Source organism: Stutzerimonas nosocomialis, assembly GCF_005876855.1.
GTDB lineage: Bacteria > Pseudomonadota > Gammaproteobacteria > Pseudomonadales > Pseudomonadaceae > Stutzerimonas > Stutzerimonas nosocomialis.
On record NZ_QLAE01000026.1, the window covers coordinates 1 to 55888 of the forward strand.

At 67.1% G+C, this 55888-nt stretch carries 53 protein-coding genes and 1 pseudogene (1 of these 54 cut by a window edge); 24 read left to right on the top strand and 30 right to left on the bottom strand.

Annotation, left to right across the window (positions count from 1 at the left end):
• From DN824_RS22640 to DN824_RS15680, 6 genes and pseudogenes are all read left to right on the top strand, one after another.
• Positions 1-202, top strand: a pseudogene (locus DN824_RS22640) (hypothetical protein); the annotation flags it as partial.
• Between the two features lie 171 nt (positions 203-373).
• Positions 374-760 (top strand): SMU1112c/YaeR family gloxylase I-like metalloprotein, encoded by a 387-nt coding sequence (gloA2, locus tag DN824_RS15660; RefSeq protein WP_138409342.1) that lies wholly within the window; start codon positions 374-376, stop codon positions 758-760.
• A 45-nt stretch (positions 761-805) separates the two neighbouring features.
• Complete coding sequence (locus DN824_RS15665; RefSeq protein WP_138409343.1) at positions 806-1681, top strand: PhzF family phenazine biosynthesis protein; 876 nt, start codon at positions 806-808, stop codon at positions 1679-1681.
• Positions 1682-1851: 170 nt separating this feature from the next.
• A complete protein-coding gene (locus DN824_RS15670; protein WP_138409344.1) occupies positions 1852-2622 on the top strand; it encodes a PP2C family protein-serine/threonine phosphatase in 771 nt (256 codons plus the stop codon).
• Positions 2623-2638: 16 nt separating this feature from the next.
• Entirely contained in the window at positions 2639-4174 is a 1536-nt protein-coding gene (locus DN824_RS15675) for a serine/threonine-protein kinase (RefSeq protein WP_138409345.1), read from the top strand.
• Between the two features lie 39 nt (positions 4175-4213).
• Entirely contained in the window at positions 4214-5074 is an 861-nt protein-coding gene (locus DN824_RS15680; protein WP_138409346.1) for an FHA domain-containing protein, read from the top strand.
• A gap of 176 nt (positions 5075-5250) precedes the next feature.
• Here DN824_RS15680 and DN824_RS15690 read toward each other — a convergent pair whose 3' ends face one another.
• Both DN824_RS15690 and DN824_RS15695 read right to left on the bottom strand, forming a co-directional pair.
• Complete coding sequence (locus tag DN824_RS15690) at positions 5251-5862, bottom strand: superoxide dismutase (RefSeq protein WP_138409348.1); 612 nt, start codon at positions 5860-5862, stop codon at positions 5251-5253.
• 1 nt (position 5863) lies between these two features.
• Positions 5864-6325 carry a tetratricopeptide repeat protein gene (locus DN824_RS15695; RefSeq protein WP_138409349.1) on the bottom strand — a complete coding sequence of 154 codons (462 nt, stop codon included), beginning with the start codon at positions 6323-6325 and terminating at the stop codon, positions 5864-5866.
• Positions 6326-6555: 230 nt separating this feature from the next.
• Here DN824_RS15695 and DN824_RS15700 point away from each other — a divergent pair, with 230 nt between their 5' ends.
• Complete coding sequence (locus DN824_RS15700) at positions 6556-7128, top strand: cysteine hydrolase family protein (protein ID WP_138409350.1); 573 nt, start codon at positions 6556-6558, stop codon at positions 7126-7128.
• A 235-nt stretch (positions 7129-7363) separates the two neighbouring features.
• Here the strand turns inward: DN824_RS15700 and mdoH are convergent, their stop codons facing one another.
• Both mdoH and DN824_RS15710 read right to left on the bottom strand, forming a co-directional pair.
• The gene (gene mdoH / locus DN824_RS15705) at positions 7364-9967 is read right to left on the bottom strand and encodes a glucans biosynthesis glucosyltransferase MdoH (RefSeq protein WP_138409351.1); all 2604 of its coding nucleotides are present in this window, start codon (positions 9965-9967) and stop codon (positions 7364-7366) included.
• On the bottom strand, positions 9960-11489 hold the full coding sequence (locus DN824_RS15710) for a glucan biosynthesis protein G (protein WP_138409403.1): 1530 nt from the start codon (positions 11487-11489) through the stop codon (positions 9960-9962). The genes mdoH and DN824_RS15710 overlap by 8 nt, the downstream gene beginning before the upstream one ends.
• Positions 11490-11968: 479 nt before the next feature.
• On the opposite strand from DN824_RS15710, the gene DN824_RS15715 reads away from it, so the two are divergent.
• From DN824_RS15715 to DN824_RS15725, 3 genes are all read left to right on the top strand, one after another.
• Positions 11969-12865 carry a LysR family transcriptional regulator gene (locus DN824_RS15715; RefSeq protein ID WP_138409404.1) on the top strand — a complete coding sequence of 299 codons (897 nt, stop codon included), beginning with the start codon at positions 11969-11971 and terminating at the stop codon, positions 12863-12865.
• 146 nt (positions 12866-13011) lie between these two features.
• On the top strand, positions 13012-15345 hold the full coding sequence (locus DN824_RS15720) for an FdhF/YdeP family oxidoreductase (RefSeq protein ID WP_138409352.1): 2334 nt from the start codon (positions 13012-13014) through the stop codon (positions 15343-15345).
• Between the two features lie 65 nt (positions 15346-15410).
• A complete protein-coding gene (locus DN824_RS15725; RefSeq protein WP_138409353.1) occupies positions 15411-15854 on the top strand; it encodes a PAS domain-containing protein in 444 nt (147 codons plus the stop codon).
• A gap of 2 nt (positions 15855-15856) precedes the next feature.
• Here DN824_RS15725 and DN824_RS15730 read toward each other — a convergent pair whose 3' ends face one another.
• From DN824_RS15730 to DN824_RS15740, 3 genes are all read right to left on the bottom strand, one after another.
• On the bottom strand, positions 15857-16813 hold the full coding sequence (locus DN824_RS15730) for a MerR family transcriptional regulator (RefSeq protein ID WP_138409354.1): 957 nt from the start codon (positions 16811-16813) through the stop codon (positions 15857-15859).
• A 116-nt stretch (positions 16814-16929) separates the two neighbouring features.
• A complete protein-coding gene (gene hemH, locus DN824_RS15735; protein WP_138409355.1) occupies positions 16930-17955 on the bottom strand; it encodes a ferrochelatase in 1026 nt (341 codons plus the stop codon).
• Positions 17956-18003: 48 nt separating this feature from the next.
• Positions 18004-18900 (bottom strand): TIGR01777 family oxidoreductase, encoded by an 897-nt coding sequence (locus DN824_RS15740; RefSeq protein ID WP_138409356.1) that lies wholly within the window; start codon positions 18898-18900, stop codon positions 18004-18006.
• Between the two features lie 298 nt (positions 18901-19198).
• On the opposite strand from DN824_RS15740, the gene DN824_RS15745 reads away from it, so the two are divergent.
• The 3 genes from DN824_RS15745 (at position 19199) to DN824_RS15755 (ending at position 22512) form a co-directional block, all read left to right on the top strand.
• Complete coding sequence (locus DN824_RS15745; RefSeq protein WP_174236529.1) at positions 19199-20161, top strand: YbgA family protein; 963 nt, start codon at positions 19199-19201, stop codon at positions 20159-20161.
• 57 nt (positions 20162-20218) lie between these two features.
• Positions 20219-20839 (top strand): deoxyribodipyrimidine photo-lyase, encoded by a 621-nt coding sequence (locus tag DN824_RS15750; RefSeq protein WP_138409358.1) that lies wholly within the window; start codon positions 20219-20221, stop codon positions 20837-20839.
• A gap of 176 nt (positions 20840-21015) precedes the next feature.
• Complete coding sequence (locus tag DN824_RS15755; protein WP_138409359.1) at positions 21016-22512, top strand: methyl-accepting chemotaxis protein; 1497 nt, start codon at positions 21016-21018, stop codon at positions 22510-22512.
• A gap of 17 nt (positions 22513-22529) precedes the next feature.
• On the opposite strand, the gene DN824_RS15760 is transcribed toward DN824_RS15755, so the two are convergent.
• Positions 22530-23456, bottom strand: coding sequence for a ZIP family metal transporter (locus tag DN824_RS15760; RefSeq protein ID WP_138409360.1), 927 nt, complete (start codon positions 23454-23456; stop codon positions 22530-22532).
• A 306-nt stretch (positions 23457-23762) separates the two neighbouring features.
• Between DN824_RS15760 and DN824_RS15765 the strand changes: the two genes are divergently transcribed.
• Entirely contained in the window at positions 23763-24740 is a 978-nt protein-coding gene (locus DN824_RS15765; protein WP_138409361.1) for an aldo/keto reductase, read from the top strand.
• A 32-nt stretch (positions 24741-24772) separates the two neighbouring features.
• Here the strand turns inward: DN824_RS15765 and DN824_RS15770 are convergent, their stop codons facing one another.
• The 4 genes from DN824_RS15770 to DN824_RS15785 are packed head-to-tail and all read right to left on the bottom strand — an operon-like array spanning position 24773 to position 28579.
• On the bottom strand, positions 24773-25594 hold the full coding sequence (locus DN824_RS15770) for an ABC transporter ATP-binding protein (protein WP_138409362.1): 822 nt from the start codon (positions 25592-25594) through the stop codon (positions 24773-24775).
• Complete coding sequence (locus DN824_RS15775; protein WP_138409363.1) at positions 25591-26640, bottom strand: FecCD family ABC transporter permease; 1050 nt, start codon at positions 26638-26640, stop codon at positions 25591-25593. Before DN824_RS15775 ends, DN824_RS15770 begins: the two co-directional genes overlap by 4 nt.
• Before the next feature lie 2 nt (positions 26641-26642).
• Entirely contained in the window at positions 26643-27644 is a 1002-nt protein-coding gene (locus DN824_RS15780; protein ID WP_138409364.1) for a FecCD family ABC transporter permease, read from the bottom strand.
• Positions 27641-28579: an ABC transporter substrate-binding protein gene (locus DN824_RS15785; protein WP_138409365.1), complete on the bottom strand. Its 939-nt coding sequence runs from the start codon at positions 28577-28579 to the stop codon at positions 27641-27643. Before DN824_RS15785 ends, DN824_RS15780 begins: the two co-directional genes overlap by 4 nt.
• A 456-nt stretch (positions 28580-29035) precedes the next feature.
• On the opposite strand from DN824_RS15785, the gene DN824_RS15790 reads away from it, so the two are divergent.
• The 3 genes from DN824_RS15790 (at position 29036) to DN824_RS15800 (ending at position 32520) form a co-directional block, all read left to right on the top strand.
• Positions 29036-29989, top strand: coding sequence for a TAXI family TRAP transporter solute-binding subunit (locus DN824_RS15790; protein ID WP_138409366.1), 954 nt, complete (start codon positions 29036-29038; stop codon positions 29987-29989).
• Between the two features lie 105 nt (positions 29990-30094).
• Complete coding sequence (locus DN824_RS15795) at positions 30095-32122, top strand: TRAP transporter permease (RefSeq protein ID WP_138409367.1); 2028 nt, start codon at positions 30095-30097, stop codon at positions 32120-32122.
• Positions 32119-32520, top strand: a complete 402-nt coding sequence (locus DN824_RS15800) for a DUF1850 domain-containing protein (RefSeq protein ID WP_138409368.1) — start codon at positions 32119-32121, stop codon at positions 32518-32520. The genes DN824_RS15795 and DN824_RS15800 overlap by 4 nt, the downstream gene beginning before the upstream one ends.
• 76 nt (positions 32521-32596) lie before the next feature.
• Here the strand turns inward: DN824_RS15800 and DN824_RS15805 are convergent, their stop codons facing one another.
• Entirely contained in the window at positions 32597-32953 is a 357-nt protein-coding gene (locus DN824_RS15805) for an NADH:ubiquinone oxidoreductase (protein WP_138409369.1), read from the bottom strand.
• Between the two features lie 91 nt (positions 32954-33044).
• Between DN824_RS15805 and DN824_RS15810 the strand changes: the two genes are divergently transcribed.
• Entirely contained in the window at positions 33045-34013 is a 969-nt protein-coding gene (locus DN824_RS15810) for a CobW family GTP-binding protein (RefSeq protein ID WP_138409370.1), read from the top strand.
• 9 nt (positions 34014-34022) lie between these two features.
• On the opposite strand, the gene DN824_RS15815 is transcribed toward DN824_RS15810, so the two are convergent.
• Complete coding sequence (locus tag DN824_RS15815; RefSeq protein WP_138409371.1) at positions 34023-34400, bottom strand: DUF3301 domain-containing protein; 378 nt, start codon at positions 34398-34400, stop codon at positions 34023-34025.
• A 134-nt stretch (positions 34401-34534) separates the two neighbouring features.
• On the opposite strand from DN824_RS15815, the gene DN824_RS15820 reads away from it, so the two are divergent.
• Together DN824_RS15820 and DN824_RS15825 are read left to right on the top strand one after the other, a co-directional pair.
• Positions 34535-34945, top strand: a complete 411-nt coding sequence (locus tag DN824_RS15820) for an antitoxin Xre/MbcA/ParS toxin-binding domain-containing protein (RefSeq protein WP_138409372.1) — start codon at positions 34535-34537, stop codon at positions 34943-34945.
• Positions 34945-35649: an RES family NAD+ phosphorylase gene (locus DN824_RS15825; protein ID WP_138409373.1), complete on the top strand. Its 705-nt coding sequence runs from the start codon at positions 34945-34947 to the stop codon at positions 35647-35649. The genes DN824_RS15820 and DN824_RS15825 overlap by 1 nt, the downstream gene beginning before the upstream one ends.
• A 7-nt stretch (positions 35650-35656) precedes the next feature.
• On the opposite strand, the gene DN824_RS15830 is transcribed toward DN824_RS15825, so the two are convergent.
• Positions 35657-36064, bottom strand: coding sequence for an SMI1/KNR4 family protein (locus DN824_RS15830; RefSeq protein WP_138409374.1), 408 nt, complete (start codon positions 36062-36064; stop codon positions 35657-35659).
• A gap of 452 nt (positions 36065-36516) precedes the next feature.
• Here DN824_RS15830 and DN824_RS15835 point away from each other — a divergent pair, with 452 nt between their 5' ends.
• A complete protein-coding gene (locus tag DN824_RS15835) occupies positions 36517-38232 on the top strand; it encodes a tannase/feruloyl esterase family alpha/beta hydrolase (protein ID WP_138409375.1) in 1716 nt (571 codons plus the stop codon).
• Positions 38233-38320: 88 nt separating this feature from the next.
• Here DN824_RS15835 and DN824_RS15840 read toward each other — a convergent pair whose 3' ends face one another.
• Entirely contained in the window at positions 38321-39295 is a 975-nt protein-coding gene (locus DN824_RS15840) for a helix-turn-helix transcriptional regulator (protein ID WP_138409376.1), read from the bottom strand.
• A 176-nt stretch (positions 39296-39471) separates the two neighbouring features.
• Between DN824_RS15840 and DN824_RS15845 the strand changes: the two genes are divergently transcribed.
• The 3 genes from DN824_RS15845 to DN824_RS15855 are packed head-to-tail and all read left to right on the top strand — an operon-like array spanning position 39472 to position 42909.
• The gene (locus DN824_RS15845; RefSeq protein ID WP_138409377.1) at positions 39472-41631 is read left to right on the top strand and encodes a TonB-dependent siderophore receptor; all 2160 of its coding nucleotides are present in this window, start codon (positions 39472-39474) and stop codon (positions 41629-41631) included.
• 52 nt (positions 41632-41683) lie between these two features.
• The gene (locus DN824_RS15850; protein WP_138409378.1) at positions 41684-41989 is read left to right on the top strand and encodes a DUF2218 domain-containing protein; all 306 of its coding nucleotides are present in this window, start codon (positions 41684-41686) and stop codon (positions 41987-41989) included.
• Complete coding sequence (locus DN824_RS15855; RefSeq protein ID WP_138409379.1) at positions 41986-42909, top strand: alpha/beta hydrolase; 924 nt, start codon at positions 41986-41988, stop codon at positions 42907-42909. The genes DN824_RS15850 and DN824_RS15855 overlap by 4 nt, the downstream gene beginning before the upstream one ends.
• 28 nt (positions 42910-42937) lie before the next feature.
• Here the strand turns inward: DN824_RS15855 and glmS are convergent, their stop codons facing one another.
• The 14 genes from glmS to DN824_RS15925 all read right to left on the bottom strand — a co-directional run.
• The gene (glmS, locus tag DN824_RS15860) at positions 42938-44788 is read right to left on the bottom strand and encodes a glutamine--fructose-6-phosphate transaminase (isomerizing) (RefSeq protein WP_138409380.1); all 1851 of its coding nucleotides are present in this window, start codon (positions 44786-44788) and stop codon (positions 42938-42940) included.
• Positions 44789-44799: 11 nt separating this feature from the next.
• Entirely contained in the window at positions 44800-45573 is a 774-nt protein-coding gene (locus tag DN824_RS15865; protein ID WP_138409381.1) for a DeoR/GlpR family DNA-binding transcription regulator, read from the bottom strand.
• Between the two features lie 116 nt (positions 45574-45689).
• Positions 45690-47057 (bottom strand): bifunctional UDP-N-acetylglucosamine diphosphorylase/glucosamine-1-phosphate N-acetyltransferase GlmU, encoded by a 1368-nt coding sequence (gene glmU, locus DN824_RS15870; protein WP_138409382.1) that lies wholly within the window; start codon positions 47055-47057, stop codon positions 45690-45692.
• A 143-nt stretch (positions 47058-47200) separates the two neighbouring features.
• Positions 47201-47632: a F0F1 ATP synthase subunit epsilon gene (locus DN824_RS15875; RefSeq protein ID WP_138409383.1), complete on the bottom strand. Its 432-nt coding sequence runs from the start codon at positions 47630-47632 to the stop codon at positions 47201-47203.
• A gap of 80 nt (positions 47633-47712) precedes the next feature.
• Positions 47713-49089 carry a F0F1 ATP synthase subunit beta gene (gene atpD / locus DN824_RS15880; RefSeq protein WP_138409384.1) on the bottom strand — a complete coding sequence of 459 codons (1377 nt, stop codon included), beginning with the start codon at positions 49087-49089 and terminating at the stop codon, positions 47713-47715.
• A 30-nt stretch (positions 49090-49119) separates the two neighbouring features.
• On the bottom strand, positions 49120-49983 hold the full coding sequence (atpG, locus tag DN824_RS15885; protein WP_138409385.1) for a F0F1 ATP synthase subunit gamma: 864 nt from the start codon (positions 49981-49983) through the stop codon (positions 49120-49122).
• A gap of 51 nt (positions 49984-50034) precedes the next feature.
• Positions 50035-51579 (bottom strand): F0F1 ATP synthase subunit alpha, encoded by a 1545-nt coding sequence (gene atpA, locus DN824_RS15890; protein WP_138409386.1) that lies wholly within the window; start codon positions 51577-51579, stop codon positions 50035-50037.
• Between the two features lie 15 nt (positions 51580-51594).
• On the bottom strand, positions 51595-52131 hold the full coding sequence (locus DN824_RS15895; RefSeq protein WP_138409387.1) for a F0F1 ATP synthase subunit delta: 537 nt from the start codon (positions 52129-52131) through the stop codon (positions 51595-51597).
• A gap of 12 nt (positions 52132-52143) precedes the next feature.
• Complete coding sequence (locus DN824_RS15900; RefSeq protein ID WP_138409388.1) at positions 52144-52614, bottom strand: F0F1 ATP synthase subunit B; 471 nt, start codon at positions 52612-52614, stop codon at positions 52144-52146.
• Between the two features lie 93 nt (positions 52615-52707).
• Positions 52708-52935, bottom strand: a complete 228-nt coding sequence (gene atpE, locus DN824_RS15905; protein ID WP_003290909.1) for a F0F1 ATP synthase subunit C — start codon at positions 52933-52935, stop codon at positions 52708-52710.
• Positions 52936-53005: 70 nt separating this feature from the next.
• Positions 53006-53878 carry a F0F1 ATP synthase subunit A gene (atpB, locus tag DN824_RS15910; protein WP_138409389.1) on the bottom strand — a complete coding sequence of 291 codons (873 nt, stop codon included), beginning with the start codon at positions 53876-53878 and terminating at the stop codon, positions 53006-53008.
• Between the two features lie 14 nt (positions 53879-53892).
• Positions 53893-54291, bottom strand: a complete 399-nt coding sequence (locus DN824_RS15915) for a F0F1 ATP synthase subunit I (RefSeq protein WP_138409390.1) — start codon at positions 54289-54291, stop codon at positions 53893-53895.
• Positions 54292-54430: 139 nt separating this feature from the next.
• The gene (locus tag DN824_RS15920; RefSeq protein WP_138409391.1) at positions 54431-55303 is read right to left on the bottom strand and encodes a ParB/RepB/Spo0J family partition protein; all 873 of its coding nucleotides are present in this window, start codon (positions 55301-55303) and stop codon (positions 54431-54433) included.
• Positions 55304-55311: 8 nt separating this feature from the next.
• On the bottom strand, positions 55312-55888 hold the 3' portion of the coding sequence (locus DN824_RS15925; RefSeq protein ID WP_138409392.1) for a ParA family protein. The gene runs 227 nt beyond the window's last position; 577 of the gene's 804 nt are visible here — the last part of the coding sequence; its start codon lies off the right edge, out of view; its stop codon occupies positions 55312-55314.

Sequence of the window (55888 nt, forward strand, 5' to 3'; positions counted from 1 at the left end):
TCAGTCTTACCTCACAAGCACCCACACGAATTGCTTGATTCAGTTGTTAAAGAGCGTTTCGATCAAGTCTTTCGTCTCAACCGAGGCCGCGCATTCTACAGCAGCCTTTCTTACTGTCAAGCTGTTTTTCGAAAATCTCTTTTCATTTCAACAGCTTACCGCTTTAGCGAGCCGGTGGCCGCTGCAGCGAGGAGGCGAATAATACAGGCTTCAAAAATGGTGTCAACGCCCTTTTGGAAAAAAGACGCGTGCCGTTTCGCCGGCCTGTCTAGGTGGCGCCAGCCAGACAGGCCTTCCGTTCCTCTACTATAGGGAGGACGCAACCGCGGCCCCGCCGCGGCCCGCCCCAATCGAAGGACCAGGCAGACGAACCATGCCGTGCCTCAACGCTCTCCATCACGTGGCGCTGATCTGTTCGGACTACCCACGCTCCAGGCACTTCTATACCGAGTTGCTGGGTCTTGAGGTCATCGCCGAAACCTACCGTGCCGAGCGCGACTCCTGGAAGCTGGACCTGAAGGTGGGCGACGCCCAGCTCGAGTTGTTCAGCTTCCCCGGTGCGCCACCGCGGCCTTCCCGGCCCGAGGCTCAGGGGCTGCGGCATCTGGCCTTTGCCGTGGACGATCTCGACGCGACCCTGGCGCTGCTCGATGCCCGCGGGATAGAAACCGAAGCGGTGCGCCTCGATCCGCTCACGGGGCGGCGCTTCACCTTCTTCGCCGATCCGGACGGCTTGCCGCTGGAACTCTACGAGCGCTGACGCGCCATGCCCGATCACAACCGCCCACCACACGCAGGAGAGCCCATGCGAAAGCGCCGCTTCAGACAGGTCGACGTGTTCACCCGCCAACCCTACCTGGGCAATCCCCTGGCGGTGATCCTCGACGCCGAGGGGCTCGATGGCGAACAGATGCAGGCCATCGCCCGCTGGACGAACCTGGCGGAAACCACTTTCGTGCTTCCTCCGAGCGACCCGCAGGCCGATTACCGGGTGCGCATCTTTTCGCCGGACACCGAATTTCCCTTCGCCGGGCACCCCACGCTCGGAACCTGCCATGCGCTGCTCGAAGCGGGCGTACTGCCCAAGACGACGGACCGGTGGGTGCAGGAATGCGGCGTCGGGCTGGTCGAGGTGGCGCGCATGCCCGACGATTCGCTGTCCTTCGCCGCGCCACAGGCAGCGTTGCTGCCGCTCGACGAAGCCATTCGCGGCGAGCTTGCCCTGGCTCTCGGTACGGATCAGCTGAGCGCCCGGCTCCCCAGCATGGTGGTGGACATGGGCATCCGCTGGCTGGTGGTGCGGATCGACTCGGCCGACGCCTGCCTGGCTGTGCGGGCCGATCCCGCCCGGCTGAGCGAGCTGACCGCGCGCTGCAACGTCGCGGGCGTCGCGCTCTACGGACCCAGCGCGCAGGGCGAATCCAGCACCTATGAATTGAGGGCGCTGCTCGCCGAGCAGGGCAGGCTGTCCGAGGACCCGGTCACCGGGAGCGCCAACGCCTGCCTCGCCCGGGTCCTGCAAAGCCAGGGCTTTCCCGACCCGGGTACCCAGGAGGGCTACCGCGTACGACAGGGCACGGCGCTCAGGCGCAACGGCCAGGTGTCCGTACGCTATGTCGAACAGACGCCCTGGATCGGCGGCCACAGCCTGACGCTGGTCCAGGGTACGCTCATCGCGTGACACCCCATCGCCTCTGCCGCGGTAACGCAACGGGAGGAACAAAGGGCTCGACGAGTTAACAGTTCGCAGCCTCAACTGGCGCTTGGCGATGACAGGATCACCAAGCGCCCGCATGATTGGCTTTTAGCCCGCATGCCGACGGACGGCGCTCGAAGAAGGAACTGACCCGCATGCTCCGTACCCCAGTCCACACGATGCTCGACTGCGCAGCACTGAGCTCGCCTGGCCGTGTCCGCGACCACAACGAAGACGCCCTGCTCGATTGCCCGGAGCTGGGGCTGTGGGCGATCGCGGACGGCATGGGCGGGCACCAGCGCGGCGAGGTCGCCAGCGCCCTGGCGTTGCAGACCCTGCAGGAGGAAGTGGCGCAGGGGGAAGGGCTCGAGGAAGCGATCCACACCGCCAATCAGGCCATCCTGCAGGCCGCCGATGGCGAAGGCATGGGCACCACGCTGGTGGCGGCCCAGTTCGACGGCGCCCTGTACCGGATCGCCTGGGTCGGCGACAGCCGCGCCTACCGGGTAAGCGCAGACGCCATCGAGCCGCTCAGCCGTGACCACAGCTGGGTGCAGGCGATGATCGATGCCGGCCAGCTCGACGCCGACGCCGCCCGCCATCATCCCCGGCGCAACGTCATCTTCCAGTGCCTGGGGCGCGAGGAATCCCTGGAGGTCGGCGAAATCAGCGGCACGCTGCAGCCGGACGAGGTGCTGTTGCTGTGCAGCGACGGGCTGAGCGGGGAGCTCACCGACGCCCAGATCCACGAGCAATGTCTCGCCGCCGCCAGCCTGGAGGACATGGTGGTGCAGCTGGTTCGCAGCGCCAACGACGCCGGCGGGCGGGACAACATTTCCTGCATCGTGCTCGCCATGCCGTCGCCGCCGAGCGAGTCCCGCCCCATGCGCTTGCTCGACAAGCTGCTCAAACCCCTCAAGCCGTAACGGACCGAGTTCAGTCATGACCGAACGGATGCTAGAAATCACCGGCTACCGCGTACACGGCAGGCTCGGCAAGGGCGGGATGGCCGAGGTCTATCTCGCCACCCAGCTTTCGCTGCACCGCGAGGTCGCGGTCAAGGTGCTGCTCGACGCGCAGGACCAGGCCTTCGCGCAGCGCTTCATTCGCGAAGGGCACATCGTCGCCTCGCTGCGCCATCCGGCGATCATCACCATCCATGACATCGGCCAGCTCGACGATGGCCGCCATTACCTGGCGATGGAATACGTCGCCGGTGGTGACCTGGCTCGACACAAGGGCGAGGTGTTCGCGCCGCAACAGGCGCTCGAGATCATTCGCCAGGTGGCCGCGGGCCTTGCGGTCGTGCACGAAAAGGGCCTGGTGCACCGGGACATCAAGCCGGCCAACATCCTCTTCCGCGAAGACGGCAGCGTGGTGATCACCGATTTCGGCGTGGCCAAGGACCTGGAACTGGACAACGAGCTGACCCAGTACGGCATCGCCGTCGGCAGCCCGGCCTACAGCAGCCCGGAGCAGGCCCGTTGCGAACCGCTCGACGCCCGCAGTGACATCTACAGCCTCGGGGTGATCCTGCTGGAGATGCTCACCGGCAACAATCCCTACCGCGGCAACAGCTACACCCAGACCGTGCTCAACCATGTGCAGATGCCCGCCCCGACGCTGCCCGCCGCGCTCGCCAGCCTGCAGCCGCTGCTGCAGCGCATGCTGGCCAAGGCGCCAGAGGCGCGCTTCGCCGATTGCCGCGAGTTGCTGGCCGCGATCGAGGCGCTGAGCGATGCGGACCAGGACCTGACCCGCATCGCCCCCGCCGTGAAAGTTCCCCCGACGGCGCCGGTGCGGCGCTCCGCTGCCCGGCGCCTGTCCGTCGTCGCGCTCGGCCTGGTGCTCGCGACCCTCGCAGGGCTCGGCGGCTACCAGTGGCACAAGCACGCCCGCATCGCCGAGCTGCTGGGCCATGGCGAGACCAGGCTGGCCGAAGGCCGGCTGCTGTCCCCGCCGCAGGACAATGCCGACCATTATTTCCGCCAGGCGCTGCTGCTCGATGCGGACAATGCCCAGGCGCAGCAGGGCCTGGCCCGGGTGCTCGAAGCGCGCATCGAGCAGGACCTGGCGCTGGCTGCCCAGCGCCTGTCCGAGGAGCGCCTGCTGCTGCCCGAGGACGACAGCGCCGTCCATTACTACCGCAAGGTGCTGGGCTGGTCGCCCGACAACCCCATCGCACTGGCCGGGCTGGCCGAGGTGGTGCGGCGTTACATCGGTCTGGCCGAGGGCGCCTACGCACGGCGCGAACATGCGCTGGCCAACGAGTACATCCTGCAGGGCCTGGAGACCGCACCGGACGATCCCCGCCTGCTGGCGCTGCGAGACCGCCACCTGCAGCGCGTCGCCGAGACCCGCACGCCAGCCGCCGCGCCGCGCTCCGCCTCCCGGCCGAATGCGCCACGCACCGCGACCCGCGCCGCCGAGCCCGCGCCGAATCCGGTGAAGCGCCTGTGGAACAACCTTTTCAACTGAACCCTTTTTGCAGCGATACCGCCGAGGTAGACGTCAGTCATGCTCAAGATTCATTTCGTGGACAACCGTCAGGGCCCCGTCTGGCTCGCCGACGAACGCTTCACCATCGGCCAGGACAGCCGCAACGACCTGGTGATCGACGACCCTGAGGTCGGCCCGTTCCACGCCGAGATACGCCAGGAACACGGCTTCTATTACCTCACCGACATCGGTTCGCAGAGCGGCACCTACGTCAACGACGAAAAGATCGGCGCCCGCTTCCAGATCCGCTCCGGTGACCGCGTGCGCCTGGGCGGTGTGGCACTGGACTTCATCGATCCGGCCAAGGCCGCCTCGAAGACCGGCCCGGCGCCGCGCTGGCTGCTGCAGGTGATCCAGGGCGAGAACCAGGGCCACAAGTATCACGTGATCGGCTCGATGACCTTCGGCCGCTCGGTGAAGTGCGAGCTCTGCTTCAGCGACCCGGAGCTGTCGCGGCGACACGCCGAGTTCTACCTCAAGGGCGACGTGCTGGAGGTCAAGGACCTGGCATCGGCCAACGGCATATTGGTCAACCAGCAGAAGGTGACCACCGCGGTGCTGCAACCGGGCGACCAGATCCAGCTCGGCTCGGTCACCCTGCTGGTGATCGGGCCCAAGGTGCAGGTGCCGCAGGCGATCGACGAAGACGCGACGGTCTTCGTGCAGGCGGTCGAGCTGCCCAAACCCGAGCAAGCGGAAAAACCCGAGAAACCGAAGGCGCCGCGGCGCCCACACACGCCCAATCCGCTACGGGCGGCCACGCCGAGAAACGCCGAGCCCAGCGTGGCGACCCGCTCGGTCAGCCGGCGCTGGCCCGCGGTGCTGGCAGGTGCCGTGGTGCTGATCGCCGCTGCGCTGGCGCTGCCGCAGCTGCTGTAAGCGAGGCTAGCGTCCCAGCCAGTCGATGACTTCGACGACCAACAGGACGCCGCCGCCGAGGGTCAGCAGTACGCCCAGCGCGCAACGAACGAGCCGCGCCGGGCGCAGCCGAGGGCGTCGGCCGGCGTCCGGCGGGTCGGTGCCTATCCGTGGCAGGATGAAGACGCCTGCGTCATTCAGGCCATCGCCGCCTGGTAACGGCGTTGTACCTCGGGCCAATTGATCACCTTGTAGAAGGCGCCGATGTATTCCGGACGCCGGTTCTGATAGCGCAGATAGTAGGCGTGCTCCCAGACGTCCAGCCCGAGGATCGGCGTATTGCCGTGCATCAGCGGGCTGTCCTGGTTGCCGGTGCTCTCCACCACCAGCGTCTTTTCCGGCGTCACGCTCAGCCACGCCCAGCCGCTGCCGAAACGCGACACCGCCGCCTTGGTGAAGGCTTCCTTGAACGCTTCGAAACCGCCGAGCTGCCGATCGATCGCCTCGGCCAGCTCGCCCTCGGGCGCCGCAGGCGGGTTGACCGCCATGACGGTCCAGAACAACGAATGGTTGGCATGGCCGCCACCCTGGTTGATCACCGCCGTGTGCAACGACTCGGGCAGCCGATCGAGCATCGTCAGCAGCTGCTCGATGGGCACGTCGACCCACTCGCTGCCCTCCAGGGCGGCGTTGAGGTTGTTGATGTAGGTCTGGTGGTGCTTGGTGTGGTGGATCTCCATGGTCTGCGCGTCGATGTGCGGCTCCAGCGCATCGTAGGCATAGGGCAAAGCAGGCAAGGTATGGGGCATGTCAGTGGACTCCGTGAAAGGGACCGTTCTGCATCAGCGCCTGGCGTTGCAGCAGTTGCGCCAGCGGGTGGCGGCTGCCCTTGAGCAGACGCAGGGTCCGTGGGTAATGACCGTGGCGCGCGACGAAACCCAGCAGCTCGCGGTAGCTGTGCCCGCTGTGGCGAAGCACGGCCTGACGCAGCGCCGGTGACAGGCGCTCGTCGACGAGGCTCTCGAGCAGTCGCTCATGGATGGCGCACAGGTACTCGGCGCTTTCCTCGGGCTGCTCCAGGCGCAGGTGGACGTCAGCCAGGTTGTGGTGGGAGATCACATAGGCGGCCACCGCCTCGTCCGGATCGGGCCAGCGATCGAACAGCACCTGGGCCAGGGCCAGCGCCTGCAGGTAATGCTCGCGGGCGTCGACGTAGTCGCCCTGGGCGAAATAGTGGTTGGCCAGCTCGATGGTGCGTTTCCAGTGCTGCATGATCGATCTCCTGGACGCATGGCGCGCAGTGGATGGATGCGTTACCTGTGCAGAGCCTGCACCGACAAGCTCATGCGAATGAGATTGATTATTAAATCCATGGATCAGCGAATACAAGCGTTATCGGCGCTGCCCGACGAGATGTCGCCGCGCCGGGGAATCATCCCCGCGCGAAGCATCCAATGCTGAACAGGCGCCCCGACGTGGCGCCCCCCGGCACAGGAGACCCCATGAGCACGGCATTCATCGGCCTGGACTACATCGTCGAAATCACCCACCCGGACGGCAAGATGGCAGCGGCCGCCGAGCAGGTGCGAGAGCGGAACGTCATCGACAACGCCAACCGAGCCCTGGCGATGGCCCGACGCAAAGGCTGGCTTAGCGTATTGGTGAAGGTCGGTTTCGAACGGGGTTATCCCAACCACCCCGCCCATTCCCGGCTGTTCGGCAAGGCCCGTGAGGCGGGCCTGCTCGAGGCGGGCAGCGCCGGCATGGCCTTCCATCCCGAACTCGATGCGGACCTGGCCGACATGGTCATCGTCAAGCCGAGGGTCAACGCCTTCTACGGCACCGGGCTGGACCCGGCCTTGCGCGCGCGGCGGATCGAGCGGGTGGTGCTGGCCGGTGTCAGCACGGCGATGGCGATCCAGAGCGCGGCCCGCGATGCCCATGACCGCGACTACGAGGTGCTGATCCTGGAGCAGGCCTGCGCCGCCGCCAGCGAGGCCGACCACCGCGACTCGATCCGCCTGCTCGACACCGTGGCCCGGGTGGTGACGCTCGAGGAACTCGAGGCACTGTGACCGCGTCGTTCCGCGTAGCGCATGCGCATCCTTTGCGCTGCCGCGGGATCGCAGACAAGACCGCTCCCTCTGGGGATATGTCTTTTCCCGCCATGACGATCGGGGCGGTACTCCGTGGGGCGGTCGGGGACCGCCCAGTCTTGACCGCGAAGCTGTTGGAACACCGCTCGCGGCGACGAATGCATCGCCGCGCGGCCCGCTCCCCCAAAGGCGCTCGGCCGCGCTCGATGCTGGATCAACCCGGCGGGTTGGCCAGGCCTAGGGGCATGGCGCCGACCTGATCCTCGACGTGCGCCCGCGGCGTCCGGGCCAGGGCGAAATAGGCGTCGCGCCAGGGCCGGTGGCGGTCGTCGCTCCAGACCAGATAATGCAGCCGCGCCAGGCCCTGGGGATCGTCGAGCAGCTTCCAGCGTGCCTCGTCGGCGCCGTTCGGCCCTGCCGCCAGCACCCTGTCCAGACGCTGCACACGCAGCGCTTCGGCCGCCGCGACCGACTTGCCATGGCGTCCGCGCGCCATCGCGCTGGCCAGGGCGTTGATCCGTGGCTCGACCGCCGCACGCAGGAAGCCATGGCTCAGCGCGTTGCGGTTGTTCAGCTGCAGGTAACGATCGGTCGCCTCGAGCTCGCGTGGCGGTGCGTATTCCTCCGGAATCAGGAACAGCTTGGCGCGCCGGCTGGAAAGCCCGGGTCGGGTACGGCTGGAGAACACCGAGACCGGCGCCGAGAGCAGCAGCGACACCACGATGGGCGCCAGCCACCAGAGGAACAGCGGGTCGAGCCAGGCGACGCCGGCCGTCCAGACCACGCCCAGCAGCATCTGCCAGCCGTGACGGGCCAGCGCCTCGCTCCAGGGCGTCGCATCGTCGTCGCGCTTGGGCGAATTCCACTGCACCGACCAGCCCAGGAAGGCCGCGGTGACGAAGACCGTGTGGAAGAGCATCCGTACCGGCGCGAGCAGCACCGAGAACAGGGTTTCGAGCAGCATCGAGAGCAGCAGGCGGATTCCGCCGCCGTATTCCCGCGCGCCCTTGGCCCAGATCAGCACCACGCTGAGCAGCTTGGGAAGGAACAGCAGCGTCAGGGTGGTGGAGAACAGCGCGATGGCCTGTTGCGGATTCCAGCGCGGCCACACCGGGAACAGCTGACCCGGCTGGAAGAAATACTGCGGCTCCATCAGCGTGTGGATCGCCAGCAGCGCGGTGGAGAGGATCAGGAAGAGGAACCACAGCGGCGCCGACAGGTAGGACATCACCCCGGTGAGAAACACCGCGCGGTGCACCGGATGCATGCCCTTGACCAGGAACAGGCGGAAGTTCATCAGGTTGCCGTGGCACCAGCGGCGATCGCGCTTGAGCTCGTCGAGCAGGTTCGGCGGCAGTTCCTCGTAGCTGCCCGGCAGGTCGTAGGCGATCCACACGCCCCAGCCGGCACGGCGCATCAGCGCGGCTTCGACGAAGTCGTGGGAGAGGATCGCGCCGGCGAAGGAACCTGTGCCAGGCAGCGGCGCCAGGGCGCAGTGCTCGATGAAGGGTTTGACCCGGATGATCGCGTTGTGGCCCCAGTAATGGGACTCGCCGAGTTGCCAGTAATGCAGGCCCGCGGTGAACAGCGGACCGTAGACCCGGGTGGCGAACTGCTGCATGCGTGCATAGAGCGTGTCCATGCCCGAAGCCTTGGGGGCGGTCTGGATGATCCCGGCGTTCGGGTTGGCCTCCATCAGCTGCACCAGGCGGGTCAGGCATTCGCCGCTCATCACGCTGTCGGCGTCGAGCACCACCATGTAGCGGTAGTCGGCGCCCCAGCGGCGGCAGAAGTCGTCGATGTTGCCGCTCTTGCGCTTGACCCGGCGGCGGCGGCGCCGATAGAAGATGTGCCCGAACCCTTTTACCTCGCGGCACAGGTCCAGCCAGGCCTTCTGCTCGGCGACGCACTTGTCCGGATCGTTGCTGTCGCTGAGCACGAACACGTCGAAATGCTCGAGCTGGCCGGTGGCCGCCAGCGACTCGTAGGTCGCCCGCAGACCGGCGAACACCCGCGCCACGTCTTCGTTGGCGATGGGCATCACCAGCGCGGTGCGCGCCCGGGGGTCGATGGGCTCGTCGCCGACGGTATTGGCCGAGATGCTGTATCGATCGCGCCCGCGCAGCAGCTGCAGAAAGCCCATCAGCGCGGTCCAGAAGCCCACCGATACCCAGCAGAACAGCAGCGCGAAGAGCAGCAGGATGCTGGTCTGCACCGCATAGGGCAGCACCTGGGTGATGGTCGCCAGGACACCCTGCTGGCGGATCTCGTCCAGGTTCAGGTCCATCAGCGCCCAGCCCTGGTAGGGCAGCACGGCCTTCATGTACCAGGTCGCGACACCGGTCTGGGTGAGCATCAGCGCCACCAGGACGAAACGCCGGAACGCCGCGACGGTGCGCCAATGCGCCTTCGCGTCGGCTTCGCCTGCGGGTTTTTCCTCGGGCCGCTGGCGGCCGAACAGCTTGCGCCAGCCGCGCACCAGCGGGTTGGTCTGCCAGGGATCGGGCACCATCGGCGAACGCACGATGGGGGGCGTGCTCCTGATGCAGACGCGTCCCTGGTGGTCGGTCATCAGCAGCTGGCCCTGATCCAGCGCCTCGCCCCAGTCGGCCTGCAGACGCGCGGCGGTCGAGCCGAGCACGGCGTCGTCGGCGCTGCCGCCGGAAGGCGTCCCGGCGCCCGCCAGCGCACGGTGCAGCGCCTGCAGGTCGCCGCCCTCGGCGGCGACCCGGTTGGCCAGCGCCTGGCGCTCATCGTCCTCCAGGGCGATCTGGTCGAGGTAGAGACGCGCCTTATCCGGCTCGACAGGACTAGTCATGGACGGGTATCTGGTAGCTCCAGGTTTCCGACAGCGGCTTGTCGTCCTGCACCAGCGCGGCGCGGAGTTCGACCGGCTGTGCCGGGTCCTTGATCCTCAAGCGCAGGGTCAGGCGCCAGCCCTCGGTCACCGGGTTGTAGCGGACGCTGTTTTCCACCAGCTCGCCGTTGGGGTTGACGCTGACCTGCGCGGTCACCGGCGTGTCGGCGGGCAGGTTCGCCAGCACCGGGCCTTCGAAATCGACGATGTAGGCCGTGGTGCCGTCGGGCTGGCGGATCAGGTTCGGCTGCTTGATGTCGCCCACCGACAGGCGCGTCTGCTTGACCCAGGCGAGCTGCGGATCGTGCAGCGCCGGTTCGTCCATGGTGAAGTGCAGCCGATAGCCCAGCTCCAGCGGCTGACCCCGCTCGGGCAGCTCATCGGGCGTCCAGAAGGCGACGATGTTGTCGTTGGTCTCGTCCGGCGTCGGGATCTCCACCAGCTCGACCCGGCCCTTGCCCCAGTCGCCGCGGGTTTCCACCCAGCCGCTCGGGCGCAGGTCGTAACGGTCGTCGAGGTCTTCGTACTGGCTGAATTCGTGGCCGCGCTGCATCAGGCCGAACCCGCGCGGGTTCTCGACCGCGAAGGTGCTCACCGCCAGGCGCCTGGGGTTGTTCAGCGGGCGCCAGATGCGCTCGTCGTTGCCGGCGTGAATGGCCAGGCCGTTGGAATCGTGGATCGCCGGGCGGAAGTTCGGCTGGGCGCTCGGCTGGTTCGGGCCGAACAGGTACATGCTGGTCAGCGGGGCGATACCGAGCTTGGCGACGTTCTCGCGCAGGAAGACCTTGGCCTGGACATCGAGGGTGCTGTCCTTGCCGGGCGTGACCACCATGCGATAGGCGCCAGTGGCGCGCGGCGAATCGAGCAGGGCGTAGATCACCAGGTTGCGGCGATCCGGCGCCGGATGCTCGACCCAGAACTCGCTGAAGCGCGGAAATTCCTCGCCCGACGGCAGCGCGGTGTCGATCGCGAGCCCCCGTGCCGACAGGCCATAGACCTGTCCCTTGCCGATCACGCGGAAGTAGCTGGCGCCCAGCAGGGTCATCAGCTCGTCGTCGCGCTTGTCGGGCTCGTTGAGCGGATACATGACCTTGAAGCCTGCAAAGCCCAGGTGCTCGAGCGAAGCGGGATCGAGCTGCAGGCTGCCGAAATCGAAGTAGTCCGGCGAGTAGTCGATCTCCTTGACGCCCGTGGCGGTGATCTCGTGGATCTTCACCGGCACGTCGAAGTGCATGCCCTGGTGATAGAAGAACAGCTGGAAGGGATTTTTCTCGTCGGCCCAGCGGCCTTTCTCGGTGCGGAAGCGGATCTGCTGATAATCGGCAAATTTCATTTCGCGGAACACGGCGGGCAAATTGCTTTGCGGCGCCACGTAGGGGCGGCCGGCCAGTTCCTTCGCCTTGACCGCGACGTCGTCCAGGCTGAACGCCCAGGCGCTGGTCGCCACACTGGCCAACAGGCAGGACAACAGCCAGACGGCCATCCTGTTGCGCGGTTTTGCTGACATCGACACCCTTTTCACTAACACATCTTGCCCCTTAGGTTCGCGCGGGAATCCGACGCTCGACCGGACCCCGGATTGAAGCCAGGTTGGCCAGACAGCATCGATACGAAGAAAACGATTTGTTCTTGTTGCCGCCAGGCTCACTGCATCCGGCGGATCGACCGAGTAGCGGGTCTCGAGACCGGCCCTGGTCCTTAGTCAGCGGGGCGTATCTTATCCAGTCGGATGACCGCTGACAGCGGGGGTAACCCCCCGTTCGATGAAAATTTTTACCATAAGTTCGGTCCCCTGCCCGACAAGGCTCCAGACGTTGCCAGCCGGGCCTTCCAGACGCCGGCAAACCGGCATGCGACAGGCCCGCCGACAAGCCGCCGGCACCGACGGCGACCGTTCCGGACAGGCGTGTCGCGACCATTCGCAGTAGGCTGGTGACCGACACAGCAGCGGCCAGCGCACCGATGGACATCAAGCAACTGCGGTTCCTCATCGCCCTCGACGAAACCCGCCACTTCCGCGAGGCGGCCCAGCGCTGCCACGTGACCCAGCCGACCCTGTCGATGCGGCTGCGCAGCCTGGAAGAAGAGCTGGGCCTGCAGCTGGTACGGCGCGGACAACGCTTCGAGGGGTTCACCGCCGAGGGCGAGCGCATCCTGGCCTGGGCGCGCACGCTACTCGCGGCACAAGAGGGGCTGCTCGCCGAAGCGGCGGCCTGCCGTGGACAACTGGTGGGCACCTTGCGCCTGGGGGTGGTGCCGCTGGCCGGCTTCGATCCGCTGCGCCTGGTGCAGCAGTTCGCCGAGGCGCACCCGGAGCTGCGCTTCCAGCTCGTGGCGCTGAGCAGCGAGGAGATCCTCGAACGCCTGGCGCGCAACGCGCTGGACCTCGGGCTTTCCTACCTGGACCGCCTCGATCCCGCGCATTTCAGTGCGCTGCCGCTGGGCCATGCGCGCATGGGGCTGCTGCACGACCGTCGCCACTTCGCCTTCGCCGACGCGTCGCTGACCTGGGAACAGCTCGCCGGCCTGCCGCTCGGCCTGCTCACCAGCGGCATGCACTTTCGCCAGTCCATCGACCATGCGCTGCGCAGCCGCGGGCTGGCGCTGCAGCCGCGTGTACAGACCGACGCGGTCCACCATCTTCTGCAGGCGGTCAGCCTCGGGCTCTGCTGTTCGATCATGCCGCTCGACAGCGGCCTCGACGCGCTGGCCGAACACCTGACCCTGACGCCCATCGCCGAGGCCCGCACGCTGGCACCCCTGGGGCTGATCCTGCGCCGCGCGGCGCCCCGCTCGGCACTGGCCGAAGCCTGCTTCGCCGAGGCCGGCGCGCTGCTGCAGACCCAGGCCCTCGGCTGATCAAGCGGCACTCGTTGATCGACAGGGTCGATCAACGCATCGGTACGGGCGATTGGACGCGCGCCGCAGCGGCGCCCTAGGCTGAGGACATAGAGGTCGCCTCGACGCCAGCGCGACCCGCCCTGCGTGCAGCCGAGGTCGTCATCATGCCCCTCCCTCCCCGATCAGAAGCCCGCTACCGTCCCTATACCGGCGCCGCCGGCGGCTGGGGCGCCCTGCGCAGCGTCACCCGCGCCTGGCTCGGCAGCGACAACGCGCTGAAGAACATCCGCACCCTGCTCAAGACCAACCAGCATGGCGGCTTCGACTGCCCGGGCTGCGCCTGGGGCGAGTCGCCCGAGGGGCAGAGGGTGAAATTCTGCGAGAACGGCGCCAAGGCGGTGAACTGGGAAGCCACCCGACGCCGGGTCGACGCCGCCTTCTTCGCGCGCTACAGCGTCAGCCAGCTCGCCGCGCAGAGCGACTACTGGCTCGAATACCAGGGGCGCCTGACCGAACCGATGCGCTACGACCGCGCCAGCGACCGTTACCTGCCGATCGGCTGGGACGAGGCCTTCGCCCTGGTCGCGCGCCACCTCAAGGCCCTCGAACGTCCGGACCAGGCCGAGTTCTATACCTCCGGCCGCGCGAGCAACGAGGCGGCCTTCCTCTATCAGCTGTTCGGCCGCGCCTTCGGTACCAACAATTTCCCCGACTGCTCGAACATGTGCCACGAAGCCAGCGGCGTCGCCCTCGGCCAGAGCATCGGGGTCGGCAAGGGCACGGTGACCTTCGGGGATTTCGAGCACGCCGATGCGATCTTCGTGCTCGGGCAGAATCCCGGCACCAACCACCCGCGGATGCTCGAACCGCTGCGCGAGGCGGTAGCCCGCGGCGCCCAGGTCGTCTGCTTCAATCCGCTGCGCGAACGCGGCCTGGAACGCTTCCAGCACCCGCAGAAGCCGCTGGAGATGCTTGGCAACCGGGACGCGCCGATCACCAGCGCCTATTTCCGGCCCCGCCTGGGCGGCGACATGGCGGCGCTGCGCGGCATGGCCAAGCTCCTTCTTCAGTGGGAGCGCGAAGCCCCCGGGACGGTGTTCGACCAGGCCTTCATCGCCGAGCACACCGAAGGGCTGCTGGCCTATCTCGTCGAAGTGGACGCCACGCCCTGGGCGCAGATCGAGGCGCAATCGGGGCTCGCCCTGGGCGAGATCGAGCAGGCGGCGCGGCATTACCGCCACGCCGAGCGCAGCATCATCTGCTGGGCGATGGGCATCACCCAGCACCGCCACTCGGTGGCGACCATACGCGAGATCGCCAACCTCCTGCTGCTGCGCGGCAACATCGGCAAGCCGGGCGCCGGCGCCTGCCCGGTACGCGGCCACAGCAACGTGCAGGGCGACCGGACCATGGGCATCAACGAGCGCCCGCCGGCGGCGCTGCTCGACGCGCTGGAGCGCCAGTTCGGCTTCGCCGTACCGCGCGGGCAGGGCCACAACACCGTCGAGGCCATCGCCGCGATGCACCGGGGCGATGCCCGCGTGTTCATCGGCCTGGGTGGCAACTTCGCCCAGGCGACGCCGGATTCGCAGCTGACCCACCAGGCGCTCACGCGCTGCGAACTCACGGTGCAGATCAGCACCAAGCTCAACCGCAGCCACCTGCTCTGCGGCCGGGAAGCGCTGATCCTGCCGTGCCTGGGGCGCACCGACATCGACCGCCAGGCCTGCGGGCCGCAGGCGGTCACGGTCGAGGACTCGTTCAGCATGGTGCATGCCTCCTTCGGCCAGCTCGAACCGCTGTCGCCGCAGATGCGCTCGGAGCCGGCCATCGTCGCCGGGATCGCCGCGGCAACCCTCGGTGCGCACCCCGTCGATTGGCTGCACCTGGTCGAGGACTACGGACGCATCCGCAGCCTGATCGCCGCGACCCTCCCCGGCTTCGCCGACTTCAACGAACGCCTGGGCCAGCCCGGCGGGTTCTACCTGGGCAACAGCGCCGCCGAGCGCCGCTGGGCCACCCCGAGCGGGCGCGCGTGCTTTTCGGCCTGCGCCCTGCCGCAGGACCTGTTGCCCGCGCAGGTTCGCGCCAGCGGCCGCGCACCGGACCTCACGCTGCAGACGCTGCGCTCCCACGATCAGTACAACACCACGCTCTATGGGCTCGACGACCGCTACCGCGGCGTGCGCGGCATGCGCCGGGTGGTCTTCGTCAATCCGCAGGACATCGCCCGACTGGGTCTGGCGGCCGGGCAACAGGTCGACCTGGTCTCGCTGTGGGACGACGGCCGCGAGCGCCGCGTGGAGGGATTCACCCTGCTGGCCTACGACACGCCGCCCGGCCAGGCCGCCGCCTACTACCCGGAAACCAACCCGCTGGTGCCGCTGCAAAGCGTCGGGGAAGACAGCCATACGCCGACCTCCAAGGCCATCGCCATCGTACTGGAGCCGAGCCGCCAGCCAGCGCAGATCCAGCTGCAGCGCTCGCCCGCCGCCTGAAGGCGCAGCGCAGGCGGGCGCCCTGGATGTTCTAGAATGCAGGACCGCCCTCCGGAACCCCGACGATGATCAACGCCAAACTGCTGCAACTGGTGATCGATGCCTCCAACGACGGCATCGTCGTCGCCGAACAAGAGGGCGACGACAACATCCTGATCTACGCCAACCCGGCCTTCGAACGGCTCACCGGCTATGGCGTCGAGGACATCCTCTATCAGGATTGCCGCTTTCTGCAGGCGGGGGACCGCGCCCAGGTCGGTCTGGCGGCGATCCGCGAGGCGTTGCGCAACCGCCAGCCGTGCCGGCAGGTCCTGCGCAACTACCGCAAGGACGGCTCCTTCTTCTGGAACGAGCTGTCGATCACCCCGGCATTCAACGAAGCCGATCAGCTGACCTACTTCATCGGCATCCAGAAGGACGTCAGTGCGCACATGGACGCGCTCGAACGGGTGCGTGAGCTCGAAGCGGAAGTGGCGCGACTCAAGGAAGCGCTCGCCGCCAAAGGCTGACCTCAAGTATCCAGGTGGCCGCCGAGGAACTGCTGCAGACGCCGCTGCATCAACCGGCCGGACTGGCCCAGACGGGCGATCGGACTGCCGCCGAGCTCCTGTTCGGCGAGCTCCGCGGCTTCGCCGGCGATCGCCAGCGGGCAGCTGAGGCCCAGCGCCAGCCGGTTCAGCTGGCGCAGCGACTCGTTGCCCAGCAGGTGGTTGGAGAACAGCACCAGCGCCTGGGGCTGCATCTTTTCACAGACCAGGGTCAGCTCTTCGAGCGGCTGCCCGAGCGCCAGCACGCTGACCGCCACCTCCCCCGCTGAAAGAAGCAGGCCGGCGACCAGCAGTTCCAGCTCACGGCACTGGCCGGGAATCGCCGCCAGCAGCACCCGCTGCGGTGCCTGGCTGCGCGCCAGCTGCAACCGTTGCAGCACCCGCGCGCGCAGGAAGGCGTCGAGGAACAGCCATTCGCTGGTGCGCCCGAAGTCATCCGGGCGCTGCACAAGACCCTGCCAGACCGGCATCAGGATCTGCTCGAAGGCCACCGACGCGGGATAGGTCGAGAACACCTGGCCGTAGACCTGCTCGAGCCGCATCTCGTCGAAACCGGCCACGGCGCGCGCCAGCTGCGCCTGCCATTCGGCCCACTCGCCGCTGGCGACCTCCTCCGGGCGTGCCTGGCGCTGCGCCGACGGGACGCCCTGTCCGCGCGCCAGGATCTTGCCGACCTTGCTCACCGAGACGCCACGCTCGATCCAGGCGAGGACGCTCTGCACCGTCTCGATATCGGCCTGGGAATAGAGCCGGTGACCGCTCTCGGTGCGCGTCGGCTGGATCAGCCCATAGCGCCGTTCCCAGGCGCGCAGGGTGACCGGATTGACCCCGGTGACCCGCGATACTTCGCGGATGGGGAACAGTTCTTCCTGTCCGAGCCCTGCCGAAGCGGGTGAAGGATTACCGGCGAATTCGGTCATGGCAGCTCAAGCCCACGCATTCGAAAGCGGCCGATTGTAACGCAAGGTTACCGAGGGCCGTTCGCACCCGGACAGGCAGAACGACCGCCCGTCCACCGGCCGGGAGCGTCGGCCGCTCACAGCTGCACGGGCGCGCGGCGGCACAGCGTCACCAGCGCCCGGACCCAGTCGGGATGGCCGTTCAGGCAGGGCACCAGCTGCAGGTCTTCCCCGCCGGCGGCGATGAACTGTTCCCTGCCGCGTTCACCGATCTCCTCCAGCGTCTCGATGCAATCGGCGACGAACGCAGGGCACATCACCAGCAGCTTGCGCACGCCCTGCTGGGCCAGCGCGTCCAGCCGCGCCTCGGTGTAGGGCTCGATCCATTTGGCGCGGCCCAGGCGTGACTGGAATGCCATCGACCATTGCTCCGGCCTGAGTCCCGCCCGTTCGGCGAACCCCTCGGCGGACCGGAAGCACTGCGCACGGTAGCAGCTGGCGAGCACGTCGCCTTCGGCCCGCTGGCAGCAGTCGGCACCCTTGAGGCAGTGGTCGCCGCGCGGGTCGCGCTTGTGCAGATGGCGCTCGGGCAAGCCGTGGAAGCTCAGCAGCAGGTGATCGAAGCCCTCCTCCAGGTAGGGCCTGGCGCTCTCGACCAGGGCCTCGAGGTATTCGGGCTCGTCGTAGAACGGCTGCAGGACCGACAGCTGCAGCTCAAGCCGATGCGCGGCGATGACCCGCCGGGCCTCCTCGATCGCCGTCGTGGTGGTGCTGTCGGCGAACTGCGGATACAGCGGGGCGAAGGTCACCCGGGTGATGCCCTGCCCGGCCAGGCGCAGCAGGGCGCGCTCGATCGACGGCTCGCCATAGCGCATCGCCAGCTCCACCGGCCCTTGGGTCCAGTGAGGCGCCACCGCCTCCTGCAGCTGCCGGCTCAGCGCGATCAGCGGCGAACCTTCGGGCCACCAGATCGAGGCGTAGGCATGGGCCGACTGGGCCGGGCGCCTGACCAGGATCAGCGAGACCAGCAGCCGGCGCAGCGGCCAGGGCAGGTCGACCACGTGAGGGTCCATCAGAAACTGGTTCAGGTAGCGCCGCACATCGGCCACCTCGGTGGACGCCGGAGACCCGAGGTTGACCAGCAATAACGCCTGCGTTGCCATGAATGGAAAGATCCTTGTCGTCGAAAAAAACACCGGGCGCCGGTTACCTCACCGCAGCAGATCCGCCAGCGCCTGGTCCAGCGTCTCGAAGCGAAAGCCGAACCCCTCGGCCTGCAGGCGCGCCGGCACCGCCCGCTGCCCGCCGAGCAGCAACCCGGACAGCTCGCCCAGCGCCAGCTTGAGGGCAAACGCCGGAACCGCGAAGACGGCGGGACGTCGCAGCTGCGTCGCCAGGCTGCGGGTGAAGGTCTGGTTGCGCACCGGCTGTGGCGCGCAGGCGTTGAACGGGCCGCGGGCCTGCGGGTGGTGCAGCAAAAAATCGATCAGCGCGACCTGGTCATGCAGGTGAATCCAGGGCATCCATTGCTGCCCGTTGCCCAGCCGACCGCCAAGGCCCAGGCGAAAGGGCGGCAGCAAGCGCTGCAGGAAACCGCCCTCGCGGGCCAGGACGAGGCCGGTGCGCACCCGAACCACCCGTATCCCGAAGGCCTCGGCACGGCTCGCCGAGTCTTCCCAGGCCCGGCACAGGCGGCTGGCGAAGTCGTCGGTCAGCGGCTGGGCCTGCTCGGTCAGCTGCAGATCGCCGCCATCGCCATACCAGCCCACCGCCGAGCCCGAGATCAGCACCGCGGGGCGCTGCTCGCGCGTGGCGAGCCAGTCCACCAGCGTATCGCTGAGCGTGACGCGACTCTGCCAGAGCAGCTGGCGTCGCTTTTCGGTCCAGGGCCGGTCGGCAATCGGAGCGCCGGCCAGGTTGACCACGGCGTCGAGCGGCTCGCTGTCGAGCGCCTGCAGCTGGCCAATGCCCCGTACCTGGGTCCCGCAGCGCCGAGCAACCTCTTCGGGGCGGCGACTCCAGACGGTCAGGCGATGCCCCTGGGCCTGCCAGTGCGCGCAAAGCGCCCGGCCAATGAGCCCGGTACCTCCAGTCAGCAATAGGTGCATGGCGACCTCCTCGTCAGGCGGAACGCGCCCATCGGCGCCACGTCTCTGTACGGATAGCACGACACTGTACAACTTCCAGCGACTCACCGGGGCTGCCGGCTTCTCGTTCCTGCTGCGCAGGCCATGCGCCGTACCGCTTCAGGAACGCTGCGCCGTTGGGTTAGGAAGGTGATCGGTCATACAGGGCTCGCCCGGCGCCTCCTGTACAGCCGCTTTGACTTGTACAAGATCCGTTCTATGATTGTCTAAGTTGTACAGTTTTTATTTGATGTACAGATTTATGTACGAGAGGTCCGCCATGCCCATCCCCGACGCGCGCAGGATCCGCATCGGCATCAGCGCCTGCCTGCTGGGCAATCCGGTGCGCTACAACGGCGGGCACAAGGAGTCGCGCCTGTGCAGCCAGACACTGGCCGAGCACTTCGACTTCGTTCCGGTGTGCCCGGAAGTCGCGATCGGCCTGGGCACGCCGCGCGAGCCGATCCGTCTGGTCGGAGACCCGGCCGATCCACGCGCGGTCGGCACGGTGGACCGCGCGCGGGACGTCACCGATGCCCTTGCCGCCCATGGCCGGCGCATGGCGCGCGAACTGGGCGACATCTGCGGCTACATCCTGATGCAGAAATCCCCGTCCTGCGGCATGGAGCGGGTCAAGGTCTACCGCCACGAGGGCCACCCCAGCGGGCGCGGCGGCACCGGCATCTTCGCCCGTGAACTGCTCGAAGCCCGCCCGGATCTGCCAGTGGAAGAAGAGGGCAGGCTCAATGACCCGGTGCTGCGGGAAAACTTCCTGACCCGGGTATTCGCCTATGCCGAATGGCAGCGCCTGCTGGCCGGCGAGCTGACGGCCAAGGCGCTCATGGATTACCACGCGCGCTACAAGTACCAGCTGATGGCCCACGATCCGCAGCAGTACCGCGCGCTCGGCCAGCGCCTGTCGAACCTCGGCGGGCAACCCCTGCGCGAGGTCGGCGCGCACTACTTCAGCCAGCTGATGGCGGCCCTGAAGAAGACCGCCACCCGCGGCACCCACAGCAACGTGCTGCAGCACATGGCCGGCTATCTCAAGCGCGCCCTGAGCGCGGACGAAAAACAGGAAATGCAGCACCTGATCAGCCAGTACCGCGAAGGCATCGTGCCGCTGGTGGTGCCGTTGACGCTGCTCAAGCACCACCTGCGCCGGCACCCGGACGGCTACCTCGCACGTCAGGCCTACCTGCAACCGCACCCGGAACGACTCAGCCTGCGTAACGCCATCTGACATGACCTTCCCGATATCCCCGGCGGCGACGTCCGGGCAGCGGCCGAGCGCGCCAACATGACCCAGCTCTACTGGCTGCGCACCGACCTGCGCGTGAGCGACAACACCGCGCTCAGCGCGGCCATGGCCGCCGGCCCCACCGTGGCGCTCTACCTGATCACGCCGGGCCAGTGGCGAAGCCATGACGACGCCCCCTGCAAGGTCGACTTCTGGCTGCGCAACCTGAGCGCCGTGAAGCGCGAGCTGGAACGGCTCAACGTGCCCTTGCTGGTGCGCACGCTGGATCGTTGGGACGAGGTGCCGGCGCTGCTGGCAGCGCTGTGCCGCCGGCATGCGCTGCGCGCCATCCATGTCAACGAGGAATACGGCGTCAACGAACAGCGCCGCGACCAGGCCGTGGCCGCCGCGTTGCAACCCTCGGACGTGCCGCTGCGCCGGCACCTGGATCAGCTGTTCGCGCCCGGCTTCGACCCGCAGGGGCGCTTTCTGCGTCATTGGCTGCCGGAGCTGGCGGGCCTCGATGACCGCGCCATCCACGACCCCGTCGCCCGCGCGGGCCTCTTCAAGACGCCTTACCTACCGCCCATCGTCGACCTGGCCCAAAGCCGAGAAAGAGTCCTGTCGGCCTTCAAGAACCTGTCGCGAACGGCCGATACGCTGAATGTCCCGGGCGCTTAGGCGAAGGGGCCGTCGCAACCGCATGGCGACGGCACCGTCAGGCATCCGGGGCCACCTTCGGGGGAGGGGCCGACCGGGGATCCAGGGGGATCCCCGGCCGTGCAGGCATACCAGGTAACAACGCACGAACCTACCTATGGCCAGGGATGCGCCGCTCCTACACTGCGAGACACACCATGAGCAGTACCGAACTCACGCTGCAAAGCCACTACCGCCAAGCCGACCGCATCATGATCGGCGTCCTCTGGCTGCTCTTCGCCTGCTCCCTCGGACTGGGCGCCTTCCATGGCCACTGGGTCCAGGCCGTGGTCATCGGCGGCGGCACCGCCGTCTCGATGACCGTCCTCTACCAGCTCATCCCGGGCCAGCGCCTGCTGCGCTGCATGATCGGCGCCGCCTTCATGGTCATGTCGGCGCTGCACATCAATCAGGCCCACGGCCTGCTGGAAGTCCACTTCGGCATCTTCGCCCTGCTCGCCTTCCTGGTCTATTACCGTGACTGGCTGCCGATCGTGGTGGCGGCAGCGACCATCGCGGTCCATCACCTGACCTTCTTCGCCCTGCAGCAGCAGGGCGCGCAGGTGTTCATGGTGGAGCACGGCAGCTGGGGCACGGTGTTCCTGCACGGGCTCTACGTGGTGCTGGAAACGACGATCCTGATCTACCTGGCGCTGCGCGGCCATGCCGAGGCCCGCGAAGGCGAGGCGCTGGTGAGCGCCGTGGTGGGCCTGACCGCGAGCGGCGAGCGGGTCGACCTGCGCCACCGCAGCCAGGTCAGCGGCCCGGTGGCCAGCCGCTTCAACCGTTTCCTCGACCAGCTCGGTGAGCTGGTCGGCGCGGTGCTGCACGACACGCGGGGCCTGGACGGCACCGCCAGCAACCTGGGCGAGGCGACCCGCCAGCTGCGTGAAGGATCGTCCCGCCAGCTGCACGAGACCGCCTACATGGCCGGCGCGATGCAGCAGATGAGCGAAGCGATAGACGAGGTGGCCGGCAACGCCGAACGCGCCTCCCAGGCCGCCCGGGATGCCACCCTCAAGGCCGAGGAAGGACGCCGCGCGGTCGGCGAAACCCGTACCGTGATCGCCCATCTCGCCGAGCGGATCGACGGCACCGATGCGCTGGTGCAGGACCTGGCCGGGCAGTCCGAAGAGATCGGGCGGGTCCTGGAGGTGATCCGATCCATCGCCGACCAGACCAACCTGCTGGCACTCAATGCGGCGATCGAGGCCGCCCGTGCCGGCGACCAGGGCCGAGGCTTCGCGGTGGTCGCCGACGAGGTGCGCAACCTGGCGCAGAAGACGGCCGCCTCGACGCTGGAGATCCAGGACATCATCGGCCGCCTGCAGCAAGGCAGCCGCCGCGCCGCCAGCGCCATGCAGGACAGCCGCCAGGGCGTCGCCCGTTGCGTCGAGGACAGCCAGCGGACCACGGCGCTGCTGGAGGCGATGGCCACGCAGATCGCCTCGATCAGCCAGATGAACGACCTGATCGCCGCGGCGACCCATCAGCAGGCCAGCGTCTCCGTCGAGGTCAGCCAGCACCTGCTCAGCGTGCAGCAGGTCGCCGAGCGCAACTCCACCGATGCCCGCTCCCTCGACCATGACAGCCAGAGCCTGCGTACCCTGGCCAACCGGCTGGGCGAGGTGACCGGGCGCTTCGCGATCGACTGAGCGCGCCGGCCCGCCGCTCAGCCGAGGGCCATGTCGAGGAACATCATCACGCCGAAGCCCACCATCAGGCCGACGGTCGCCGGTGTCTGGTGGCCGTTGCGGTGGGTTTCGGGGATCACCTCGTGGGACACCACGAAGATCATCGCCCCCGCCGCCAGCCCCATGCTCATCGGGTAGGCCACGGCGAACCCGCTCGACAGGCCCAGCCCGACCAGCGCCCCGAGCGGCTCCATCAGCCCCGACGCCATGGCCACCAGCGCCGACTTCCAGGCCGACAGCCCGGTCGTGCGCAACGCCAGCGCCACCGCCAGCCCCTCGGGAATGTCCTGGATGGAAATCGCCGTGGTCAGCGGCAGGCCGACCTTCAGGTCGCCGCTGGCGAAGCTGACGCCGATCGCCATGCCCTCGGGCAGGTTGTGCAGCGTGATCGCCAGGACGAACAGCCATACCCGGCTGATGCGGGCGGCGTTCGGACCGCAGCGGCCGACGCTCTCGTGCTCGTGGGGGGTGAAGTAATCCAGGCCCAGCATCAGCAAGGCGCCCAGGCCGAGCCCGACCACCACGGTCAGCGCCGCGGCCGGCCCGTTGCCGAAGATCGCCTCGGCGGCCTCCATGCCCGGCAGGATCAACGAAAACGAGCTGGCCGCCAGCATCATGCCGGCGGCGAAACCGAGCATGCTGTCCTGGGTGCGTCCGGAAATCTCGCGAAAGCCCACCGCCAGCAGGGCGCCGACGGCCGTCGCGGCAAACCCGGCACTGCCGCCGAGCAGGGCGTAGCCCAGGTGCGACTGGTTGTCCCCCTGGAAGGCGTTGTAGAGGCTCGCTGCGAGCAGCCCGAGGACGATCAGCCCGACGCCGCCAAAGCCCAGCGCGAGTCGCGGGCGGGCCTGGGCTTGCGCCCGCCAGGCGGCGCGGAAGGTGGTGTAGTCCGAAAGGTTTGCCATGGAAGTCCTAGCGCAGTCGGAGAAGGGAAAAACGCAGGGCCGGCGGCGGCCGATCGCATAGCCATGAGACCCGTGCCGGGTCGATTCTGCTCTGCATGGCTTGCGGCAGGACGCCGAGGCATCCGCCGCGAAGATGGCACCACGAACGAACGCAAAAGGCACGCTCCGGTTTTCGATCGCCTCGATCGACGAGTGCGCTGCCAACGCTGGCGCGACCCGACCACCGCCCGGAACGATCGGCCAGGGTGCCTGTTCGGATGAAGAACGCCGCGCAGGCGGCACCACCCAGACGAATCAGGAGGACCTATGCGTATCTCGCTTCCACGCCTCGGTTTCGGCGGCGCGCCGCTGGGCAACATGTTCAAGCCCCTCGACGAAGCCACCGCGGACGCCACGCTGGCGGCCGCCTGGGAGGCCGGTATCCGCTACTACGACACCTCGCCGCACTATGGCGCGGGCCTCTCCGAACAGCGCTTCGGCCGACTGCTGGCCGACAAGCGCCGCGACGACTACGTGCTCAGCACCAAGGTCGGCCGTCTGCTGCAGCCCGCCGACAAGCCCGACAACGCACCGCCATTCGTCGACGAGCTGCCCAATCACCGCGTCCTCGACTACTCCGCCGACGGCGCGCGCCGCTCCCTCGAAGCGAGCCTGGAGCGGCTCGGCGTCGATCGCATCGATGTGGTCTACATCCACGACGTGTCCGAAGACCAGCATGGCCCGCAGTGGACCGAGTATTTCGACCAGGCCATGAAGGGGGCGGCCAAGGCGCTGACCCGGATGCGCGAGGAGGGCATGATCCGCGGCTGGGGCCTTGGCGTGAACCTGGTCGAGCCCTGCCGCATGGCCCTGGAGCAATCCGACCCGGACGTCTTCCTGCTGGCCGGCCGCTATTCCCTGCTGGACCATCGCGAGGCGCTCGATACGCTGTTTCCACGGTGCGTCGAACGCGGTGTCGGCATCGTCGTCGGCGGGCCGTTCAACTCCGGCGTGCTGGCCGGCGGGCAGAACTACGACTACGCCGAGGCGCCGGAGGAGATCCGCCGCAGGACGGCCGAGATCGAAGCCGTCTGCCAGCGCTTCGACGTCGACCTGCGGGCCGCGGCCCTGCAGTTCTGCCTGGCGCATCCGGCGGTGCTGGCCGCGATCCCCGGCACCAGCAACCCGAAGCGTCCGGCGCAGTACGTGCAGCAGTTCGAGGCAACGATTCCGGCCGAGTTCTGGCAGGCGTTGAAGGCGCAAAAGCTGCTGCCCGACGACGTGCCGGTCCCCGAAGGCCGCTAGGCCCGGCGCAGGGAATGGTCAGTCGGCGTCGGTCAGCACTTGCTCACGCCGGCGATCAGCGGGGTGCCGGTGAGCGGGTCTTCGAGCAGCACGCAGCGCACGCCGTAGAGCTGCTCCACCAGCGCGGGCGTGACGATGTCCCGCGGCGGGCCTTCGGCGATGATGCGCCCCTCGTTCATCGCCACCAGGTAGTCGGCGTAACGGCAGGCGCTGGACAGGTCGTGGACCACCATCACCACCGTCTTGCCGGCCGCCGAGAGTTCGCGTATCAGCTCGAACACCTCGATCTGGTGGCCCAGGTCGAGCGCCGAGGTGGGTTCGTCGAGCAGCAGCAGCGGCGTCGCCTGGGCGATCGCCATGGCGATCCAGGCCCGCTGGCGCTGGCCGCCGGACATCGATTCCAGCGGCCGGTGGGCCAGTTCGCTGAGGTCGGCGGCCGCCATCGCCGCCTCGACGATGGCATGGTCCTGGGCCGACCACTGGCGCAGCAGCCCCTGGTGCGGCTGGCGACCGAACTGGATCAGCTCGTAGACGGTGAGGCCTTCGGGCGCGGTGGCCTGCTGCGGCAGCAGGGCGAGCTGGCGGGCGACGTCACGGGAGCGCTGCGTGTCGATCGGCTGGCCGTTGAGCAGCACCGCGCCCTGGGTCGGCGCATGCAGGCGCGACAGGCCGGCCAGCAGGGTCGACTTGCCGCAGCCGTTGGGACCGACGATGGCCGTCACCTGCCCTTCGGGGATGCGCAGCGAGAGATCCCGGACGATCTGCCGGTCGCCATAGGCGAGCCCCAATCCCTGGGCTTCCAGGGTGGCCCGGGTGCCCGCCGCCGTGAGCAGGGGTGAAGCTGAACGACTCATAGTCCTCTCCCGCGCGACTGGCGCAGCAAAATCCACAACAGGTAGGGGCCGCCGATGATCGCCGTCACCACCCCCACCGGCACTTCGATCGGTGACAGCACGGTGCGGCCGACCAGATCGGCCAGCACCATCATCAGCGCGCCGGCCAGCGCGGCGCCCCAGGTCGGTACGCCCTGGTGGCCGGCCAGGTAGCGCGCCATTTCCGGCGCCGCCAGGGCCACCAGACCGACCGGCCCGACGACCGCAACCGCCAGCGCCGTGAGCACCACGGTGATGACCAGGGTGTAGACCCGCATCCGCTGCAGGCGAACGCCCAGACCCAGGGCGACCGCGTCGGCAAAGCGCATCAGGCTGAGCTGGCCGCCGAGGTACTTGGCCAGCGGCAGGCAGAGCAGCAGTCCGCCCACCAGCAGCCAGACGCTCTGGGCCGGGCGCGCGGACAGGCTGCCGACGGTCCAGGCGAAGGCCAGGTTGGCGCTGTCCATGTCGGCGCGGGCGAGCATCAGGTTGGTCAGCGCGCCGAACAGCGCGCCCACGGCGATACCGATCACGATGAACCGGTAGCCCCGGGCGCCGGCCCCGGCACTCAGGCCGAAGGCCAGGGCCGCGGCGGTGCTCGCCCCCACCAGCGCCAGCGCCGAGGGGGCCAGCGTCGTCGAGACGGCGACGATGGACGCCACGGCGAATGCGGTCGCGCCATCGTCGATGCCGATGATGCCGGGCGTCGCGAGGCGGTTGCGCGCCAGCGTCTGCAACAGGCAGCCGCCGACGCCGAGCGCCGCGCCCGTCGCCAGGGCGGCCACCAGCCGCTGCAGGCGCAGCTCGCGCACCAGGAACACATCCATGGGGTCGCCAAGGCCGAACGCCGCGGCAAGGGCGTCCGCCGGAGCCAGGTCGGCGCTGCCGGAGGCCAGGAACAGCGCGCTGGCGATCAGCAGGGCCACGCTGGTCGACAGCGCGGCCAGCAGGCCCCGCCGGTGCACCAGAAGCGCCATCCGCCCCGCCTCGATCAACCAGTAGCCTGGCGGCACATGCGATGCGCTCATCCTCACAGCCTCGGGATTCGGTGGTTACGCACGACCGCGATCAGCACCGGCGCACCGATGAACGCCGTTACCACGCCGATCGGCAGTTCGTACGGCTTGACCAGCAGGCGGGAAAAGATATCGGCCATGATCAGGATCGACGGGCCGATGAGCAGCGCCAGCAGGAGCGCACGACGCACGTCGGGGCCGGCCAGGCGCCGCGCGATGAACGGCACCACCAGACCGACGAAACTGATCGGACCGGCGGCCGAGACCGCGGTGCCGACGAGTATCGCCACGCTGAACAGGGCCACGATACGGGTCACCCGGGGGTGATGGCCCAGGCCGCTGGCCATGGTCTCGCCCAGCGCCAGGGCGGCCAGCGGGCGGATGATCGGCACCAGCACCAGCAACCCCAGCAGCAGGCCCGGCAGCGTCCAGACCAGCACCTCGTTGGAGCGCCCTGCCAGCGCGCCGATGATCCAGAAGCGGATGTCGTCGGCGGTGCGTTGGTCGTGCAGCATGATCAGGGTGCTGGCGGCGAAGAGGATGCTGCTGAAGGCGGCACCGGCCAGGACCAGCCGGACCGGGTCGTCGCCCACGCCGCGCACGCGGGTGACCAGCAGCACCAGCGCGCAACCGATCAGCGCGCCGCTGATGGCCACCGCGAGGTTGGCGCTGCTGGAGCTGGTGCCCAGGCTGACGGCCAGCACCACCGCGAACGAGGCGCCGGCGCTGACGCCCAGCAGCCCGGGCTCGGCCAGGGGATTGCGGGTGGCGGACTGCAGCACGGTGCCGGCCGCCCCCAGGGCGACACCCACCAGGATACCCAGCAGGGTACGCGGCAGGCGCAGTTCGGTGATCACGAAGCGCGCATCGGGATCGGCGACGCCACCCAGCGCCATCAGGCTGCGCCAGGGGCTGACCTGACCTGCGCCGAACAGCAGGCTCGCCAGAATCAGGAGCAGTAACGCCGCAACGGCCAGCAGAAGCATCCTGCCGAGCGACCGGTGCGTGGAACTCATTGGGTCAACAGGATCCGCTCCACGTCGTCGAGCAGCCGCTCGGCGGCGATCACGCCCGAACCGCTGGACCAGAGCTGGCCGTCGACTGTCGCCATCTGCCCGTTCTTGACCGCCTCGAGGCGGGTGAACGCGGGTTGCCGGGAAGCCTGCTGCAGGGTTTCCTCCCCTTGCGGGTTGAGGGTCGCGACCAGCAGCCAGTCGGCATCGGCGCGGCTGAGGTTTTCCAGGCTCAGCGTATCGCTGTGCGGCTTGTTGCCCAGCTGGCCGGCCAGTTCGGGGGTTTCCAGGCCGAGCTGGCGCAGGATCTGCCCGGCGAACACCTTGTTCGACATCAGGATCGGTCCCTGGGGGTTCCAGCGCAGCAGGGACACGCTGAGCGCCTCGGGCAGTCGCTGCGCGAGGGAGGCGGCGCGCTCGTCGAAGCGGGCGATCAGCTGGTCGGCCTGTTCGGCCTTGTCCATCGCGCTGGCGTACTCACGCGCACGCTCGCGCCAGTCGCTCATCGAGCTGGTGCGGGGGATCACCGTCGGTGCGACGCGGCTGAGCAGCGCGTAGGTCTGGTCGCTGATGAATTCCGAAGCGAGGATCAGGTCCGGCTTGGTTCGCAGGATGGCTTCGAGGTTCGGCTCCCGGGTCGAGCCGACGATGGTGACGGCGCCCGCCTTGTCCTTGAGGTATTCGCTCACGCCTTCGGCGCCGCGCGTCGCGACGGTGCCGACCGGCTGGATGCCGAGCGCCAGGACCAGATCGAGTGCGCCTTCGTCCAGGGTCACGACGCGCTGGGGGGTCGACTCGATCTTCACCGGACCTTTGGCGGTGTCCAGGGTCCGCGTCTGCGCGTGGGACAGCCCTGTGCACAGGCTTGCAAGAAGTACCGCGGCGATTGAAAACGTCCGCAGCACGCCGGAGCGACGCTGGGTAGAGGTGATGGACATACCGATCCTCGTCGTAGGGACAATGGCGCCCTCGCCATTGGAATGATTCTCATCAACGGGAAACTCTACCAAATCGCCGCCGCTCAAGCATAGGTTGCTAACTATTCAGGGTTCGGAATACGTAACAGAAGCTGTTGGTGCCGGTATCAAGGGGCTCGAATAGGCGGATTTCCGCCGATCCTTGAAGACGATGAGCGGAACTATGCCGTCGATGCGGGATCGTGGCGGCGCTTCGCCCCGGAGCGCCGCCGATTGCCGGACTGGCACGGCGCATGCTATGTGTTCGGTGTTCGATGCGACGACCAATGACAAGAATGCATGCCGCCATCGCCCCAGCCTTCCATGAAGCGCTCCTCGATAACGCCCACGTGTTCTTGCTCATTCGCCCCAGGGCGAAGCCGTATCGTTTTGTCGTGAAAATCAGCGTTACTAATAACAATGAAACGGAGATCTTCCATGAAACTGAGCAAGCGCTTTACCCTGCTCGCCGCCGCTGCGGCCTTCAGCGCCAGCACTGCGGCCGTCGCCGCACCCACCTTCATCAACATCCTCACCGGCGGTACCAGCGGTGTGTACTACCCGATCGGCGTCGCCCTGTCGCAGCAGTACAACAAGATCGACGGTGCCAAGACCTCGGTCCAGGCCACCAAGGCCTCGGTGGAAAACCTGACGCTGCTGCAAGCCGGACGTGGGGAGCTGGCTTTCGCACTGGGTGATTCGGTCGCCGACGCCTGGAACGGTGTCGAAGACGCCGGCTTCAAGGTGCCGCTGAAGAAGCTGCGTGCTGTCGCCGGGACCTACCCGAACTACATCCAGATCGTCGCCAGCCGCGATTCGGGCATCAAGACCCTGGAAGACCTCAAGGGCAAGCGCATCTCCGTCGGCGCGCCAAAGTCCGGTACCGAGCTCAACGCCCGTGCGATCTTCAAGGCCGCCGGCCTGACCTACAAGGACATGGGCACCGTTGAATTCCTGCCCTACGCCGAGTCGGTCGAACTGATCAAGAACCGTCAGCTCGATGCCACCCTGCAGTCCTCCGGCCTGGGCATGGCGGCGATTCGCGACCTGGCCTCGACCATGCCGATCACCTTCGTCTCGATTCCCGAAGACGTGGTCGCCAAGATCGACAACGCCGCCTACCTGTCCGCCAACATCCCGGCCGACACCTATGACGGCCAGTCTGCCGACGTTCCCACCGTGGCCATCAACAACATCCTGGTGACCCACGAAGGCGTGTCCGACGAAGTGGTCTACCAGATGACCAAGCTGATGTTCGACAACCTCGAACGCCTGGGCACCGCGCATTCCGCCGCCAAGGACATCAAGCTGGACCAAGCCGCCGAGAACCTGCCGATCCCGCTGCACCCGGGCGCCGAGCGGTTCTACAAGGAAGTTGGCGTCATCAAGTAACGCCCCCGGTGCCGGATCGCATCCGGCACCTCTTCCTTCGGGCGCCGGGCCCAGACCGGCCCGGCGCACCTTCGCACCTGCACGTTGTACTGAGGCATTGCTTCCATGAGCGAGCAAAACCAGGGTCTGGCGGCCACGCCCGCAGATTGGCCGAAAGCGCTGTTTTATGTGGCGCTGCTGTTCTCCACCTTTCAGATCATTACCGCAGCCTTCCATCCGTTCTCGTCCCAGGTGCTGCGCGCCGGGCACGTGGGCTTCCTGCTGCTGCTGGTCTATCTGAGTTTCCCCGCAGTCGGCAAGGATCGCCCCTGGCAACCGCTGGCCTGGGTACTGGGTCTGGCCGGCGCGGCGACGGCGCTGTACCAATGGTATTTCGAGGCCGACCTCATCCAGCGCTCCGGTGACCTGACCACCGCCGACTTCGCCATCGGCGTGATCCTCACCGTGCTGATCTTCGAAGCGGCGCGCCGGGTCATGGGCATCGCCCTGCCGATCATCTGCGGCCTGTTCCTGGCCTACGGGCTGCTCGGCGAATACCTGCCGGGCGATCTGGCGCACCGTGGCTACGGTCTGGACCAGATCATCAATCAGCTGGCCTTCGGGACCGAGGGCTTCTACGGTACGCCGACCTACGTCTCGGCGACCTACATCTTCCTGTTCATCCTGTTCGGTGCCTTCCTCGAGCAAGCCGGGATGATCAAGCTGTTCACCGACTTCGCCATGGGCCTGTTCGGTCACAAGATCGGCGGCCCGGCCAAGGTGTCGGTGGTGTCCTCGGCGCTGATGGGCACCATCACCGGATCGGGCGTGGCCAACGTGGTCACCACCGGGCAGTTCACCATCCCGCTGATGAAACGCTTCGGCTACCGCCCGGCCTTTGCCGGGGGCGTCGAGTCCACCGCCAGTATGGGTAGCCAGCTGATGCCTCCGGTGATGGGCGCCGTCGCGTTCATCATGGCCGAGACCATCAACGTGCCCTTCATCGAAGTCGCCAAGGCCGCCCTGGTGCCCGCCCTGCTCTACTTCGGTTCGATCTTCCTGATGGTGCACCTGGAAGCCAAGCGGGCCGACCTCAAGGGCCTGCCGAAAGAGGAATGCCCCAGCGCCTGGAAGGCGGTCAAGGAACGCTGGTTCCTGCTGATTCCGCTGGGCGTGCTGATCTACCTGCTGTTCTCCGGCCGCACGCCGTTGTTCTCCGGCATGGTCGGCCTGGCCCTGACCGCCATCGTGATCCTCGGGTCGGCGGTGATTCTGCGGGTCTCCGCGCTGGGCTTGCGCATCGCCTTCTGGGTCGCGCTGGGGATACTCTGCGCCGGCTTCTTCCAGCTCGGCATCGGGGTCATCTTCGGGGTCATCGCGGCGCTGGTCGCCGTCTGCTGGTTCATCAAGGGCGGCCGCGAGACACTGGTGCTGTGCCTGCATGCACTGGTCGAAGGCGCCCGTCATGCGGTCCCGGTGGGCATCGCCTGCACCCTGGTCGGGGTGATCATCGGCGTGGTCTCGCTGACCGGCGTGGCCTCCACCTTCGCCGGCTACATCCTCGCGATCGGCCAGGACAACCTGTTCCTCTCGCTGATACTGACGATGGTGACCTGTCTGGTGCTGGGCATGGGCATCCCGACCATTCCCAACTACATCATCACCAGCTCGATCGCCGCGCCTGCCCTGCTGGAACTGGGCGTGCCGCTGATCGTCTCGCACATGTTCGTGTTCTATTTCGGCATCCTCGCCGACCTGACGCCCCCGGTGGCGCTGGCCTGCTTCGCCGCGGCGCCTATCGCCAAGGAGCGTGGCCTGAAGATCAGCTTCTGGGCGGTACGCATCGCGCTGGCCGGCTTCGTAGTGCCGTTCATCGCCGTCTACTCGCCAGCGCTGATGCTCCAGGGCGACAGCTGGGGCGCGACGATCTACGTGATCGCCAAGGCGGGCCTGGCCATCTTCCTCTGGGCGATCGCCTCAATCGGCTACCTGCGTGTCCGGCTGGCCTGGTGGGAACGCCTGGTGGCGGCGGCCGGCGGTGCGACGCTGATCATCGCGCTGCCGATCACCGACGAGATCGGCTTCGCCCTCGGTGCCCTGGTACTCGCTGCGCACTACTGGCGTAGCCGCGCCAGCAAGGCGGTCGCTGCGTGATAGGCCTGTGCCTGGGTCTGGCGGGCAGCGTCTGGATGACGCTGCCCGTGCCGGAATTCACCCTGGCCTGGAATCACACCATCGAGAAGATTCGCTGGGAAGAGGATTACCGCGTGACGCCGCAGGGGCTGCTGCTCGGCGAAGCGCGGGTCAAGGGTTCAGGTGCCGGCATGGAGATCCCGGACGGCGCCGAACTGCGCAATGGCAGCTGGCACTACCAACGCTCGCTACCGCCGTTGCAACCGCTGCGAGTCGGGCGTACGCCCGAAGCCGGTGACTACCAACTGTGTTTCGACCAGCGCTGCCATGCACTGAGTGAATGGCTCGGTCCGCCACGAGCGGATCGTCCGGCGCTGGAACTCTGGAGCTGCGACGCTTCCCCAGCCGAGCAGCCCTGAGCCCCTGGCGGCGTCCTGCGGCGTCCGTTCCACGTGAAACCCCCATGGATACCAGGCTTGAAGCCCGAGGCAGCGCTCAGTCCTGTGGCGCCAGCCAGGTGCCCTGGCTGTTCTGCTCACAGGCCGGCTTGAGGAAGCGCGCGTCGGTATCCACGCCGTAGTAGTGGATGTCCTGCCGATAGGCGATGTTGGACACCTGGGCGTTCTCGCAGATGCCAAAGGCACCGGTCGGACACTGCTCGACGAACTCGACCTCCACCTCCTGGCCCGGTATCTGCGGCTGGCAGAAACCGGTACGGAACAGCTCGGCCGGAATGCTGCGATTTTCCTGGCAGAGCTTCACGTCCACCCGCTCGCCCTGGCTGTGAATGATGCAGGCCTCGGCCCAGACCTGGCTGCTCGCCAGCAGCAGGGGTAACAGCAATAGACGCATGACACTTCTCTCCGTCGAAACGCGGCGACTCTAGCATGAGCCCTGCGGCAAAGGGCTTCCTGTGCGCCCGAGAAGTGCGCACCATAGCGCCATGCTGAAGAATATCCCCACCCACCTGATCGCCGGCCCCCTCGGTGCCGGCAAGACCAGCCTGATCCGCGCCCTGCTGGCTCAGAAGCCGGACGATGAACGCTGGGCGGTGCTGATCAACGAGTTCGGGCTGATCGGCCTCGACGCCGCCCTGCTGCATCAGGATGCCGCCGGGGTGAGCCTCGCGGAGGTGGCCGGCGGCTGCCTGTGCTGCGTCAACGGCCTGCCCTTCCAGATCGGCCTGACCCGCCTGCTGCGCAAAGCCCGGCCGGATCGCCTGCTGATCGAGCCATCCGGGCTCGGGCATCCCCTCGAACTGCTGCGTCAGTTGCGCGAGCCGCCCTGGCGTGGCGTGCTGCAGGTCCAGCCGGCACTGGTGGTCCTCGACGCCGCCGCGCTGGCGCTGGGCGCGCCCCTGCCGGCCGAACAGAGCCAGGCGGCCGAAACGGCGGGATTACTGGTCTTGAACAAGAGCGCGACGCTGAACGAACACGAGCGCGCACGCGTGCTCGAACGCCTGCCGGTTCGACCGTTTCACTGGAGCGAACAGGGCGCGCTCCTGTTGTCGCAGCTGCCGACCCGGGTCGAGGCGGATACGCTGGAGACAGACGGCGAGCTGCCGGCCGTGTCCGCCGCCGCCCCGGGCACGCTGTGGACGGCGCCCGAGGTGCCGATCTGCCAGGTTCAGGAGCAGCCGGAAGGCTGGAGCATCGGCTGGCGCTGGCATCCGAGCCAGCGGTTCGATCGGTTGCGCCTGCAGCACTGGCTGGCTGGGCTCGACTGGCGCCGGGCGAAACTGATCGTGCACGCCGACCAGGATTGGTGCGCCGCCAATGCGCTCGCCGGCCAGCCGCTGTCCTTCAGCCCCAGCGCCTGGCGCCGCGACTCGCGGATCGAGCTGATCTTCGATACGCCCCAGGCGCAGGCGCCCCTGATGCAGGCGCTCGCCGCCTGCCGGCTGGCAGGTTGACGCGCCGACTCAGTCGCGGCTGCGCCGCCATTCATCGAGCTGGATCACCTGCCCGCCCGACTCGGCCCGGGCTTCGAACGGATGCGCCGCCATCTCGATCGGGCCGGCGCGCATGCCGAACATCAGGATGCTGCCCTGGTGGCGCTGCTCGCCCGTCACGGTGAATTCGAAACCGTAGCGGCGCGCCAACCGGCGGCGACCGTTGCGGTCGCGCACCCAGGCCAGTCGCCGGAACGCGACATTGCCGTCGAGCAGTTCGACATCCATCTTCTCGCAATGCCGCCGAACCGCCTGCAGGGCCCGCTCGCGGATGCCGTGGCCGTGCCACAGCCAGGCCAGGCCGCCGAGCAGCAGCAAAAACAGCGTCAGGTTGCCCAGCGTCAGCATCTCTCGTCCCACCGGTGAAAGGCGTGCAGCTTAACGGGTTTGTGCCCCGACGAATAACCACCGGGCGGGGATGTTTGCCTTTAGTTGCCATATCAACTAAAAATGTAGATATGGCAACAAAGAGAGGTGCCTCCATGTTATCCACCGCCCTGCCTCGGCATGACGACGAACTGGCCAGCGAAGAAGGCCGCCGCGACCTGGCGCGGGTGATCGGCGCCCTCTTCGATCGCTGGCAGCTCGACACCGAGGTGCAGATGCAACTGCTCGGCATGAGTCCGAAGAGCCGCAAGCAACTGCCCCGCTATCGCGCCGGCGAGCAGCCCTTGCCCGGCAGCCGCGACGTGCTCGACCGCGCCGGCTACCTGCTGGGCATTCACAAGGGGCTGCGCCTGCTGTTTCCCGAAGACGAAACGCTGCGCTTCAGCTGGGTACACCGGCGCAACGGCGCCCTGGAGGGCGCCACGCCCCTGGAGGTGATGGTCCGCGACGGCCTGCTCGGCATCGCCCGGGTGGCCCGGCTGGTCGACTTCCAGCGGGGTCGTTGATGAACCTGCTCGACACCACCTGCGACTTCACCGGATCGGTCTATCGCAACATCGTCTCGCTGCGCGTCTCGGCAAACCTGTTCGACGACCTGGTCAGCGACGAGCGCGCCCAGGACGTGGCCAACGCGGCGGAGATGCGGGTACGTACGGTGGGGCCCGGCGTGATCGAGCGTGGCCTGGCCTACAGCGAGGCGATCGGCTATCCCTTCGAAGCCGACCGCAGCGTCGCCAGCCGTTTCGGCGACGGCACCAACCGGGTCTGGTATGGCGCGCTGGACGAGGACACCGCGCTGGCCGAGACCTGCTACCACCAGATCCAGATGCTGCGCCAGGTCGAAGGCATCGACCGGGTGGTGACACACTATCGCAAGGTCTGGCAGGTCCAGGCGGCCGGCCTGTTCATGGATCTGCGCGAAAAGCTGACGCTGTGCCCCGCGCTGGTCGGCGACGACTACGCGCTGCCGCAGTCCATTGGCAAGCGCCTGGCCCACGAGGGGCTTCCGGGCGTGCTCTATCCCTCGGCGCGCTGGCAGGGAGACTGCCTGGCCACCTTTCGCGCCTCGCCGCTGAGCCAGCCGGTGCAGCTCTACGACCTGACCTACCACATCGACCCACGGGCCGGCTGCGTCGATGTCGAGCGTGAACCGGGACGACTGCTGCGCCGGCTCTGCCTGGGCGATCTCAGGCGGGCAGCCGACGGTTGAGCCGTTCTCAGCTTTCCAGCCAGACGTCGCGCGCCCAATGCCAGACCGAATCCCAGGTTTCGTCGGTCAGCGTCAGCTCGTCACCGTCCCACAGCGTCACCTGCCCTTCGATGTCGACCACGTAGTAGTCGCGTCCGTCCTGGCAGATCGGCACCAGATCGCGAGGCACGCCGTCGTCCCAGGCGTTGGCGGCGACTTCCGGCAGATAGGTGTGGGATTGGGGGTCGGTCGCGGTGACAGGCTCCAGGCGGCCGTACACCACGTCGCTGACCTTGAGCAGGAACTCGCGCAGCTCGAAGGGCAGGTTGATCAGCAGCTGCTCCTCGATTTCCACCAGCACATCGTCGTCAGGCAGCTCCAGCGGAACCGGAACCGGCTCGTTCAGCTCCCGCAGCTGTTCGATTACTTCTTCCACAGTGGTCTCCTCGATAAGGTCGTGCAAGCGCCACGGCGCGCTGGCGCCGGCGGCTCGCCCAGTGTCACCGATCCCCCTGCCGCCGTGCCCGTGCGGCACGCCGAACGCGCGAATAGGCGGACCGTACGGTGCTGATATCGGCCAGCCCCGCTCGGACTGAAGCACCCCGAATGTGATGTCGCTCGAACGGTTCGGATAACGTTGCCAACGGGACACCCGCTCGATTCGCCCGCCGCGGCAGCAGCCCACGCTCGCCCCTGAAGGGAGCGCCAGCGCCACTGCTGACCCCTGTGCACGCGACAGGTGCACGACCGCTCATCAGCTGCCGCCACGCCGGCCGAACAGAAGGCAGGCCTGCCGCTCTCAATTCTGGGCTCCGGGTAGTCATCGGTCCGAGCGCCTGGCTGTGGCCTCTCGCCACCCGATCACAACAACAAGAAGGTAAAGCCATCATGAACTGCCGTGACTCCCGCTCACGCGGCGCCGCGTTCGTGCGCCCGTGGTTGCTCGTCCCGCTCGTCCTGGCCGCCGAGCCCGCCCTCGCCGCCTCCTGCGCGAGCTTCGTCGGCCTGTCGATACCCGCCGAGGCCATCGGCCTGCCCACCCGCGGCGCCCGCGTCACCGCCGCGGTCCCGATGCCGGCCGGCGGAACCGCGCCGCAGACCTATGGCGCCTACTGCGAGCTGTCGGCCGACATCCTGCCGGTCGATCCCACCGCGCCGCCCATCCGCATGCGCCTGGCGCTGCCCGAGCAATGGAACCGCCGCGCGCTGATGCTCGGCGGGGGCGGCTACAACGGCACCATCCCCAATGTGGCCGGCAACATTCCCGCCGGCCCGGTGGATCGTCCCCTGCCGCTCGGCCGTGGTTATGCGGTGTTCGGCAGCGATTCGGGCCACACCGCCAACCCGCTGAGCCCCGGCGACTTCGCCTGGAACGAGGAGGCGCTGGCCAACTATGCCCACGATGCGTTGAAGAAGACCCGCGATACCGCTATCTACCTGATCCAGCGGCGCTACGGCCAGGCGCCCGAGCGCAGCTATTTCGCCGGCGGTTCGACCGGCGGGCGCGAAGCCTTCGCCGTGGTGCAGAAGTGGCCGACCGACTTCCAGGGCGCGATCGCTCTCTACCCGGCCTACAACGCCGCGGCGCTGGACCTGCAGATCGGCCGCATCAGCCGTGCGCTGGCCCGGCCGGATGCCTATCCGAGCCTCACGCAGCGTGCCGCCCTGCTGGAAGCGGCGATGCAGGCCTGCGACGGGCTGGACGGCGTGCAGGACCGCATCATCAGCCACCAGGCCGCCTGCAATGCTCGCTTCGACCCGGCCAGGGCCACCCTGAACGGCCGCCCGCTGCGCTGCCCGGGTGGGGCCAACAGCGGCAGTGACTGCCTGTCCGATGCGCAGATCGCGTCGTTCCGGGTGCTCGACACCCCGATACGCTTCAACTTCCGGCTGGCCAGCGGCGAACGCGGCTACCCGGGTTTCAACACCTGGGGCACCGACTGGGGCCGGCCGGGCGGCGACGTGCAGGCGCTGGTCAACCGCCTGGGCCTGAACACCCTGCAGCCGACCTACCCGATGCCGGTGCACGGCACCGGCTTCGCCGAGGGCGCACCCTACCATTCGGGCTTCTGGGACGAGTGGGTGCGCCACTTCGTGACGCGCAACCCGACCTTCAACTCGCTCACCCTCGACCCGGCCAACCCCGGCCCCTGGGCCGCGCGCATCAGCCAGTTGTCGCTGCGCCAGGACGTGGTCCAGACCGACCTCAGCGCCTTCGCCCGCAACGGCGGCAAGTTGCTAATGGCGCACGGCACCTCCGACCAGCTGGTCAGTACCCGTGCCTCCGCCGACTACTACGAGCGGCTGCAGCGCGACATGGGCCGTGGGCGCACCTGGCAGTTCGTCCGCTATTACGAGATCCCGGGCTACGCGCACGCGGCGAGCACCGTGTTCAACGCCGCCTGGGATTCGCTCGGCGCGCTGGAGGCCTGGGTCGAACAGGGCCGCCCACCGCGCCGCCAGGTGGTCACCGACACCGTCGCCGTCCCCGGCCGCACCCGCCCGCTGTGCGACTACCCGGCCTGGCCGAAGTACCGCGGCAAGGGCGACGTGAATGCGGCCGAGAGCTTCGTGTGCGTCAAGGACGGCGGGCACGGGCGGTAGGATCAAGCGGTAGCGCCACGGTTTCTCCCGCCGGGGAAGACGATCATGACGGCCGACGGACTATTCGCCTCAATCGCCAGGGACGGCGTCAGACCCTCGCACGTACCTGGCGCGGGCTGATGCCGAACTGGCGCTTGAAGGCGGTGGCGAAGTTGGCGGCGCTGGTGTAGCCGGCCCGCCAGGCGGCCTCGGCGACGCTGGCGCCTTCGCGCTCCAGCACCTCGCGCGCCTGCAGCAGCTTGCGCCGGCGCTGGTATTCGAACAGCGTCATGCCCTTGAGTGCGCGGAACTGCCGCTGCAGGGTGTTGGCGTTGCTGCCGACCTCACGGGCGATGCGGTCGAGCGCCCAGTCGTCCGCCTCGCCGCTGTCGAGCAACGCCAGCAGCCGCTGTAGGCGCCTATGCTCGTGCGGGCGCAGGCCCTGCGGGCTCGGCTCGCTGCCGGCCAGCGCAGCCAGCGCCTCGCCGGCGATGTCCAGGGCACGGCTTTCCAGGTACAGGCGCTGCAGCAATGGGTCGTAGCCCGGCGGATGGAGCAGCTGTTCGGCCAGGGTCAGCAGGCGCGCCGAGGGCGTCCATTGCCGGGGCTGCAGGTGGCTGCGGGAGAAGGCCTGGAGCACGCCGCGGTCCTGCAGGGCATCCAGTCCGCCGGCGTCGAACCAGTCCGGCGTCAGGCTCACCACCAGCTTGCGAATGTGGCTGCCGCGACGTGCCTGGCGGCGGAACAGCACCGGCTCGGCCATCGCCACCGCCATCCCCTGGGGCGCCTTCTGCGGCCCTTCCGCGCCCAGGCTGAACGAGCGCTCGCCGTAGCGGACGCTGCTGCGCCCCTCGAGGAAGAGCGCGAAGCTCATCCGCGGGCCGACCTCGTTCTCGGTGACGAAATCCTGCAGTTCGTGGCAATCCGAGCAGTGCAGCGACAAGCCATCGCGCAGCCGCAGCCATTGCAGCCGGCCCTCGAACAGACGGTCGTCACAGCAATTGCCCTGGGTGAGCAGCCGCAGCCCGGGCGGGCTCAGCTCGGGCAGGTCGTCGCGGTGAATGACCTGATCCGACTCGCACATGTCCTTTCCCCCGTCTCGCACTCGAGAAGCGGCTGCGCAAAGCAATTGTTCGCTCGGACAAAGGTTTCGCCGCAGCCGCGATGGCAGACTACGCGCCGACCGTAATTGTTGCAAATCATTATCATTTGATAGGCGCTGGCACCGGCCCGATCCGCCTGCTGCACAGGAGCTCCCGCATGGACAGAACGCACCGCACCCGCCCCCTGAGCCTCGGCCGCCTCATGCTGCTCGGCCTGCTGGCGCCCTTCCCGCTGAGCGCGCTGGCACAGGGCGTCGCTGCCCAGGATGCACCGCTCGAACTGGAGGCCATCACCGTCGAGGGCAACCGCCTGTACGACATGCCGCCCTCAGAGCAGACCGGTGGCTACACCGTGGACGCCGCCACCGTCGGCACCAAGACGCCCGCCGCGCTGCGCGACATCCCGCAGTCGATCACCGTGTACACCGACCGCTACATCAAGGATCGCAACTTCGTGAACCTCGACGACCTGGCCAAGTACACCGCCGGGCTGCGCACCCTGACCAACGACAGCGGGCGCTCGTCGATCTATGCGCGCGGCTACGAGTACGACGAATTCAACATCAACGGCCTGCCGGCGCCGATGGCCAGCATCCTCGGCACCGTGCCGATGCTGGCGCCCTTCGACCGGGTCGAGATCATGCGCGGGCCCTCGGGGCTGTTCAACAGCACCAGCGAGATGGGCGGCATCGTCAACATGGTGCTCAAGCGCCCGACCGAGGAATTCCAGGGCAGCGTCACCGGCCGCTACGGCAGCTTCGACACCAGCTACCTGGAGACCGACCTGTCCGGCCCGCTGACCGAATCCGGCAACGTGCGCGGACGCACCGTGATCGCCCAGGCCGACACCAACGGCGAGGTGGACTACAACGAGAACACCGCGCAGAACGTCTACGGCACCCTCGAGTTCGACCTCACCGACCGCACCACGCTGGGGCTCTCGCTGCTGCACCAGAAGAAGGACATCACCCCGCACAACGGCTACCCCACCGACACCGCCGGCAACCTGCTGGACTGGGACAGCGACACCTTCCTCGGCGCCGACTGGAACGCCTTCGACGGCCGCACCACCGACCTGATCGGCGAGCTGACCCACCGCTTCGACAACGGTGGCTACGGGCGCATCGCGGTACGCAGCTCCCGGCGTGACACCGAGTACTACTACGCCTACACCGGCGGCCCCGGCGTGAATGCCCTGGGCAACGTCGCCCTGACCAGCACCGCCCGCGATGCCGAGCAGGATGCCCTGTCGCTGGATGCCAGCTACAGCCAGCCGTTCGAGGCCTTCGGTCAGGTCAGCGAGTTCGTGGTCGGCACCGACTACAAGCGCTACGACCTGGACTACCGCAACGGGGCCGCCTCGTCCCCGCTCGGCAGCACCAACATCCATACCCATGATCCGTCCAGCGTGATCAAGCCGGCGGTCGCCTACAGCCAGCGGGTGAAGAGCGAGGAGAAGGAGTTCGGCCTGTACTCCAAGCTCACTTTCCGCCCGGTCGAGCGCCTGGCGCTGATCGGCGGCGTGCGGGTCAGCTGGTTCGACGGCGATACCAGCACCACCACCCTCGCCAGCGGCGCGCGCGTCACCAGCGACATGCAGCAGAACGCCGAAGTCACCCCCTACGCCGGCGCGGTGTTCGACCTGGACCCCTGGCATTCGCTGTACGTCAGCTACTCCAAGGTGTTCAAGCCGCAGACCAATGCCGACATCGACGGTCGCATCATCGATCCGCGCGAGGGCGAGCAGTACGAGGCGGGCATCAAGGGCAGCTACTTCGGCGGCGCGCTCAACACGCGGCTGTCGGTGTTCGAGCTGACCGACCAGAACCGCGCGGCGCGCGACCAGAACAACCTGTCCGGAACCTACTACCTGGCGATCGGCGAGGCGCGCATCCGCGGCGGCGAGATCGAGGTCAGCGGCACCCCCTTGCCGGGCTGGGACCTCATCGGCGGCTACACCTACCTGGACACCGACATCATCAAGGGCGACGCCAACGCCGTGTTCGAGCTGATGCCGCAGAACCAGGTCTCGCTGTGGAGCAACTACGCGTTGCAGGGTGGGCCCCTGGCCGGGCTGGGCCTTGGCGCCGGCGTCACCGCCGTCAGCCACTTCCAGACCGCGACCGGCATCGAGGCCCCGGGCTATGCCGTGGTGGACGCCAAGCTGTCCTACCCGCTCACCCCCAAGCTGACGGCGACCCTCGACGTGAACAACGTCCTCGATCGGGAGTACTACTCGCGGGTCGGCTCGACGGGCACCTTCAACTTCTACGGGCCCTCGCGTACCGTCCTGGTCGGCGCCCGCTACGAATTCTGATCCCAGACGCCGCCGGGCCCGGAACCGGCGGCCGCTTCGAGAGAAACGCCCGATGCCTCAATTCCACGCCCAGGTTCCCACGCCCCGCGCTTCGCGCAACATGACCCGCCTGTGCAAGCACTTGCGCCACAAGGTCGCGGTCGAGGCCGACGAGCGCCAGGCGCACATCGACTTCCCCTTCGGCCTGTGCCGGATGCACGCCGAGCCCGAGCGGTTGCTGATCGACTGCCAGGCCGAGCTCGGCGAGGCGACCGAGCGCCTGCGCTTGGTGATCGCCGCCCACCTGCAGCGCTTCTCCGGCGAGGAAGCCCTGGCGGTCGACTGGCGGGACGGCCCGCTGCCGGGCGCGCCGGCATGAAGCGCGCGCTACTGACCCTGCTGGCCACGCTGCCGGCCTGCCTGGCGGCGGCGCATGCCGCGGAGCCGACCTGGCGCCCGGTGACCCTGCCGCAGGCCGAGCAGAAGGACATCCACTCGCGCCAGACCGGCCGCGACTACCGCATCTTTCTTTCGCAGCCGCGCGGCGAAGCGCCGCCGGGCGGCTATCCGGTGCTCTACGTGCTCGACGGCAACGCGCTGTTCCCGGGGCTCGCGGTGCAGGCCGCTGCGCTGGCAGGCCGCCCCGACGCCGGCCTGCGCGATTCGGTGCTGGTGGTCGGCATCGGCTACCCGGGCGATGCCCTCTACGACCTGGACGCACGGGCGTACGACTACACCCCGGCGGTGCCGGAGGCACAGGACGAGCGCCACGGCGGCGCCGAACGCTTCCTGGCCTTCCTCGAAACCGAACTCAAACCGCTGGTGGCCGCACGCTATCCGATCGACCCGCAGCGGCAGACGCTGTTCGGCCATTCCTATGGCGGGCTGTTCGCCCTCTACACGCTGTTCCGCCACCCGGACGCCTTCCAGGGCTACGTCTCGGCCAGCCCGTCGATCTGGTGGGGCGACGGCTACCTGCTCGATGCGCGCGACCGCTTTCTCGCCGCAGCCGGCGAACAGGCGCCCTCGGCCCGGTTGCTGCTCACCGTCGGCGGTGCCGAGGAACCGACCGGCGTCGCGCCGGACGACCCGCGCGGGCGCCGCCTGGCCGAACGCCGGATGGTCGGCAATGCCCGCGAACTGGCGCAGAGCCTGGCGCCGCTGCAGGCGCACGGACTTGCCAGCGAGCTGCGCGTGCATCCGGAGGCGGACCACGGCACCAACGGCTGGCTGACCGCCATCGAGGCCCTGACCTTCGCCGCCCGGCCAGTGGCGCAGCGCCCGCCGTCGCGCCCCTGACGCCGGCGCGCGACGGGCTGCGGGCGGCCTATTCCACCGTCACCGACTTGGCGAGGTTGCGCGGCTGATCCACATCGGTGCCGCGCAGCACCGCCACGTGGTAGGACAGCAGTTGCAGCGGCAGCGTGTAGAGGATCGGCGCCAGCGCATCGTGGATGTGCGGCATCTCCACGATGTAGGTGCCCTCGCCGTTTTCGATGCCCACCTCGCGATCGGAGAACACGATGAGTTCGCCGCCACGGGCCCGCACCTCCTGCAGATTGGACTTGAGCTTTTCCACCAGCTCGTTGTTCGGCGCCACGGTCACCACCGGCATGTCTGCGTCGACCAGGGCCAGCGGGCCATGCTTGAGTTCGCCGGCCGGATAGGCCTCGGCGTGGATGTAGGAAATCTCCTTGAGCTTGAGCGCCCCTTCCATCGCCACCGGGTACTGCGCGCCGCGGCCCAGGAACAAGGTGTGGTGTTTCTCGGCGAAGTGCTCGGAGATCGCCTGCACGCTCGGGTCCATCGCCAGGGCCTCGCCCAGGCGGGTCGGCAGGCGCCGCAGCTCGGCCACCAGCTCCGCCTCGATCCCCGGTGCCAGGGTGTCACGGCTGCGCCCGAGCGAGAGCGTCAGCAGCATCAGGGCCACCAGCTGGGTGGTGAACGCCTTGGTGGAGGCGACGCCGATTTCGGGCCCGGCCTGGGTCAGCAGGGTCAGGTCCGACTCGCGCACCAGCGAGCTGATGCCCACGTTGCAGATCGCCAGGCTCGCCAGGTAGCGCCCGTCCTTCTCGCTGCGCGCCTTGGCGTTGCGCAAGGCGGCCAGGGTATCGGCGGTTTCGCCGGACTGGGAAATGGTCACGAACAGCGTATCGGGCTGCACCACCACGCGGCGGTAGCGGAACTCGCTGGCCACCTCGACCTGGCAGGGAATCCCGGCCAGCTCCTCGAGCCAGTACCGCGCGACCATGCCGGCGTGGTAGCTGGTGCCGCAGGCGACGATCTGCACGTTGCGCACCCGGGCGAACAGTTCCGCGGCCTGCGGGCCGAATGCGTCGACCAGCACCTGGGCGTCGCCCAGACGCCCTTCCAGGGTGCGCTGGACCACGCTGGGCTGCTCGTGGATCTCCTTGAGCATGAAATGCCGGTAGACCCCCTTGTCGGCGGCTTCGGCACCGTCGTGATACTGCACCGTCTCGCGCTCCACAGGCTGCCCGGCGGCGTCCCAGATCTGCACACTGTCACGGCGGATCTCGGCGATGTCGCCCTCCTCCAGGTACATGAAGCGGTCGGTCACCTGGCGCAGCGCGAGCTGGTCGGAGGCCAGGAAGTTCTCACCCAGCCCCAGCCCGATCACCAGCGGGCTGCCGCTGCGCGCGGCCAGCAGGCGGTCCGGCTGGGCGGCGCTGATCACCGACAGGCCGTAGGCCCCGTGCAGCTCCTTGACCGCGGCCTTGAGCGCCTCGGCCAGGTCACCCAGCGCCTTGAGCTTGCGGTCGAGCAGATGGACGATGACCTCGGTGTCGGTCTCGGAGGTGAACAGGTAGCCCTGGCTCTTGAGTTCGTTTCGCAGCGCCTCGTGGTTTTCGATGATGCCGTTGTGCACCACCGCCAGGTTGCTGCCGGAAAAATGCGGATGGGCGTTGCGCTCGCTCGGTGCGCCGTGGGTGGCCCAGCGGGTATGGGCGATGCCTATCCGGCCGGCCAGCGGCTCCTGCTGCTGGGCCTGTTCCAGTTCGGCCACCTTGCCCACGCGACGCAGGCGCTGCAGCTGGCCTCCGGCGTCGATGACGGCCAGACCCGCGCTGTCGTAGCCCCGGTACTCGAGGCGCTTGAGGCCTTCGAGGAGGATGGCGGTGATGTTGCGTTCGGCGATGGCGCCCACGATGCCACACATACGTAGCTCTCCTAGGAATGGTCGGAGCGGGCGCAGATGATTCGCACGCCCCGCTCCTGAATGGCGACGCGAGCCTGTTCGTCGAGGCGCTCGTCGGTGATGAGGGTATGGATGCTGCTCCAGGGCAGCTCCAGGTTCGGAATCCTGCGACCGATCTTGTCGGCCTCGGCCAGCACGATGACCTCCCGCGCGACCTCGGCCATCACGCGCGACAGCCCGAGCAGCTCGTTGAAGGTGGTGGTACCGCGCTGCAGGTCGATGCCGTCAGCCCCGATGAACAGCTGGTCGAAGTCGTAGCTGCGCAGGACCTGTTCGGCGACCTGCCCCTGGAAGGATTCGGAATGCGGGTCCCAGGTTCCGCCGGTCATCAGCAGCACCGGCTCGTGTTCCAGGTCGCGCAGCGCATTGGCGACGTTCAGGGAATTGGTCATGACCACCAGGCCGGGCTTGCGTCCCAGCTCGCCGATCATCGCCGCCGTGGTGCTGCCGCTGTCGACGATGATGCGCGCGTGCTCGCGAATGCAGCCCACGGCGGTACGGGCGATCGCCGCTTTCCATGGCGACAGTGGCTGGCTGCTTTCACCGATCAGCTCCTGGGGGAGCGGCACCGCGCCACCGTAGCGGCGCAGCAGCAAGCCGTTCTTCTCCAGGGCCGCGAGGTCCTTGCGGATCGTCACCTCGGATGTTTCGAACCGCTTGGACAAGGCTTCCACGCTGACCTCGCCCTGCTCGGCGAGCAGGGCGAGGATGGCGTGGCGGCGCTGTGGCGTATTGCGTTTCGACATTTAAAGTTTCGATTCGAAAGTTAAACGAAATCGAATCAAAACATAGTGCCGCGCCTGCCGCAAGCCGTCCGCTGAAAATCCGGAACGGCGCCACGGTTACGTCGAGCGACGTACGCTCAGTCCTTTTTCTGCTTCTGCGGCCGGCTCCAGCCTTCGATCAAGGCCTGGCGCGCCCGTCCGAGTGCCAGCGTATGGGCCGGGACGTCGCGGGTGATGGTCGAGCCGGCCCCGGTCGTGGCGCCGTCGCCCAGCTTCACCGGTGCCACCAGCGCGCTGTTGGAACCGATGAAGACGTCCTCGCCCAGCTCAGTGCGCCATTTGTTGGCGCCGTCGTAGTTGCAGGTGATGGTGCCGGCGCCGATGTTACTGCGCGCGCCGATGTCCGCATCGCCCAGGTAGCTCAGGTGCCCGGCCTTGGCACCTTCGCCGAGGCGCGCATTCTTCACCTCGACGAAATTGCCGACGTGGGCCCTGGCTTCCAGCACCGCCCCCGGACGCAGGCGTGCGAACGGACCGCAATCGGCGCCCTCGCCCACCTCGGCGCCTTCCAGGTGGCTGTTGGCCTTGACCACCGCGCCCTTGCGCAGCGTGCTGTCGCGGATCACGCAATTGGGGCCGATGCTGACGCCGTCCTCGATGACCACATGGCCTTCGAGGATGACGTTGATGTCGATGGTCACGTCGCGCCCGACCGTGGCATGGCCGCGCAGGTCGAACCGCGCCGGGTCCAGCAACGTCACGCCCTGGCTCATCAGTCGCTGCGCCGCGCGCTTCTGGAAATGCCGCTCGAGCTCGGCGAGCTGCGCACGGTCATTGGCGCCCTGCACTTCCATTGCGTCCAGCGGCTGTTCGGTGGCCACACGCAGGCCGTCGGAGACCGCCATGGCGATCACGTCAGTCAAGTAGTACTCGCCCTGGGCGTTGCTGTTGGAGAGCCGCCCCAACCAATCGCCCAGGCGCTCGCCCGGCACCGCGAGAATGCCGGTGTTGCCTTCGCGAACGGCGCGCTGTTCGGGCGTCGCGTCCTTGTGCTCGACGATGGCGGTGACCTGCCCGTGCGCATCGCGCAGGATGCGTCCGTAGCCGGTGGGGTCGGCCAGTTCGACGGTGAGCAGGGCCAACTGCTCGGCCGTTACCTGCTGCAGCAGGCGCTGCAGGGTCTGCGCCTCGATGAGCGGCACGTCGCCATAGAGGATCAACACGCGCGAGGCGCTCAACGACGGCAAGGCCTGGGCGACGGCGTGGCCGGTCCCCAGCTGCTCGGCCTGAACCACGAAATTGAGGTCCTCGGCCTGCAACCGTTCGCGCACCTTTTCCGCCCCGTGGCCGATCACCACGTGGATGCCCTGCGGCTCGAGCTGGCGAGCGGTTTCGATGACATGACCGAGCATGGACGTGCCGGCGACGGGATGCAGCACCTTCGGCAGGGACGAACGCATGCGTGTGCCCTGGCCGGCGGCGAGGATGACGATATCGAGGGACATGGGACGAGATCCTGGAACAGACGTGAAAGCAGCCTAGGCCCGCATCGCCGATTGCTCAACGGCCGGGCAAAGACCTCTGGAGAGGAAAAGAAAAAGGGTAGCCGAGGCTACCCTTTTCGTTCAACGCGATGCAGTGGCCGCTATCAGCCACGGCCACCGAACTTCTTGCGCATCTGCTGCACGGTACGCAGCTGAGCCGCAGCTTCGGCCAGTTGCGCAGCAGCGGAGCCGTAGTCGAACTCGGCGCCCTTCTCGTGCAGTGCCTTCTCGGCCGCCTTGACGGCAGCCTGCGCAGCAACCTCGTCCAGATCCTTGGCGCGCGTCGCGGTATCGGCGAGAACCTTCACCATGTTCGGCTGCACTTCGATGAAGCCGCCGGAGATGTAGAAGACTTCCTCGTCGCCACCCTGCTTGATCACGCGAACCGGACCCGGCTTGAGGTCGGTCAGCAGCGGCGCGTGGCCCGGCAGGATACCGATGTCGCCCAGGTGACCATGGGCAACCACCATCTCCACCAGCCCCGAGAACAGCTCTTCTTCCGCGCTGACGATGTCGCAATGGACTGTCATAGCCATACCTATGCCTCGGTGTGTTCAGCCTCCGCCAGGCATGCCTGGCAGAGGTCCGATCGGGCGCCCGTCGCCGGGCGCGCCAGTTACAGTTTCTTGGCCTTCTCGATGGCTTCGTCGATGGTACCGACCATGTAGAACGCCTGCTCCGGCAGGTGATCGTAGTCACCGTTGAGGATGCCGGCGAAACCACGGATGGTTTCCTTCAGCGAAACGTACTTGCCCGGTGCACCGGTGAAGACTTCGGCCACGAAGAACGGCTGCGACAGGAAGCGCTGGATCTTACGAGCGCGCGATACCAGCTGCTTGTCCGCCTCGGACAGCTCGTCCATACCCAGGATGGCGATGATGTCCTTCAGTTCCTTGTAGCGCTGCAGCACGTACTGGACGCCGCGAGCGGTGTCGTAGTGCTCCTGGCCGATGACCAGCGGATCCAGCTGACGCGAGGTCGAATCGAGCGGGTCGACCGCAGGGTAGATACCCAGCGAGGCGATGTCGCGCGACAGAACGACGGTGGCGTCCAGGTGGGCGAAGGTGGTCGCCGGGGACGGGTCGGTCAGGTCGTCCGCAGGTACGTAGACGGCCTGGATCGAAGTGATCGAACCCTGCTTGGTGGAGGTGATGCGCTCCTGCAGAACGCCCATCTCTTCGGCCAGGGTCGGCTGGTAACCCACCGCGGACGGCATACGGCCCAGCAGTGCGGATACTTCGGTACCGGCGAGGGTGTAACGGTAGATGTTGTCGACGAACAACAGAACGTCACGGCCTTCGTCACGGAACTTCTCGGCCATGGTCAGGCCGGTCAGCGCAACGCGCAGACGGTTGCCCGGCGGCTCGTTCATCTGGCCGTATACCAGGGCTACCTTGTCGAGAACGTTGGAGTCCTTCATCTCGTGGTAGAAGTCGTTACCCTCACGAGTACGCTCACCCACACCGGCGAACACCGAATAACCGCTGTGCTCGATGGCGATGTTACGGATCAGCTCCATCATGTTCACGGTCTTGCCGACACCGGCACCACCGAACAGACCGACCTTACCGCCCTTGGCGAACGGGCAAACCAGGTCGATGACCTTGATGCCGGTTTCCAGCAGCTCGTTGCCACCGGCCTGCTCCGCATAGCTCGGCGCCGGACGATGGATGCCCCAGCGCTCTTCTTCGCCGATCGGGCCGGCTTCGTCGATGGGGTTGCCCAGGACGTCCATGATGCGGCCCAGGGTCGCCTTGCCGACCGGTACGGAGATGGCCGCGCCGGTGTTGCTGACGTCCAGACCACGCTTGAGGCCTTCGGTCGAACCCATGGCGATCGAACGAACGATGCCGTCGCCCAGCTGCTGCTGGACTTCCAGGGTGGTTTCCGCGCCGATGACTTTCAGCGCGTCATACACGTTCGGTACCTGATCGCGCGGAAATTCCACGTCGATGACGGCGCCGATGATTTGAACGATACGTCCGCTACTCATGTTTGGTTCCTCTGAATATTTGAACCGTTCTTAAACCGCGGCAGCGCCGCCGACGATTTCCGAAATTTCCTGAGTGATCGCAGCCTGACGGGCCTTGTTGTAGACCAGTTGCAGGTCGCCGATCAGCTCACCGGCGTTGTCGGTTGCGTTCTTCATGGCGATCATCCGCGCCGCCTGTTCGGCAGCACCGTTCTCGACCACCGCCTGGTAGACCTGGGACTCGATGTAGCGAACCAGCAGCGCGTCCAGCAGTTGCTGGGCGTCGGGCTCGTACAGGTAATCCCACTGCCCCTTGGGCGCGGTCTCATCGTTCCCGGCGGCCAGCGGTAGCAATTGCTCGACGCTCGGCTGCTGGGTCATGGTGTTGATGAACTTGTTCGACACCAGGTACAGACGGTCCAGACGGCCTTCGTGGAAAGCGTCCAGCATGACCTTCACGCTACCGATCAGGTCGTTGATCGAGGGCTCTTCGCCGAGGTGGCCGATCGCTGCGATGACGTTGCCGCCGTAGCTGCGGAAGAAGCTCGCACCCTTGTTGCCGATCACACCGAGGTCGGCCTCGACATTGCTGTCGTGCCATTCCTTCATGTTCTTGATCAGCGCCTTGAACAGGTTGATGTTCAGGCCGCCGCACAGACCACGGTCGGTGGACACGACGATGTAGCCAACCCGCTTGACCGGGCGCTCCACCATGAACGGATGGCGGTATTCCGGGTTGGTGTTGGCCAGATGGCCAATCACCTGCCGGATCCGCTGCGCATAGGGACGGCTGGCAGCCATGCGCAGTTGTGCCTTGCGCATCTTGCTGACCGCCACCTTTTCCATGGCGCTGGTGATCTTCTGCGTGCTTTTGATGCTCGCAATCTTGCTGCGAATCTCTTTTGCGCCTGCCATTTGACACCTATCGCGTTAGCAGGCGGACGCCCTGAGGGCGCCCGCTGCGGCTTACCAGCTTTGCGAAGCCTTGAACGACTCGATACCGGCCTTGATGCCTGCGTCGATCTCGTCGTTGAAGTCGCCCTTCTCGTTGATCTTCGCCAGCAGCGCGGCATGCTCGCGCTGGAAGTAGGAGATCAACGCCTGTTCGAAGGCGCCGACTTTGGCCACTTCGACGTCGGTGAGGAAACCGCGCTCGGCGGCATACAGCGAAACGGCCATCTCGCCAATCGACATCGGCGCGTACTGCTTCTGCTTCATCAGCTCGGTCACACGCTGACCATGCTCGAGCTGCTTGCGGGTGGCTTCGTCCAGGTCCGAGGCGAACTGGGCGAAGGCCGCCAGTTCACGGTACTGGGCCAGCGCGGTACGGATACCGCCCGACAGCTTCTTGATGATCTTGGTCTGCGCGGCGCCACCGACGCGGGATACCGAGATACCGGCGTTGACGGCCGGACGGATGCCTGCGTTGAACATGGCGGACTCGAGGAAGATCTGACCGTCGGTAATCGAGATCACGTTGGTCGGAACGAACGCGGAAACGTCACCGGCCTGGGTTTCGATCAGCGGCAGTGCGGTCAGCGAGCCGGTCTTGCCGGTCACGGCGCCATTGGTGAACTTCTCGACGTATTCCTCGGAAACGCGCGAAGCACGCTCCAGCAGGCGGCTGTGGAGATAGAACACGTCGCCCGGATAGGCTTCACGGCCCGGCGGACGGCGCAGCAGCAGGGAGATCTGGCGGTAGGCCACGGCCTGCTTGGAGAGGTCGTCGTACACGATCAGCGCGTCTTCGCCGCGGTCGCGGAAGTACTCGCCCATGGTGCAGCCGGAGTAAGGTGCCAGGTACTGCAGCGCAGCGGCTTCCGACGCGCTGGCAGCGACCACGATGGTGTTCGACAGCGCGCCGTGCTCTTCGAGCTTGCGTACCACGTTGGCGATGGTCGACTGCTTCTGACCGATGGCCACGTAGACGCAGCGGATGCCACTGTTGCGCTGGTTGATGATGGCGTCGACAGCCAGGGCGGTCTTGCCGATCTGACGGTCACCGATGATCAGCTCGCGCTGGCCACGGCCGACCGGGATCATCGCATCGACCGACTTGTAACCGGTCTGCACCGGCTGGTCGACCGACTTACGCCAGATCACGCCAGGCGCGACCTTTTCGACGGCATCGGTCGCCGAAGCGTTGATCGGGCCCTTGCCATCGATCGGGTTGCCCAGGGCATCGACCACGCGGCCGAGCAGTTCAGGACCGACCGGCACTTCCAGTACGCGACCGGTGCACTTGGCGCTCATGCCTTCGGTCAGGCCCAGGTAGTTGCCCAGGACCACGGCACCGACGGAGTCCTGCTCCAGGTTCAGCGCCATGCCGTAGATGCCGCCAGGGAATTCGATCATCTCGCCGTACATGACGTCGGCCAGACCGTAGATACGCACGATGCCGTCGGAAACGCTGACGACGGTGCCTTCGTTACGGGCCTGGGCAGCGACATCGGACTTCTCGATGCGCTGCTTGATGATTTCACTTATCTCAGAAGGATTCAGTTGCTGCATGCCATGACCCTCAAATCAGGATTTCAACGATTCGGCCAACTGGCTCAGTTTGCCGCGGACCGAACCATCGACAACCACATCACCGGCGCGAATAACGACGCCGCCGATCAGCGCAGGGTTCACGACCTGCTGGGGGTTGACGGTACGATCTAGCCGCTTCGACAGGGCGGCAGCCAAAGTTTGGAGTTGCGCGGTGCTCAGCTCGTAAGCGGTCTGCACCTCGACGTCGAGTGTCTTCTCGGCTTGCGCTTTGAGGTCCTCGAAGAGTTCGCGGATCGTCGGCAGCACCGCCAGGCGATCATGTTCGCCCAGGGTGGCGACGAAGTTGCGAAACGCTTCGTCAACGTCGTTACCGAGCAGCTGCACAACCGTCTTGACCTTGCTTTCGCTGGTCGTGCGCGGGTTCTTCAACAGCTCGGCGACTTCGGGGACTTCAACAGCGACGGCAGCCAGGTTCAACATGCCGGACCAAGCCTCGGTCTGGCCCGCTGCGCTGGCGTGCTCGAAAGCGGCCTTGGCGTAAGGCCGGGCAAGCGTCTGGTTATTGATCATCGCTTGCCTCGCTTAGAGTTGGGAGGCCAGTTTTTCGACCAGGTCGTTATGAACCTTGGCGTCCACCTGGGACTCCAGGATTTTCTCCGCGCCCAGCACGGCGAGGGCCGCTACCTGGCTGCGCAGTTGATCCTTGGCGCGATTCACTTCCTGCTCGATCTCGGCGCGGGCACCGGCGACCAGTCGCTCGCCTTCGGCGCGCGCCTGCTGCTTGGCTTCCTCAACGATGGCGTTGGCTTGCTTGTTGGCCTGCTCGAGGATCTGGGTAGCCTGCTCACGGGTCTCGCGAAGGGTATGGGACGCCTTCTCCTGAGCCAGTTTCAGGTCTTGTTGCGCACGGCCTGCGGCATCCAGACCTTCGGCGATTTTCTTCTGGCGTTCCTGCATGGCCTTGGTGATCGGCGGCCATACGAACTTCATGCAAAACCAGACGAAAATAGCGAAGGCGAACGTCTGACCGAACAGCGTCAAGTTAATGTTCACAGCGATTTACCTCGTGCTATCTCGTTCGACGCGTTTGTCATTCCTTGGCGGCAGAGCCCGTCAGCCGGACCCCGCCTGAAACCGGGAAAGGGCTTAGCCAGCGACAACGAAGATGAGGTACATCGCGATACCGACACCGATCATCGGTACGGCGTCGAGCAGACCGGCCATCAGGAAGGTCTTGGTTTGCAGCTGCGGAGCCAGCTCGGGTTGACGAGCGGTGGATTCCAGCAGTTTGCCACCCAGCAGAGCGAAGCCGATGCCGGTGCCCAGGGCACCCAGACCGATCATGATGGAGGCGGCGATGTAGACGAGTTCCATGTAAAGCTCCTGAATCAAAGGTTAAGGTTTTCTGTGTGGGAGATTAGCGTGTTGTCGAACCGGTCATCCGTTACGGCGTGAGTTCGGCGTGACTGTGGTCTTCGTGTGCCGAGCTCAGATACACCACGGTCAGTACCATGAATATGAACGCCTGCAGCGGGATCACCAGGATGTGGAAGATCGCCCAGGGCACATTCAACGTCCACTGCACGTAGAACGGCAGCAGCGCGATGAGGATGAATACCACCTCACCGGCGTACATGTTGCCGAACAGACGCAGAGCGAGGCTCAGCGGCTTGGTCAGCAGACCGAGGATTTCGAGGAACAGGTTGAACGGAATCAGCGACCAGTGATTGAACGGGGTAAACGCCAGTTCCTTGGTGAAACCGCCAAAACCCTTGACCTTGAAGCTGTAGAACAGAATCAGCAGGAATACGCCCAGCGACAGACCGAAGGTGCCGTTCGGGTCGGCGGTCGGGACGATCTTGAAGTACGGCAGCCCCAGCGCATGGGCCAGACCCGGGATGTAGTCGACCGGAATCCACTTCAGGCTGTTCATCAGGAACACCCAGACGAAGATGGTCAGGGCCAGCGGCGCGATGACCGGGTTGCGGCCGTGGAAGGTGTCCTTGACGACACCTTCGACGAACTCGACGCACATTTCCACCAGGTTCTGCAGGCGACCCGGCACGCCGGCCGTGGCGGCCTTGGCCGCGAGGCTGAACAGACCGATGAAGATCAGACCCATGAAGATCGACCAGCCCAGGGTGTCCAGGTGCACCGCCATGAAGCCCATGTCGCGCGCTTCGACCGACGTCTGGGCAATGGTCCAGGTCGCCTGGTCGAGTACGGTGTTGTCTGCGCGAACGTAACCCTCGGGCAGCTTACCGAAGGTCAGGTTCTGCAGGTGATGCTGGATGTATTCAGCTGGACTACTCGCCATAAACGCCTCAGTGCTCAATGCTTCGGATTGTTTTTCATCAGCAGGAGCGCACTCGCCCCGGTGCCTAGTACCAGCAGATAGCCGGCGAACAAGGCAATCGGCTCAAGCGGTTTCACTCCCACGAACACCAGCGCAAAGAGCGCTGCTGCCAGAATCTGCTTGCCCATCTCACCCGACCAGAAGGACTGGATGATGGCCCTGGTTGAACGCGCGCCAAAAAAACGAAAGGCCTTGTGCGCGAAATAGAGGTTTGCCAGCAGGGCGATGAGCCCGCCGAGCAACCCCGAGTAGCCTGCGGTAATACCAAAGAAAACACCGCACAGTACCGCCGAGACAACCACCATCAGCGCCTGCATACGCAGCACGCGAAAAACCGGCAGGCGATGGATCGGAGTTCGGTTACGTATGTTCACTCACGACCCGTTTTGCCCTTGCATCCGAATCGACGCAATAGTTGCTCGCTATCAAAAAGCGCGGCGAGTATAGGAGCGCACCCGGTACGGTTCAACCGTCGGGCAGCTGTTTCCGACTGCCGCTGCAAAACATTTTGTTTCAACGAATGTGTGCAAGCACACCCTGCAGCTCATCCAGCGAATTGTAACGGATCACCAGCTGCCCCTTGCCCTTCTGTCCATGCTTGATCTGCACGGGAGAGCCTAGACGCTCGGCCAGCCGCTGCTCCAGCCGTGCAATGTCCGGATCGCTCTTGGGCTCTGCCTTGGGCCTTTCCTTGCTGTTGAGCCACTGCCTGACCAGGGCTTCGGTCTGCCGAACCGTGAGGCCTCGTGCGACAACATGCCGCGCGCCTTCGACCTGCTGGTCGGCCGGCAAACCGAGCAGTGCCCGGGCGTGCCCCATTTCGAGGTCACCATGGGACAGCAGGGTCTTGATCTCTTCGGGCAGGGCGATCAGACGCAGCAGGTTGCTTACGGTGACCCGCGACTTGCCGACCGCATCGGCGACCTGCTGCTGGGTGAGCTGGAATTCCTGCTGCAGACGCTGCAGGGCGACGGCTTCCTCGACCGGGTTGAGGTCTTCGCGCTGGATGTTCTCGATCAGCGCCATGGCGATCGCGGCTTCGTCCGGTACCTCGCGGACCATGGCCGGAATCCGCTCCAGACCGGCCAGCTGGCTCGCCCGCCAGCGCCGTTCGCCGGCAATGATCTCGAAGCGGTCCTTGCCGATCGCTCGTACCACGATCGGCTGCATGACGCCCTGGGCTTTGATCGATTGCGCCAGTTCCTCGAGCGCGGCCGGATCCATGTCACGCCGGGGCTGATACTTGCCCCGCTGGATCAGGTCCAGGGGCAGGTGCTGCAGTTCGCGGCTGTCGGCCTGCACCGCCTCTTCCTGCAGGGCGGTGACGGTGGCACCACCGAGCAGTGCATCCAGACCGCGCCCGAGACCACGTTTTTTGGTCGCCATAGAATTCCTTATGCGTTAGACGCAGGCACCGCGGCGTTGCGGGCACCCCGACGCTGACGCCGGGACAGTTCGCTGGCCAGTGCCAGGTACGCCAGCGCGCCGCGTGATTGTTTGTCGTAGACCAGTGCCGGCATGCCGTGGCTGGGCGCTTCGGCCAGGCGAACGTTGCGCGGGATCACCGTCTCGTAGAGGCGATCGCCGAAATGCGCCTGCAGCTGCTCGGACACGTCGTTGGTCAGGCTGCTGCGTGGGTCGTACATGGTCCGCAGCAGGCCTTCGATCTTCAGGCTCGGATTAAGTGCCTGACCGATGCGCTGGATCGAGTTGACCAGGTCGGTGAGGCCCTCGAGCGCGTAGTACTCGCACTGCATCGGGATGATCACCCCGTCGGACGCCACCAGGGCGTTGATGGTGAGCATCGACAGCGAAGGCGGGCAATCGATCAGGATGTAGTCGTAGTTCTCGCGCACCGGCGCCAGCGCCTCGCGCAGGCGGTGCTCCTTGGCCGGCAGGTCGAGCAGCGCGACCTCGGCTGCGGTCAGGTCGCGGTTGGCGGGCAACAGCTGGTAGCCGCCGTGTTCGGAG

Coding starts and splice junctions, on each gene's coding strand:
- gloA2 (WP_138409342.1), top strand. CDS start 374: ATGCCGTGCCTCAACGCTCTCCATCACGTGGCGCTGATCTGTTCGGAC.
- DN824_RS15665 (WP_138409343.1), top strand. CDS start 806: ATGCGAAAGCGCCGCTTCAGACAGGTCGACGTGTTCACCCGCCAACCC.
- DN824_RS15670 (WP_138409344.1), top strand. CDS start 1,852: ATGCTCCGTACCCCAGTCCACACGATGCTCGACTGCGCAGCACTGAGC.
- DN824_RS15675 (WP_138409345.1), top strand. CDS start 2,639: ATGACCGAACGGATGCTAGAAATCACCGGCTACCGCGTACACGGCAGG.
- DN824_RS15680 (WP_138409346.1), top strand. CDS start 4,214: ATGCTCAAGATTCATTTCGTGGACAACCGTCAGGGCCCCGTCTGGCTC.
- DN824_RS15690 (WP_138409348.1), bottom strand. CDS start 5,862: ATGCCCCATACCTTGCCTGCTTTGCCCTATGCCTACGATGCGCTGGAG.
- DN824_RS15695 (WP_138409349.1), bottom strand. CDS start 6,325: ATGCAGCACTGGAAACGCACCATCGAGCTGGCCAACCACTATTTCGCC.
- DN824_RS15700 (WP_138409350.1), top strand. CDS start 6,556: ATGAGCACGGCATTCATCGGCCTGGACTACATCGTCGAAATCACCCAC.
- mdoH (WP_138409351.1), bottom strand. CDS start 9,967: ATGACTAGTCCTGTCGAGCCGGATAAGGCGCGTCTCTACCTCGACCAG.
- DN824_RS15710 (WP_138409403.1), bottom strand. CDS start 11,489: ATGGCCGTCTGGCTGTTGTCCTGCCTGTTGGCCAGTGTGGCGACCAGC.
- DN824_RS15715 (WP_138409404.1), top strand. CDS start 11,969: ATGGACATCAAGCAACTGCGGTTCCTCATCGCCCTCGACGAAACCCGC.
- DN824_RS15720 (WP_138409352.1), top strand. CDS start 13,012: ATGCCCCTCCCTCCCCGATCAGAAGCCCGCTACCGTCCCTATACCGGC.
- DN824_RS15725 (WP_138409353.1), top strand. CDS start 15,411: ATGATCAACGCCAAACTGCTGCAACTGGTGATCGATGCCTCCAACGAC.
- DN824_RS15730 (WP_138409354.1), bottom strand. CDS start 16,813: ATGACCGAATTCGCCGGTAATCCTTCACCCGCTTCGGCAGGGCTCGGA.
- hemH (WP_138409355.1), bottom strand. CDS start 17,955: ATGGCAACGCAGGCGTTATTGCTGGTCAACCTCGGGTCTCCGGCGTCC.
- DN824_RS15740 (WP_138409356.1), bottom strand. CDS start 18,900: ATGCACCTATTGCTGACTGGAGGTACCGGGCTCATTGGCCGGGCGCTT.
- DN824_RS15745 (WP_174236529.1), top strand. CDS start 19,199: ATGCCCATCCCCGACGCGCGCAGGATCCGCATCGGCATCAGCGCCTGC.
- DN824_RS15750 (WP_138409358.1), top strand. CDS start 20,219: ATGACCCAGCTCTACTGGCTGCGCACCGACCTGCGCGTGAGCGACAAC.
- DN824_RS15755 (WP_138409359.1), top strand. CDS start 21,016: ATGAGCAGTACCGAACTCACGCTGCAAAGCCACTACCGCCAAGCCGAC.
- DN824_RS15760 (WP_138409360.1), bottom strand. CDS start 23,456: ATGGCAAACCTTTCGGACTACACCACCTTCCGCGCCGCCTGGCGGGCG.
- DN824_RS15765 (WP_138409361.1), top strand. CDS start 23,763: ATGCGTATCTCGCTTCCACGCCTCGGTTTCGGCGGCGCGCCGCTGGGC.
- DN824_RS15770 (WP_138409362.1), bottom strand. CDS start 25,594: ATGAGTCGTTCAGCTTCACCCCTGCTCACGGCGGCGGGCACCCGGGCC.
- DN824_RS15775 (WP_138409363.1), bottom strand. CDS start 26,640: ATGAGCGCATCGCATGTGCCGCCAGGCTACTGGTTGATCGAGGCGGGG.
- DN824_RS15780 (WP_138409364.1), bottom strand. CDS start 27,644: ATGAGTTCCACGCACCGGTCGCTCGGCAGGATGCTTCTGCTGGCCGTT.
- DN824_RS15785 (WP_138409365.1), bottom strand. CDS start 28,579: ATGTCCATCACCTCTACCCAGCGTCGCTCCGGCGTGCTGCGGACGTTT.
- DN824_RS15790 (WP_138409366.1), top strand. CDS start 29,036: ATGAAACTGAGCAAGCGCTTTACCCTGCTCGCCGCCGCTGCGGCCTTC.
- DN824_RS15795 (WP_138409367.1), top strand. CDS start 30,095: ATGAGCGAGCAAAACCAGGGTCTGGCGGCCACGCCCGCAGATTGGCCG.
- DN824_RS15805 (WP_138409369.1), bottom strand. CDS start 32,953: ATGCGTCTATTGCTGTTACCCCTGCTGCTGGCGAGCAGCCAGGTCTGG.
- DN824_RS15810 (WP_138409370.1), top strand. CDS start 33,045: ATGCTGAAGAATATCCCCACCCACCTGATCGCCGGCCCCCTCGGTGCC.
- DN824_RS15815 (WP_138409371.1), bottom strand. CDS start 34,400: ATGCTGACGCTGGGCAACCTGACGCTGTTTTTGCTGCTGCTCGGCGGC.
- DN824_RS15820 (WP_138409372.1), top strand. CDS start 34,535: ATGTTATCCACCGCCCTGCCTCGGCATGACGACGAACTGGCCAGCGAA.
- DN824_RS15825 (WP_138409373.1), top strand. CDS start 34,945: ATGAACCTGCTCGACACCACCTGCGACTTCACCGGATCGGTCTATCGC.
- DN824_RS15835 (WP_138409375.1), top strand. CDS start 36,517: ATGAACTGCCGTGACTCCCGCTCACGCGGCGCCGCGTTCGTGCGCCCG.
- DN824_RS15840 (WP_138409376.1), bottom strand. CDS start 39,295: ATGTGCGAGTCGGATCAGGTCATTCACCGCGACGACCTGCCCGAGCTG.
- DN824_RS15845 (WP_138409377.1), top strand. CDS start 39,472: ATGGACAGAACGCACCGCACCCGCCCCCTGAGCCTCGGCCGCCTCATG.
- DN824_RS15850 (WP_138409378.1), top strand. CDS start 41,684: ATGCCTCAATTCCACGCCCAGGTTCCCACGCCCCGCGCTTCGCGCAAC.
- DN824_RS15855 (WP_138409379.1), top strand. CDS start 41,986: ATGAAGCGCGCGCTACTGACCCTGCTGGCCACGCTGCCGGCCTGCCTG.
- glmS (WP_138409380.1), bottom strand. CDS start 44,788: ATGTGTGGCATCGTGGGCGCCATCGCCGAACGCAACATCACCGCCATC.
- DN824_RS15865 (WP_138409381.1), bottom strand. CDS start 45,573: ATGTCGAAACGCAATACGCCACAGCGCCGCCACGCCATCCTCGCCCTG.
- glmU (WP_138409382.1), bottom strand. CDS start 47,057: ATGTCCCTCGATATCGTCATCCTCGCCGCCGGCCAGGGCACACGCATG.
- DN824_RS15875 (WP_138409383.1), bottom strand. CDS start 47,632: ATGGCTATGACAGTCCATTGCGACATCGTCAGCGCGGAAGAAGAGCTG.
- atpD (WP_138409384.1), bottom strand. CDS start 49,089: ATGAGTAGCGGACGTATCGTTCAAATCATCGGCGCCGTCATCGACGTG.
- atpG (WP_138409385.1), bottom strand. CDS start 49,983: ATGGCAGGCGCAAAAGAGATTCGCAGCAAGATTGCGAGCATCAAAAGC.
- atpA (WP_138409386.1), bottom strand. CDS start 51,579: ATGCAGCAACTGAATCCTTCTGAGATAAGTGAAATCATCAAGCAGCGC.
- DN824_RS15895 (WP_138409387.1), bottom strand. CDS start 52,131: ATGATCAATAACCAGACGCTTGCCCGGCCTTACGCCAAGGCCGCTTTC.
- atpE (WP_003290909.1), bottom strand. CDS start 52,935: ATGGAACTCGTCTACATCGCCGCCTCCATCATGATCGGTCTGGGTGCC.
- atpB (WP_138409389.1), bottom strand. CDS start 53,878: ATGGCGAGTAGTCCAGCTGAATACATCCAGCATCACCTGCAGAACCTG.
- DN824_RS15920 (WP_138409391.1), bottom strand. CDS start 55,303: ATGGCGACCAAAAAACGTGGTCTCGGGCGCGGTCTGGATGCACTGCTC.